Source organism: Natronorubrum daqingense (assembly GCF_001971705.1).
Classification (GTDB): domain Archaea; phylum Halobacteriota; class Halobacteria; order Halobacteriales; family Natrialbaceae; genus Natronorubrum; species Natronorubrum daqingense.
The window spans coordinates 115,344-168,415 of the sequence record NZ_CP019329.1 but is presented as its reverse complement, the minus strand read 5'-3'; the positions used below and the strand labels follow the sequence as shown (position 1 = coordinate 168,415).

71 protein-coding genes and 1 pseudogene (1 of these 72 only partly in view) are annotated in these 53,072 nt (G+C 58.0%); 37 read left to right on the top strand and 35 right to left on the bottom strand.

The genetic code is table 11. The annotated features are described in order from the left end of the window. From BB347_RS18310 to BB347_RS18265, 10 genes are all read left to right on the top strand, one after another. Positions 1 to 216: the 3' portion of a hypothetical protein gene (locus BB347_RS18310; RefSeq protein WP_076584119.1), read on the top strand. 159 nt of this gene lie to the left of the window's left edge; 216 of the gene's 375 nt are visible here — the last part of the coding sequence; the start codon falls outside the window, past its left edge; it ends in the stop codon at positions 214 to 216. After that, positions 209 to 595 carry a helix-turn-helix domain-containing protein gene (locus tag BB347_RS18305; RefSeq protein WP_076584117.1) on the top strand — a complete coding sequence of 129 codons (387 nt, stop codon included), beginning with the start codon at positions 209 to 211 and terminating at the stop codon, positions 593 to 595. The genes BB347_RS18310 and BB347_RS18305 overlap by 8 nt, the downstream gene beginning before the upstream one ends. After that, complete coding sequence (locus tag BB347_RS18300) at positions 585 to 1,472, top strand: hypothetical protein (RefSeq protein ID WP_076584115.1); 888 nt, start codon at positions 585 to 587, stop codon at positions 1,470 to 1,472. Before BB347_RS18305 ends, BB347_RS18300 begins: the two co-directional genes overlap by 11 nt. A gap of 7 nt (positions 1,473 to 1,479) precedes the next feature. Continuing rightward, positions 1,480 to 1,665 (top strand): hypothetical protein, encoded by a 186-nt coding sequence (locus BB347_RS18295; RefSeq protein ID WP_139327071.1) that lies wholly within the window; start codon positions 1,480 to 1,482, stop codon positions 1,663 to 1,665. Next, entirely contained in the window at positions 1,662 to 2,168 is a 507-nt protein-coding gene (locus BB347_RS18290) for a hypothetical protein (RefSeq protein WP_076584112.1), read from the top strand. The genes BB347_RS18295 and BB347_RS18290 overlap by 4 nt, the downstream gene beginning before the upstream one ends. Further along, complete coding sequence (locus BB347_RS18285) at positions 2,158 to 2,547, top strand: hypothetical protein (RefSeq protein WP_076584110.1); 390 nt, start codon at positions 2,158 to 2,160, stop codon at positions 2,545 to 2,547. The genes BB347_RS18290 and BB347_RS18285 overlap by 11 nt, the downstream gene beginning before the upstream one ends. Continuing rightward, on the top strand, positions 2,540 to 2,887 hold the full coding sequence (locus BB347_RS18280; protein WP_076584108.1) for an HTH domain-containing protein: 348 nt from the start codon (positions 2,540 to 2,542) through the stop codon (positions 2,885 to 2,887). Before BB347_RS18285 ends, BB347_RS18280 begins: the two co-directional genes overlap by 8 nt. Continuing rightward, positions 2,877 to 3,323: a hypothetical protein gene (locus tag BB347_RS18275; protein WP_076584106.1), complete on the top strand. Its 447-nt coding sequence runs from the start codon at positions 2,877 to 2,879 to the stop codon at positions 3,321 to 3,323. The genes BB347_RS18280 and BB347_RS18275 overlap by 11 nt, the downstream gene beginning before the upstream one ends. After that, positions 3,320 to 3,742, top strand: a complete 423-nt coding sequence (locus BB347_RS18270) for a DUF5658 family protein (protein ID WP_076584104.1) — start codon at positions 3,320 to 3,322, stop codon at positions 3,740 to 3,742. Before BB347_RS18275 ends, BB347_RS18270 begins: the two co-directional genes overlap by 4 nt. Positions 3,743 to 4,021: 279 nt before the next feature. Continuing rightward, on the top strand, positions 4,022 to 5,392 hold the full coding sequence (locus BB347_RS18265) for a cytosine permease (protein ID WP_083687823.1): 1,371 nt from the start codon (positions 4,022 to 4,024) through the stop codon (positions 5,390 to 5,392). 711 nt (positions 5,393 to 6,103) lie between these two features. Here the strand turns inward: BB347_RS18265 and atzF are convergent. After that, a complete protein-coding gene (gene atzF / locus BB347_RS18260) occupies positions 6,104 to 7,483 on the bottom strand; it encodes an allophanate hydrolase (protein WP_076584100.1) in 1,380 nt (459 codons plus the stop codon). Next, positions 7,484 to 8,347 carry a cysteine hydrolase family protein gene (locus BB347_RS18255; RefSeq protein WP_236996022.1) on the bottom strand — a complete coding sequence of 288 codons (864 nt, stop codon included), beginning with the start codon at positions 8,345 to 8,347 and terminating at the stop codon, positions 7,484 to 7,486. It lies immediately after the preceding gene. A 677-nt stretch (positions 8,348 to 9,024) separates the two neighbouring features. Here BB347_RS18255 and BB347_RS18245 point away from each other — a divergent pair. Both BB347_RS18245 and BB347_RS18240 read left to right on the top strand, forming a co-directional pair. Then, entirely contained in the window at positions 9,025 to 9,678 is a 654-nt protein-coding gene (locus BB347_RS18245) for a hypothetical protein (protein WP_076584096.1), read from the top strand. Between the two features lie 131 nt (positions 9,679 to 9,809). Further along, a complete protein-coding gene (locus BB347_RS18240) occupies positions 9,810 to 10,160 on the top strand; it encodes a hypothetical protein (RefSeq protein WP_139327069.1) in 351 nt (116 codons plus the stop codon). A 122-nt stretch (positions 10,161 to 10,282) separates the two neighbouring features. Here the strand turns inward: BB347_RS18240 and BB347_RS19850 are convergent, their stop codons facing one another. Beyond that, a complete protein-coding gene (locus tag BB347_RS19850; RefSeq protein WP_076584179.1) occupies positions 10,283 to 10,513 on the bottom strand; it encodes a winged helix-turn-helix transcriptional regulator in 231 nt (76 codons plus the stop codon). Positions 10,514 to 10,597: 84 nt separating this feature from the next. On the opposite strand from BB347_RS19850, the gene BB347_RS18230 reads away from it, so the two are divergent. From BB347_RS18230 to BB347_RS18150, 17 genes are all read left to right on the top strand, one after another. After that, a complete protein-coding gene (locus BB347_RS18230; protein WP_076584093.1) occupies positions 10,598 to 12,019 on the top strand; it encodes a transposase in 1,422 nt (473 codons plus the stop codon). Between the two features lie 33 nt (positions 12,020 to 12,052). Next, complete coding sequence (locus BB347_RS18225) at positions 12,053 to 12,277, top strand: hypothetical protein (RefSeq protein ID WP_076584092.1); 225 nt, start codon at positions 12,053 to 12,055, stop codon at positions 12,275 to 12,277. Between the two features lie 563 nt (positions 12,278 to 12,840). Next, positions 12,841 to 13,689, top strand: a complete 849-nt coding sequence (locus tag BB347_RS18220) for a ParA family protein (RefSeq protein ID WP_076584090.1) — start codon at positions 12,841 to 12,843, stop codon at positions 13,687 to 13,689. Beyond that, the gene (locus BB347_RS18215) at positions 13,686 to 14,108 is read left to right on the top strand and encodes a hypothetical protein (protein WP_076584089.1); all 423 of its coding nucleotides are present in this window, start codon (positions 13,686 to 13,688) and stop codon (positions 14,106 to 14,108) included. Before BB347_RS18220 ends, BB347_RS18215 begins: the two co-directional genes overlap by 4 nt. Positions 14,109 to 14,481: 373 nt before the next feature. Further along, positions 14,482 to 14,901 (top strand): type IV pilin, encoded by a 420-nt coding sequence (locus BB347_RS18210; protein WP_076584087.1) that lies wholly within the window; start codon positions 14,482 to 14,484, stop codon positions 14,899 to 14,901. Then, positions 14,901 to 15,281 (top strand): hypothetical protein, encoded by a 381-nt coding sequence (locus BB347_RS18205; protein ID WP_076584085.1) that lies wholly within the window; start codon positions 14,901 to 14,903, stop codon positions 15,279 to 15,281. The genes BB347_RS18210 and BB347_RS18205 overlap by 1 nt, the downstream gene beginning before the upstream one ends. A 102-nt stretch (positions 15,282 to 15,383) precedes the next feature. Further along, a complete protein-coding gene (locus BB347_RS18200) occupies positions 15,384 to 15,812 on the top strand; it encodes a hypothetical protein (protein WP_076584083.1) in 429 nt (142 codons plus the stop codon). Next, the gene (locus tag BB347_RS18195; protein WP_076584082.1) at positions 15,809 to 16,159 is read left to right on the top strand and encodes a hypothetical protein; all 351 of its coding nucleotides are present in this window, start codon (positions 15,809 to 15,811) and stop codon (positions 16,157 to 16,159) included. The genes BB347_RS18200 and BB347_RS18195 overlap by 4 nt, the downstream gene beginning before the upstream one ends. Positions 16,160 to 16,161: 2 nt before the next feature. Further along, positions 16,162 to 16,884, top strand: coding sequence for a hypothetical protein (locus BB347_RS18190; RefSeq protein ID WP_076584080.1), 723 nt, complete (start codon positions 16,162 to 16,164; stop codon positions 16,882 to 16,884). After that, a complete protein-coding gene (locus BB347_RS18185) occupies positions 16,881 to 17,543 on the top strand; it encodes a hypothetical protein (protein WP_139327068.1) in 663 nt (220 codons plus the stop codon). Before BB347_RS18190 ends, BB347_RS18185 begins: the two co-directional genes overlap by 4 nt. Beyond that, positions 17,540 to 18,223: a hypothetical protein gene (locus BB347_RS18180; protein WP_076584077.1), complete on the top strand. Its 684-nt coding sequence runs from the start codon at positions 17,540 to 17,542 to the stop codon at positions 18,221 to 18,223. The genes BB347_RS18185 and BB347_RS18180 overlap by 4 nt, the downstream gene beginning before the upstream one ends. After that, positions 18,220 to 19,464, top strand: a complete 1,245-nt coding sequence (locus tag BB347_RS18175; protein WP_083687821.1) for a DNA cytosine methyltransferase — start codon at positions 18,220 to 18,222, stop codon at positions 19,462 to 19,464. The genes BB347_RS18180 and BB347_RS18175 overlap by 4 nt, the downstream gene beginning before the upstream one ends. Further along, a complete protein-coding gene (locus BB347_RS18170) occupies positions 19,461 to 20,417 on the top strand; it encodes a hypothetical protein (RefSeq protein WP_076584075.1) in 957 nt (318 codons plus the stop codon). Before BB347_RS18175 ends, BB347_RS18170 begins: the two co-directional genes overlap by 4 nt. 441 nt (positions 20,418 to 20,858) lie before the next feature. Then, positions 20,859 to 21,575 carry a hypothetical protein gene (locus tag BB347_RS18165; RefSeq protein WP_076584175.1) on the top strand — a complete coding sequence of 239 codons (717 nt, stop codon included), beginning with the start codon at positions 20,859 to 20,861 and terminating at the stop codon, positions 21,573 to 21,575. Between the two features lie 5 nt (positions 21,576 to 21,580). Beyond that, positions 21,581 to 22,129 carry a hypothetical protein gene (locus tag BB347_RS18160; protein ID WP_077202649.1) on the top strand — a complete coding sequence of 183 codons (549 nt, stop codon included), beginning with the start codon at positions 21,581 to 21,583 and terminating at the stop codon, positions 22,127 to 22,129. Continuing rightward, positions 22,119 to 22,877, top strand: a complete 759-nt coding sequence (locus tag BB347_RS18155; protein WP_076584072.1) for a DUF6884 domain-containing protein — start codon at positions 22,119 to 22,121, stop codon at positions 22,875 to 22,877. The genes BB347_RS18160 and BB347_RS18155 overlap by 11 nt, the downstream gene beginning before the upstream one ends. Continuing rightward, entirely contained in the window at positions 22,877 to 23,380 is a 504-nt protein-coding gene (locus BB347_RS18150) for a hypothetical protein (RefSeq protein WP_076584070.1), read from the top strand. The genes BB347_RS18155 and BB347_RS18150 overlap by 1 nt, the downstream gene beginning before the upstream one ends. A gap of 61 nt (positions 23,381 to 23,441) precedes the next feature. On the opposite strand, the gene BB347_RS18145 is transcribed toward BB347_RS18150, so the two are convergent. From BB347_RS18145 to BB347_RS18110, 7 genes are all read right to left on the bottom strand, one after another. Continuing rightward, positions 23,442 to 24,047, bottom strand: coding sequence for a hypothetical protein (locus tag BB347_RS18145; RefSeq protein WP_076584069.1), 606 nt, complete (start codon positions 24,045 to 24,047; stop codon positions 23,442 to 23,444). Beyond that, positions 24,044 to 24,586 (bottom strand): hypothetical protein, encoded by a 543-nt coding sequence (locus BB347_RS18140; RefSeq protein ID WP_076584067.1) that lies wholly within the window; start codon positions 24,584 to 24,586, stop codon positions 24,044 to 24,046. The genes BB347_RS18145 and BB347_RS18140 overlap by 4 nt, the downstream gene beginning before the upstream one ends. 267 nt (positions 24,587 to 24,853) lie before the next feature. Next, entirely contained in the window at positions 24,854 to 25,261 is a 408-nt protein-coding gene (locus tag BB347_RS18130; RefSeq protein WP_076584064.1) for a hypothetical protein, read from the bottom strand. Then, the gene (locus tag BB347_RS18125) at positions 25,258 to 25,761 is read right to left on the bottom strand and encodes a transcription initiation factor IIB family protein (RefSeq protein WP_076584062.1); all 504 of its coding nucleotides are present in this window, start codon (positions 25,759 to 25,761) and stop codon (positions 25,258 to 25,260) included. The genes BB347_RS18130 and BB347_RS18125 overlap by 4 nt, the downstream gene beginning before the upstream one ends. Beyond that, a complete protein-coding gene (locus tag BB347_RS19735; protein WP_236996021.1) occupies positions 25,758 to 26,183 on the bottom strand; it encodes a hypothetical protein in 426 nt (141 codons plus the stop codon). The genes BB347_RS18125 and BB347_RS19735 overlap by 4 nt, the downstream gene beginning before the upstream one ends. After that, entirely contained in the window at positions 26,180 to 26,491 is a 312-nt protein-coding gene (locus tag BB347_RS18115) for a hypothetical protein (RefSeq protein WP_076584061.1), read from the bottom strand. The genes BB347_RS19735 and BB347_RS18115 overlap by 4 nt, the downstream gene beginning before the upstream one ends. Beyond that, positions 26,488 to 26,886, bottom strand: coding sequence for a hypothetical protein (locus tag BB347_RS18110; RefSeq protein ID WP_139327067.1), 399 nt, complete (start codon positions 26,884 to 26,886; stop codon positions 26,488 to 26,490). The genes BB347_RS18115 and BB347_RS18110 overlap by 4 nt, the downstream gene beginning before the upstream one ends. Positions 26,887 to 27,406: 520 nt before the next feature. On the opposite strand from BB347_RS18110, the gene BB347_RS18105 reads away from it, so the two are divergent. Continuing rightward, a complete protein-coding gene (locus tag BB347_RS18105) occupies positions 27,407 to 28,624 on the top strand; it encodes an orc1/cdc6 family replication initiation protein (RefSeq protein ID WP_076584171.1) in 1,218 nt (405 codons plus the stop codon). 182 nt (positions 28,625 to 28,806) lie between these two features. Here the strand turns inward: BB347_RS18105 and BB347_RS18100 are convergent, their stop codons facing one another. Then, positions 28,807 to 29,232, bottom strand: coding sequence for an HNH endonuclease (locus tag BB347_RS18100; RefSeq protein ID WP_076584058.1), 426 nt, complete (start codon positions 29,230 to 29,232; stop codon positions 28,807 to 28,809). Positions 29,233 to 29,295: 63 nt separating this feature from the next. Then, a pseudogene (gene tnpA / locus BB347_RS18095) lies at positions 29,296 to 29,745 on the bottom strand (IS200/IS605 family transposase). A gap of 74 nt (positions 29,746 to 29,819) precedes the next feature. On the opposite strand from tnpA, the gene BB347_RS19115 reads away from it, so the two are divergent. The 4 genes from BB347_RS19115 to BB347_RS18080 all read left to right on the top strand — a co-directional run bounded on the left by BB347_RS19115 (position 29,820) and on the right by BB347_RS18080 (position 33,614). Next, positions 29,820 to 29,984: a hypothetical protein gene (locus tag BB347_RS19115; RefSeq protein WP_157525025.1), complete on the top strand. Its 165-nt coding sequence runs from the start codon at positions 29,820 to 29,822 to the stop codon at positions 29,982 to 29,984. Then, on the top strand, positions 29,981 to 31,255 hold the full coding sequence (locus tag BB347_RS18090; RefSeq protein WP_076584056.1) for an RNA-guided endonuclease InsQ/TnpB family protein: 1,275 nt from the start codon (positions 29,981 to 29,983) through the stop codon (positions 31,253 to 31,255). The genes BB347_RS19115 and BB347_RS18090 overlap by 4 nt, the downstream gene beginning before the upstream one ends. A gap of 171 nt (positions 31,256 to 31,426) precedes the next feature. Next, the gene (locus tag BB347_RS18085) at positions 31,427 to 32,149 is read left to right on the top strand and encodes a hypothetical protein (protein ID WP_076584055.1); all 723 of its coding nucleotides are present in this window, start codon (positions 31,427 to 31,429) and stop codon (positions 32,147 to 32,149) included. 235 nt (positions 32,150 to 32,384) lie between these two features. Beyond that, positions 32,385 to 33,614, top strand: coding sequence for an RNA-guided endonuclease InsQ/TnpB family protein (locus tag BB347_RS18080; protein WP_083687820.1), 1,230 nt, complete (start codon positions 32,385 to 32,387; stop codon positions 33,612 to 33,614). On the opposite strand, the gene BB347_RS18075 is transcribed toward BB347_RS18080, so the two are convergent. Together BB347_RS18075 and BB347_RS18070 are read right to left on the bottom strand one after the other, a co-directional pair. After that, the gene (locus BB347_RS18075; RefSeq protein WP_139327066.1) at positions 33,609 to 36,929 is read right to left on the bottom strand and encodes a hypothetical protein; all 3,321 of its coding nucleotides are present in this window, start codon (positions 36,927 to 36,929) and stop codon (positions 33,609 to 33,611) included. The two genes, BB347_RS18080 and BB347_RS18075, sit on opposite strands and share 6 nt — an antisense overlap. Positions 36,930 to 37,123: 194 nt before the next feature. After that, the gene (locus BB347_RS18070; RefSeq protein WP_083687819.1) at positions 37,124 to 38,893 is read right to left on the bottom strand and encodes a helicase HerA domain-containing protein; all 1,770 of its coding nucleotides are present in this window, start codon (positions 38,891 to 38,893) and stop codon (positions 37,124 to 37,126) included. A gap of 123 nt (positions 38,894 to 39,016) precedes the next feature. Here BB347_RS18070 and BB347_RS18065 point away from each other — a divergent pair, with 123 nt between their 5' ends. After that, on the top strand, positions 39,017 to 39,457 hold the full coding sequence (locus BB347_RS18065; protein WP_076584050.1) for a hypothetical protein: 441 nt from the start codon (positions 39,017 to 39,019) through the stop codon (positions 39,455 to 39,457). 23 nt (positions 39,458 to 39,480) lie between these two features. On the opposite strand, the gene BB347_RS18060 is transcribed toward BB347_RS18065, so the two are convergent. The 19 genes from BB347_RS18060 to BB347_RS17980 all read right to left on the bottom strand — a co-directional run bounded on the left by BB347_RS18060 (position 39,481) and on the right by BB347_RS17980 (position 47,716). Then, entirely contained in the window at positions 39,481 to 40,215 is a 735-nt protein-coding gene (locus BB347_RS18060) for a hypothetical protein (RefSeq protein WP_076584048.1), read from the bottom strand. Then, positions 40,212 to 40,550 (bottom strand): hypothetical protein, encoded by a 339-nt coding sequence (locus BB347_RS18055; RefSeq protein ID WP_076584167.1) that lies wholly within the window; start codon positions 40,548 to 40,550, stop codon positions 40,212 to 40,214. Before BB347_RS18055 ends, BB347_RS18060 begins: the two co-directional genes overlap by 4 nt. Next, positions 40,531 to 41,124, bottom strand: coding sequence for a hypothetical protein (locus BB347_RS19730; RefSeq protein ID WP_236996020.1), 594 nt, complete (start codon positions 41,122 to 41,124; stop codon positions 40,531 to 40,533). The genes BB347_RS18055 and BB347_RS19730 overlap by 20 nt, the downstream gene beginning before the upstream one ends. After that, complete coding sequence (locus tag BB347_RS18045; RefSeq protein WP_076584047.1) at positions 41,121 to 41,684, bottom strand: hypothetical protein; 564 nt, start codon at positions 41,682 to 41,684, stop codon at positions 41,121 to 41,123. Before BB347_RS18045 ends, BB347_RS19730 begins: the two co-directional genes overlap by 4 nt. Beyond that, positions 41,681 to 42,121, bottom strand: coding sequence for a hypothetical protein (locus BB347_RS18040; RefSeq protein WP_076584045.1), 441 nt, complete (start codon positions 42,119 to 42,121; stop codon positions 41,681 to 41,683). The genes BB347_RS18045 and BB347_RS18040 overlap by 4 nt, the downstream gene beginning before the upstream one ends. Continuing rightward, complete coding sequence (locus BB347_RS18035; RefSeq protein WP_077202648.1) at positions 42,114 to 42,329, bottom strand: hypothetical protein; 216 nt, start codon at positions 42,327 to 42,329, stop codon at positions 42,114 to 42,116. Before BB347_RS18035 ends, BB347_RS18040 begins: the two co-directional genes overlap by 8 nt. Further along, positions 42,329 to 42,484: a hypothetical protein gene (locus BB347_RS19110; protein WP_157525022.1), complete on the bottom strand. Its 156-nt coding sequence runs from the start codon at positions 42,482 to 42,484 to the stop codon at positions 42,329 to 42,331. Before BB347_RS19110 ends, BB347_RS18035 begins: the two co-directional genes overlap by 1 nt. A 118-nt stretch (positions 42,485 to 42,602) precedes the next feature. Beyond that, positions 42,603 to 42,809, bottom strand: a complete 207-nt coding sequence (locus tag BB347_RS19105) for a hypothetical protein (RefSeq protein WP_139327065.1) — start codon at positions 42,807 to 42,809, stop codon at positions 42,603 to 42,605. Between the two features lie 173 nt (positions 42,810 to 42,982). After that, positions 42,983 to 43,570 (bottom strand): hypothetical protein, encoded by a 588-nt coding sequence (locus tag BB347_RS18030; protein ID WP_076584044.1) that lies wholly within the window; start codon positions 43,568 to 43,570, stop codon positions 42,983 to 42,985. Then, positions 43,563 to 43,781: a hypothetical protein gene (locus tag BB347_RS18025; RefSeq protein ID WP_076584043.1), complete on the bottom strand. Its 219-nt coding sequence runs from the start codon at positions 43,779 to 43,781 to the stop codon at positions 43,563 to 43,565. Before BB347_RS18025 ends, BB347_RS18030 begins: the two co-directional genes overlap by 8 nt. After that, positions 43,781 to 44,029 carry a hypothetical protein gene (locus BB347_RS18020; RefSeq protein ID WP_076584041.1) on the bottom strand — a complete coding sequence of 83 codons (249 nt, stop codon included), beginning with the start codon at positions 44,027 to 44,029 and terminating at the stop codon, positions 43,781 to 43,783. The genes BB347_RS18025 and BB347_RS18020 overlap by 1 nt, the downstream gene beginning before the upstream one ends. Further along, entirely contained in the window at positions 44,022 to 44,405 is a 384-nt protein-coding gene (locus BB347_RS18015) for a hypothetical protein (RefSeq protein WP_076584040.1), read from the bottom strand. The genes BB347_RS18020 and BB347_RS18015 overlap by 8 nt, the downstream gene beginning before the upstream one ends. Next, entirely contained in the window at positions 44,402 to 44,974 is a 573-nt protein-coding gene (locus BB347_RS18010) for a hypothetical protein (RefSeq protein ID WP_076584038.1), read from the bottom strand. Before BB347_RS18010 ends, BB347_RS18015 begins: the two co-directional genes overlap by 4 nt. Beyond that, positions 44,964 to 45,425, bottom strand: a complete 462-nt coding sequence (locus BB347_RS18005; RefSeq protein WP_076584037.1) for a hypothetical protein — start codon at positions 45,423 to 45,425, stop codon at positions 44,964 to 44,966. Before BB347_RS18005 ends, BB347_RS18010 begins: the two co-directional genes overlap by 11 nt. After that, the gene (locus BB347_RS18000) at positions 45,422 to 45,682 is read right to left on the bottom strand and encodes a hypothetical protein (RefSeq protein WP_076584035.1); all 261 of its coding nucleotides are present in this window, start codon (positions 45,680 to 45,682) and stop codon (positions 45,422 to 45,424) included. The genes BB347_RS18005 and BB347_RS18000 overlap by 4 nt, the downstream gene beginning before the upstream one ends. Beyond that, positions 45,679 to 46,008, bottom strand: a complete 330-nt coding sequence (locus BB347_RS17995) for a hypothetical protein (protein ID WP_076584034.1) — start codon at positions 46,006 to 46,008, stop codon at positions 45,679 to 45,681. The genes BB347_RS18000 and BB347_RS17995 overlap by 4 nt, the downstream gene beginning before the upstream one ends. Positions 46,009 to 46,010: 2 nt before the next feature. Continuing rightward, on the bottom strand, positions 46,011 to 46,952 hold the full coding sequence (locus tag BB347_RS17990) for a DNA polymerase sliding clamp (RefSeq protein ID WP_076584032.1): 942 nt from the start codon (positions 46,950 to 46,952) through the stop codon (positions 46,011 to 46,013). Beyond that, entirely contained in the window at positions 46,949 to 47,200 is a 252-nt protein-coding gene (locus BB347_RS17985) for a hypothetical protein (RefSeq protein ID WP_076584030.1), read from the bottom strand. Before BB347_RS17985 ends, BB347_RS17990 begins: the two co-directional genes overlap by 4 nt. A 117-nt stretch (positions 47,201 to 47,317) precedes the next feature. Beyond that, complete coding sequence (locus tag BB347_RS17980) at positions 47,318 to 47,716, bottom strand: hypothetical protein (RefSeq protein WP_076584029.1); 399 nt, start codon at positions 47,714 to 47,716, stop codon at positions 47,318 to 47,320. Between the two features lie 393 nt (positions 47,717 to 48,109). On the opposite strand from BB347_RS17980, the gene BB347_RS19845 reads away from it, so the two are divergent. Then, a complete protein-coding gene (locus BB347_RS19845; RefSeq protein WP_257787646.1) occupies positions 48,110 to 48,328 on the top strand; it encodes a helix-turn-helix domain-containing protein in 219 nt (72 codons plus the stop codon). 60 nt (positions 48,329 to 48,388) lie between these two features. Then, a complete protein-coding gene (locus tag BB347_RS17970) occupies positions 48,389 to 48,904 on the top strand; it encodes a hypothetical protein (protein WP_076584026.1) in 516 nt (171 codons plus the stop codon). Here BB347_RS17970 and BB347_RS17965 read toward each other — a convergent pair. Further along, entirely contained in the window at positions 48,901 to 52,338 is a 3,438-nt protein-coding gene (locus BB347_RS17965) for a hypothetical protein (protein ID WP_076584024.1), read from the bottom strand. The two genes, BB347_RS17970 and BB347_RS17965, sit on opposite strands and share 4 nt — an antisense overlap. Before the next feature lie 296 nt (positions 52,339 to 52,634). Further along, positions 52,635 to 52,949 carry a hypothetical protein gene (locus BB347_RS17960; RefSeq protein ID WP_076584023.1) on the bottom strand — a complete coding sequence of 105 codons (315 nt, stop codon included), beginning with the start codon at positions 52,947 to 52,949 and terminating at the stop codon, positions 52,635 to 52,637. Positions 52,950 to 53,072 lie beyond the last annotated feature (123 nt).

The following is a 53,072-nucleotide window of genomic DNA, read 5'->3' as shown; positions in this document are numbered from 1 at the left end:
GACCTGCGACGATTTGCAGGCGATATCGACCCGACGGAACGCGACCTCATCCATAACGACGTCGAGGTGCTTCGGGACATCTTTGAGGACGACGTTGACGCACACGAGGTCGCGGAGTGGATCGACGCACCGAGTGCACCCAGTGACGACACCTATTGGGATGACACGAGGCACTTCGACGGCAGCGCCGATACGGAGGCCGGTCACGATGCCTGAAGGCCAGTTCAAGCCCGGTACACCGCGAGTTACCGAGGAGAGTCGAAAGTCGAATTCAGAGACCAATCGCAACCATAACCACAATCCCGATCACGACTGTGACCGGGCTCGCGAACGCGTTCTCGACGATCTCCCACCGAGTGCCAAACTCGTCTACAAAGTCCTCGAGTACGAAGGCGAGCAGTCACTCCAACAACTAGCGGCCGAAAGCCGGCTTCCAAAACGAACGATTCGGTATGCAATCGCCGAACACCTCAAGGAAACCGGCGTCGTCGACGACCGCTCGAGTCTCGAGGATGCACGACGCTCGCTGTTCTTCCTCACGGACCCCGAATCAGACACGGCACCGAAAACGGAGGGATCAGAGCATGTCGCGTAACGAGCGGTACACTACGACGGTCGACGGCTCGGAACAGTTCGAATCGGTTGACCAGGATCAAATCGAAGTGCACTGGCAACACCCACGGACGGAACTCGAATTGCCGTTGCTCCTCGTCTGGCCCAGCCCGGTCGTCGACGAGTGGGCGGCCGTTGTCGAAAACGGCGTCGCGACGGTCGTCTGCCACGAGTGGCTGGTTGAAATCGAGATCGGCGGCGACACGAACGTCGACGGCGACAGAGAGACAGAAATCCAGAAACGCGCCGAAGAATGGGGCGAAGACGAGGCAATCCCCGGCTACGTTGCCGAGGCGCTCCTCGAGTACGATAGCGAGTACGGACCCGTGCACACGGTCGCGAACCCATACACGCTCGAGTCTGATGACAGCGAACCCGAATCCTCGAGAGACGAAGGCGACGAACAGACGGCGCTCACCGACGGTGGACAGACAGTCGACGACAGTAACTCGAGTTACGAGACTGCCGAGGCGTTCGTCGACGGGACCGATCTGATCCCCCATCCGATGACGGGCGCGGTGCCGATCTACGAGGGGCACCCACCCGATACGCACCTTCCGGCGTGGCGCTGTCACGACTGTGGTAAATCGAGTCCGACCATTCTCGAGTTCTGGCGGGCTGATCGGAACCGCGACCGACTGGCTCGAGAGCGCAGCGAGTACGAGTACGGAACCGACGAGTGGGACGCTTTCACCGAGGGGCTCCACCACTACCGAGATCAGCTCGATCGGCTATACTCGGCGCTTCCGGCGAACATCTCGTCGTGGGTCTCGAGCGAAGTTCTCAGTCGCAGTGGCCGGTTTTTCGAACCTTATGCCGGTGAGAACGCACCGGACATGGACGGTGATCGAGGTGTCTGAACGCTCGGTGCCGACCCCAGAGGAAGACGAAATTGCGGGAACACTCGAAGAAGTCGCCTCGAGCGGAACGGCACAATGCCGCCTCTGTGATCACACGGTCGAAGGCGACAGCTTCGGAGACATATTCGAACAACTGGCCGAACATGGCGAACGGGCACACAATTGGGACGACCAGACGGGGTGGTCCGAATGACCGATCGAGGCCGCGACCAGAACTCGAGCGACCACCCGAGCGGTCTGGACGATCCCCAGGAGACCGCGGCCCGCGTCCAGCGCCGAGTCGCGGCGGTCAACACAACGGCCAGCCGTGCAGTCGACGAATCGATCAACCTCACGGATACGCAGTACCCGTCCTCGAGTCTGTCAAACACGCAGTCGGAACTCTGTAAGCTCATGGGACAGACGCGAGAGGCCCTCTCCCAAACCGAACGGGCGATTACGGCGACCGATTCGGAGTACGGCGAACCGACGCCACGACAGATCACGGACGAACACGCCGACCGATTACGGGAGACGTACGACGGGCCACTCCAGAATCTCGCGTTGATGTTACTGGGGTTCAACCGGCGGAAGTGGCTCTACGAACAACCGGAGACCCGCGGTGCCGAAGAGGTCGAACGCCACGGACTCACTTCGAACCAACGAGAGTGGCTGAACGATCTACAGGACGCATGGAGGGCGTACGATGGCGAGTAGTGACTCACACGGGGCGACACGTCACGTCGAGCAGTCCACGCTTCCGGAGTGGCGGGCCTACGAAATTGCCGGCGAGACGATCGTCGCTCACAACGTTCCCGAAGGATTGGTGGTCTGCTATCGAGTCGTCGGGGCGACCCGAAACGCGCGTGCACTCGCGTCCTCGAGCGTCGACGCTGTTCTCTACGATGGAACTCTCGTCGAACCGTTCTACGACGATTCGACGGGTGCCATCCGACTGCAGCATACGTACGCTGGCATCCGAGGGAGACTCACCCCCGCGGAGTGGCTCGAGGAGTCGGTTGTGAAACTCCAACGGTGTGAGCGAGTCTCGCTCTCGGATCACTTCGGTTCGATGGGCGGTGGTCACGATGTCTAAGCTGGCCACGCCGGCTGTCGAGGAGCGAGAGTCTGCCACCGATTGTCGTGGTAGTCAGTCAGCACTCGAGGAGATGTACCCCGCATCGAAACTCGTCTATCTCGTCCTCGATCGAGAGGGCCCACTCACGACGAAGGAACTGGCGACAGAGACACACCTGACGCGGAGGACGGTCAATCAGCACACGAAATACCTGCGACAAGCGGACTATGTGAATAGTCGGCCCAAACTCCTGAACCCGAACGAAAACGTGCACGCCCTCGCCGATCGACGTGACGGGACGTCTACCGAACTTGGCACCGAACTCAACACAGTTGGCGGTGATCACGATGGTCAGTGATCGATATCGGCCGGACGATACGCTTCGTTCGCTCGTCATCGGCCTCGAGAAAGGCGAGGAGATCGTCGTCACGGCACGCGACAAACGCCGCGTGCTTACGGTCTCAGAGACAGCCCGACACGTCTGTTCACAGTACCAGACGCCGGGTTACTATCTTCCACTCGCTGGGTACGGAACGAACTACACTGTCTGCGTGCCGGACTCAGGGCCGAACGTCGTTCGATTACGATACCCATCGAACCCGGGCCTTGGTGAGCCCGACGAAGCTATCGAGCGCGAGGATGAGTCTCGAGAAAACGAGTGCGGAAACGAATCAGAGACAGAGGCCAGGACGGACGTGTTCTCGCGGTCGGACACGCGAAACGCGGCCGTGATTATCTCAGATACGACTGCTGCGGATCTCTACAACGCCGGCCCGGACGGTGATTTTCGATGAGTGTCCGGGACGGGTCCCGTACCCGGCTCACGTGGCCGGCGATCGGCACCGATCGAGAGACACCACTCCTCGAGACGGCCGTCGCCCGCGCGGTTATCGCGACGCTCGCGTGGGCGTTCCTGGTCCTCGCAGCGTTCGCCGACGTGTTCACAACCGTCTACGGTCTCGGGATAGGCGCACACGAGACGAACCCTGTCGGTCGGATGCTATTCTTCGATCACGGGATCGCTGCAGCCGCGGCGTTCAAACTCGCCGTGATCGGCCTCGTCGCAGGTGCCTCGGTCGCTATCTATGGACTCGAGCGTCGGTATCTGAGTGGGCCACCCGTCTGGTGGTTGTATTATCCAGCGCTCGTCGCGACGATCTGGATGGGGGCAGCCGCCTGGAACGCACTGTTGCTCGCTGGGGTGGTTCGATGACGGTCGTCGTCGACGATCTCGCCAAGCGAAACCCGAGTGCCTATCTGACTTGTTCGTCCTCCATAGCTAGCAACGACAATTGAGAGTTATCTGGAAAGTTTCCACGTATCTTATCCCAATTATCTATTTCCATCACTAAATGTATAAATTCGTACTTTACTTATCGAATTGTTCTTCAAATGTTGAATCCTAATAGGCATACTTACTGTGCTAACTCCCTGGGAACTTTCTTAGGATTTGGTGCCCAAGCGTTAAGTGAATTTGCGATACCAACCAAGTATGTCAAGTTATAACGGGTTTGTGGGAGAGATGATGCACAAAATCCGCGAATTTTTCAAGCACGATCCAGATCAAGACGAGTGGGCGGAACGACGTGTGCCAGATTCTGAACGACTAGGTGTCTGGGAACCAGCGACCGTCTGGATTGGATTCGCTATCGCTTTTTCGATCGCATTCATCGGGAGTCAAATTTACTTCGGCCTCGGAATGCCTGAGGCGTTGTACGCAATCGTACTCGGGAACGTCTTTCTTGCGATTTATTCATCGTTAATCGCTGTCGCTTCGGTAGACGGTGGCTTGAATTTTCCACTTCAAATGAAAGAAGCGTTCGGGAAGAAGGGAGCACTACTCCCAATCGCTGTAGTCGGACTCCTTGTCAACGGATGGTACGCTTTTCAAGCATGGTTAGCGGCTGACGTTGTTCGCGCTGCGTGGGATCCAAGCTGGTATATCCTTGTCATCGGAGTCGTGATCCTCTTCGGACTTCCATCGCTTATTGGCGTCGGCGCGATGTCGGATGTTGTTGAGAAGTTAGTCATTCCGATCATGCTGATGTTCGCCGCATACATATTATTCGTTCAGGTGATCCCTGCGGGAACGAGTATTCTTAGTCAACCGGCTCCTGGTGAATCGATTCCGTTCTTCGTCGGTGTTGGTCTCACTTGGGGAACCTTCGCGGTGAGTGGAACAGCAACGGGGGATATCGTGCGATTCGCTGAAGATTCGAAGCAAGCTGTCCTTGCGACGATAATCGCTTTCCTCATCTGTAACACGAGTATGATGGTTCTCGGTGCGCTCAGTGCCGCGGCGCTCAATAGTCTAGATCCGTACTTCGGAATGATCGGACTACTTGGATCCATTCCCGTCGTCGCAGTTGCCGTTGTGAGCCTCTGGTCAACCTGTGACGCGTGTCATTACAACGCAACGATGAGTTACACGAACCTCTCATCGATTATCTCATGGCGCATTGCCGGCGTACTCGGAATTCTCGGAGCACTGGTTACGGCAACAACAGAGGTCATCTCCAATCTTGAGAACTGGCTCAACCTGATTAGTATCCTCGTACCGCCGATCGGCGGTATCATCATCGCTGATTACTTCCTGCTTCGTCGTGGCTTCGGCTACGCTGAAACCCGCGTCTCAAACTACAACTGGGCGGCAATCGCTTCGTTCGCCGCTGCCGTCGGCGTTAACTACTACGCCTACGTCAATCACCCACAGGTTCTGCCAGGGTTGGCCGGATTACTCTTCTGTCTCGTTGTCTATCCGATTATCGTGAAAGTCGGCGTGAACGTCCTTGGAAGGGCTCAGATGGGTTCGACGTTCGAACCACACAACAGCGTCACCAAGACCGGGCCGGCAGACGACTGACGGTTACGCCCCTTTACAACGGTCCGGCTGGGTGAATCACCACACGGTTTGATTTACCTAGCTCACAGCACGCTAGATGTTGTAGACAGCACACATTAGCACGATTTCACGGAATTCTCGATATCCAGGATTACACACGCACGACGTCGCCGGCGTACGCTTGATCAGTAGAGCGAGCACCCCCTGTCTGCAGTCACGTTGCGAGTGGACAGAGAGAACAGCGGCGTTGGCCGCTGCACGGACTCTTCAGGGGGAGAGATGGGTCAAGTAGAGATGACCGAGGAACACGGCGTGACACCAATCGGCTGTGTCGAAATGGAACTCAACCCTGGAAGAAGAGGGTATTGAGGGTAAAATCACCAACGAGGAGGGGAGTCAAGGACTTATTTCAGAACTTGATGAGCACGGCAGAGAGCAACTCAACGAGTTGCTCGACAGGGTGCACAGACTCACGGTTGGGAAACTGATCTCTGGACATCCTACTTCGTTTAGCAGACGATCCAATTCCTCCTCACTCAGATGACAAACGAGTGCACCCCGCCGGTCTCCTCCCATTACCCGCCTGTCTCAGTCCATACCCATAACTTTCGACACTCATTAAGCGCGGAATCCCGATGCGGAAAAAGGTACGTGTAAACGTAGAGTGAGCAGTAGTTTCACGATGTTAGATATCTAAAGGAGAGAGTTTCGACAGGGAAATGACAGACTGTCTTAGTTCGATGAGGATGAGATCGGTTTCGTTGTCGATCGGGTTGGTCTGGTGGCCTCACTCTCGATTGCTGCACCAATTGATGCGATTCGAGCATCCTCGAACGCTTCGCCGATGATCGTTACACCGAACGATGGTCCGGCGTCGAACGAATGAGTTGGAACTGCAACGGCCGAAAGATCAAGGAGATTCACGAAATTCGTATAATAACCGAGGTTCGAATTCAGTTCGATCGGATTCGACTGAACGGCTTCGATCATGTACGTGGTCCCTGTCGTCGGAACAACCAGTGCATCGATTTTAGCTAAGACCTGTTCGGCCTCTCGTCGAAGCGTCTTGAGCTGATCGAACGCTTCGAAAGTGTCGACGGCAGAGTACTCTTTTCCACCACGGATAATGTCGGCAACGGTCGTGTTCACTTCATCGGGATGAGTCTCAATGAACTCACCGACAGCTGATAACCTGTCTGCGACCCACGGACCACCGTAGAGCAGTTCAGCAGTCTTCCGGAAGGGCGTGAAGTCGACGGTCGTTGGTTCTCCGAATTGTGCTGCAATCTCGTCGATCGTATCATCGAATAGTTGTGCGGCCTCGTTGTCGCCGAAAAACTCCAGTTCATCCGCGGCTGGAACACCGATCGTGATATCAGAGAGGCAAGTCTTCGATAGTTCAAGGTCATCAGCCAAGCGACGTGAATACGGATCATCAGGGTCAAATCTGGCGGCAACGTCTTCGACACGAAGCGCGTCGTCAGTCGTCTGGGCGAAGATAGACACGCAATCCAGGTCAGCGCAGGCCGGGACGACACCACGAGTGCTGAGCGCTCCGCGTGTCGGTTTTAACCCGACAAGTCCATTGAACGCTGCGGGAACACGTCCTGAACCGGCAGTGTCGGTGCCGAGTGCAAACGCGACGTGCTCTCGTGCCACCGCTACGGCAGAGCCACTGGAAGACCCACCGGAAATATACGCTTCGTTGTGTACGTTTCGGCACTCTCCATACGGGCTTCTGGTTCCGACAAGTCCTGTGGCGAACTGATCCATGTTTGTCTTCCCGATCAGAATCGCACCGGCATCGATGAGTCGATCAACAACGGCTGCATGATCCTCAGGTTCATACGCGTAAGCCGGACAGCCGGCAGTCGTCGGGAGACCATTGTAATCGATATTATCTTTGACAGCGAATGGGATCCCGTAAAGAGGGTTCTCTGTGAGGTCAGCGTCGTCGAGTTCAGTTGCCTCTGCTAAGACATTGGCTTGATCACGAGTTGCGATCCACGCGTTCGTGCCGTCCGTTTCAATTCGATCAAACACGTCTCGGACAACCCCTTCAGGTGTTCGTTCACCAGCCTGGTAGGCGTTGAGCAGTTCTTTCACCTCCATCTATGCGACACCTTCTTCAACAGCCTTGATAAATCGCTCAGAGTCCGACACCCAGCCGAAGACACCGCCCTGCATTTTTATTTGCTTAATTGCAGCCTCACGGTTTCCGTTGTCTGTCGCGCCTGTGGCGTCTTTCAACAGTAGACACCAGTAACCACGATCGTTTGCTTCCCGCATAATTGTATGTACACAAACGTCGGTCGTGATTCCAGAAATCACGAGATGGGTCGTACCAAGCCGTTCAAGCACCAGCCCAATGTTCGTGTTCGCGAACGCTCCCTTGGTCGGTTTATCGATAACAGGTTCACTGGGCTCAGGAGCGAGTTTATCGATAATATCCCAGTTTTCGTGTCCACGCGTCAGAAGCGGTCCGATCCCACCGGCTGGTGTTTCACCAATACCGTCTCCGTCTCCAGCCATCTTGCTTCGAAGCAGTTTATTGAAAGGAGCATCAGAGAGATCTTGCTTGTGACCCTCTCGCGTATGAATTACATCGATATCCGTTTGTCGAACTGTTTCGAGAACGTTCCAGATCGGTTGAACGGCTCGCTGCGTCTGTGAAAGATCGTAACCCATTGCATCGACATAACCGTCCTCACCGCAGAAATCCTGTTGCATGTCGATGGAGAGAAACGCAGTGCGACCAGAGTCAAACTCCACCATCGCAGTTTCGCCGAAGTCAGGACAGTCCTCGACCTCAACTCGGAACAAATTCCCCTTTGGAGAACCGTATAGCCATTCGGGGTACTCGATTACTCCTGTTTCTTTGTACTTTTTATATGCTTCCTCGACTTTTTTGAGATAGTTATTCCTTGCACTTTCTTTCCCTAATTCCTCACTCTTCCCAATAGAGTTTTGTTTCATTGTCCTATATTAGGGGTGTGGAGAGAATTTGTTTAAACTTGTGTCTAATCAATGGGGGAGTGTCAAAACAATTTATATTGATATGCGGTCGGATATTATCGGTATAATTCTGATATCTAAAACATGGGTGAAGAGAGTCATCCATATAGACACGATGGTGTGCATTTTCAAAGAAAACCGACCGGTCACCGGTCGGTTATCGATCTGGGGCTTTGACGGTCTCGAAGCCAAGGGCGACAACCGCCCGTAGCACGAGTTCAGTGTGCCAGTGGGTCGGAACGCGAGAGCGCACTATCGAGTCGTCGAGAATATCGAACGTCGCGACGAGATTTGCGTGCGATTTGCGCCGTTCAATCAACAATACCGATCGCTCCGAGTTGTGATACGCTCGGATTTCGGTTTCTTCGGGCTCACCCGTCAATGCGTTCGCGACTGTGCCCCTAGTTTTCGACACCAATTCACCGTCTACGGGTATTGCGTCCATTAGTCGTGGTCACCTCGAGTCGGGTTTCCCCGACTCACTCGAATACACGAGTGTGACCACCATAAATATTACTATTGTATTCGCATTTTCCTATGTGGCCCATATACGTAGCCCGTAATCTCTCGAGTTCGTGGTATGGTAGTATATGCTCACTCAATAGTAATAATTAAGTGGGTGCCGTTCGTTCGTACGCATGCGGGCGCGTGAAAGCGACAGCCTGCAGGTGACCACGACGATGGAATACCACTACGACTACCCGAATCACTTGGACGAACCGACGCCGATCGACTCGAGCGGTCGCGAACTGCCAGACCCACCGGCCTATGACTTCCCGTATGAACCCGGTGACGCCGGCTACGAAGCCGCTCGCACGTCGGGGTATTACGGCCCGATGTACGCCGGCAAGTACGCCTGGAGCAACGTTCGGTGTACTGCTGAGGCCTTCGGCGAATACGACCGTGAGGCTCGAGCAGGCCACCGCCGGAAAACGATCAACGGCAAGCCCCGCCGGTCGCTCAAGTTCCACACGACGTGGATGGACCGGCCCGAAGCCGTGGCGTGCGTTCGCGAAATCGGCAGCTACAATCGATTCACCGACGACCGTGTCGTCGATGTCCTCGAGTCGTGTCCCGAGAACACACGCTACGTCGTTGGCCGTGAGAGTTCGCCCGTCCTCTATCTGTGGACGGACAAGCCCGTCGACGTGATGAACACGCTGACGATTGCGTTGCCAGACGAACTCGACGCTCACCCCGGTGCCGACAGGTACCCGACGCTGTTCGTGGGTGAACCGCTGCAGGGACTCAAGAACGACGGCGATACTCTCATTCGAGCCTGGTGGGACTGAAAAACGAATAGAACGACCGACGTCCATTTTTTCGGAGTGGCAACGCCGTCCCGATCGGCGTCTCGAGTCTCAAATATCGAATATGCAAATACAATAGTAATAGTTAAGTACCAGCCAGCGAATGGTGTAGTATGCGCCGGGAAACCGGCGCGGTGACCACGACTATGCACGAAACTGAATCCCAGACGGAACTGACCCACGCCGCCGACGCGACGATCGTCGAGACGGCAATGGCACTGAAATGCGAACTCCTCCGGCGGACGTGTGGGCCGGCACAGATCGAAGCCGACACGTACCGCACAGAGACGATCGATTACGACCTCAAGGCCGCAATCCATGGCTGGCAAGCGTGGTCCGACGAGACGGCCACACAGTTCGTCGAGGACTGTCTCGAGGCTGCCTGTAGCGACCTCGAGAACAACTGGTTCCAGGCGCTCGAGGCCATCGGCCACTCGGCTACCGTCAGCGAGGCCCACCGATGACCGATCGGGACGATCTCGAGATTGACATGTAGCGAGCGGAAGCCCATCCCCTTCAGGGGTGGGTGCAAGCGATAGGCACAGAGAACCAGTCCACAGGCGACACTCTAGCTGTGATTCCCACGTTACGATTCTTCTGTCGGCCACCAGACGACAGCGCGACTACCAACTTTCCACCGCTCGACTCGCCCCTCTTCTTCCAACTCCTGTAACCGCCGGAGTACAGACTGTTTCGATACGTCCAGCATTTCAGCCAACAGTTTCCCAGTCGCTACTGGCTTTTCAACATCGTCAAACGCTGTCAACACGTCCTCACATGTCACATCTCTTGGTCGTCCGATTCCGTCTTTTGCCATATAGTACTGTATCCACCCCTCGAACAAAAACACCAGTATCCCACAGGGTTTATTATTCTGGAACACGAGTAACTAAATACGACGATGGCGGCCACAAACGAGGAAGAGAGAACGCGAACGAACACCTTCGCCCTCGCTCCGAAAGCGGAGTGGAAGAAGGTGTGCCTCATCGAGTTGCTTGACTCGGCAGCCGCCCTCGTCAACATCGTCACCTACCACCGCAGACAGACTTACTTCGACGACGACCAGACGCGAAGCGATGTGTGGAATGCCATCACGAAAACCGAGATACGAAACCGCTTCCGGCCAGTTCTCGGTCGAGCTATCACCGACAAGATGCTCGACAAGTGTGATGAGCAGTGGGATGCATTTTTCGAGCAACTTGACGACTACTACGACGGTGAACGCGAGGACAAACCCGGTGTGCCCGGCTACTGGAAAGACGACGGGAAGCGAGTCCTGAAAGCGTGCATTCGCAACGATGCCTACACTGTCGAGTGGGGCGAACACAGCCGGATCGAACTCGCGCTCGGCAGCGAGTTGAAAGAGAAGTACGGCATTCCACTCAACCAACGCATTCGCGTTCCGATCAAGGGCAATCCACAATACGACGGTCACGGTGGCCGCTTGGAGTTGGTGTACGACCGATCCACCGAATCATTCACGGCAAAGCAGCCAGTCACATTTCTCCACGACACAACACGAGCTACGGATTCCAGCGACGAGGGGTGCGTGGCAGCCGTGGATGTCGGTGCAAACAATTTCGTCGCCGTCACCACGACACAAGGCCACCAACGCGTGTTTCACGCCCGTCCGTTGTTCGACCGATTCAACCACTACACAGAACGAATTGCCGAGTTGCAGTCTCAACTCCCCGAAAATGCGGATAGCAGCCAACTGATAGAGAAACTTTACGACAAGCGCACGAGCCACCGCAATCACGCTCAAGACGCACTCGTTCGCCACCTTGCACGTCTGTTTTCAGAGTGGGGCGTAGAAGCAGTGTATGTCGGGAAGTTAGATGATGTGCGTGAGAAGCACTGGTCAGCGACGGTCAATGAGAAGACGGATCTGTTCTGGGCGCACGGTCGCTTCCGTCGCAGGATGCAGACCGTCCTAGAGGAGGAGTGTGGCGTCAGTGTCGAGGAAAAGTCAGAGGCAGGCACATCCAGTCAATGCCCTCGCTGCGATGAAGGGACGCACGTCTCGCGCAACGGCGACGTGTTCCAGTGTGGTGGATGTGGCTTTGAAGGTCACAGCGATGTGGTAGGGAGCGAGAATTTCCTGCAAAGCGTGGTGGATGGCGATGTTGATCTCACTGGAGAAAGGCCGATGGCACGGCCTGTGGACTCGGGTCAGAACGGGCCTGAGAGGGGACACCGCAAGGTGCCTCGCCTTGAGTGGAACGACCACTGCTGGCGACAGCGTGGTCATGCGACCAAAGAGGAGCCCACAAACCGGAGTACCCGCAAGGGGAATCTTGCCTCAGAGTCAGGCACGGCCTGAATCACCCACCGAGGAATCCCACGGCCTTCAGCCGTGGGAGGATGTCAAACTCGCGAGACCCACCACGACGAAGGCGTTTCCTTCGAGGTGACGATGCAACACGGCTCCTCGAGCGACCGAACGCGCGTGAAAGCAAAACTCAAATCGGAGACGCTCGAGGACTTCGCCGACGAGAAAGGCGAGTTCCTTGACGAAGTCCGCGAGGGTGCTGAGCAAGCGGTCAACGACCACGAAGACGTCTTCGACGGCAGCGAGTAACCCTCGCCTCTCGCCGGCTTTTCTGTTCGACAGATCGACCGCGCCCGCTTGCGGTTTCCGTTCGTGTATGCTGGAGACCGCTAGGTATTTTACACACCAGACTCTACGAGAGAGTGCCGCGTCTGCCGGTTGGCCGTCGATTAAGGTTTTACACCGTCGTGGTCACCGTCGCGCTTCGCGCGATTACACGATGACGCGCCGACCGTCACGGCGGCATTTCCAAGCATCTGAACTTCTGAGCGTGAGCTGTCGTAGTCCAAATAGAAACCATATCCAGATTCGTATCTCGGATTGGAGATGTGGATACAGTATCTGTATCCAGAATCCATATACAGTATCCAACCGCCCATCCAATGATTCCCCGAGAGAATTGAGCGAGTGGCCGCAATATCACGTATCTAGATCTAGCATACAGATTTCGTATCTAGATACCGTTTCTAGATTCTACGAGGATGGATACTGAATCTGCAGTCTTTGTCTGACTAACCTATATGTATCTGGTATCTGTATCCAGTATCTGTATATGGTAATCGGCTCGAGCAGACGGGCTACGGAGGGGTACCATGAGTGATAAAATACTGTCTGGGGCGTTCTACGTCCCAAAGGGTGGCATTGCGAAGACCACCAGTACGGGCCATATCGGTGTCTCAGCGCATGCCGATCATGGTCTCGAGACAGTACTCATCGATCTTGCAGGCACACAGAACGACCTCGCAACCCAATTCGGCCTCAAGGACGATGTTGCAGATCCAGATATCCCGATTTCGATTGTGTTTAGCGATAAATGGGAACTACTGCGAGACAACGCCGACGACATCGTCGATCGGATGGTGTATGAAACAGACGAAGGTGTTGACCTAATCCCAGCCGATGGCGGGCTAAGTGCGGAGGACAACAATTTAGCAAACGTCCCACTCGAAGATCGGTACGATCGACTCGAGACGTTCCTCCAAGAAGAGATTGCACCGCGCTACGATCTTGCACTCTTCGACCTTCCAGGGAAAGAAGATAATATCACAATCAACGGGCTCCATGCTGCAGAGAACGTCATTGCACCACTGAAACCCGGCGCGTTCGAACTCACGCAACTCGAGAATCTACAGGATGAACTCGAGGTGATTGCAGGGGATACCGATCACGATGCCGAACCCACGCTCCAGCTTGTGTTCGCAACGATGGTTGATCGGACGACGAACCTCTCGAGCGAGTTTGTCGACCAACTTGAGGCGGACTATCCCGAGATTTCAGGGCCGCCAGTAGCTGAATCCGCGAATATCAGTGATGGCCAGTCCAATGGACGAACGCTGTTGGCCTTCGACGATGATGAACTCTATAGCACAGGCAAGCGGGCGAGATCGGCGTATCGTGAACTGACTGATGAACTGCTTACCCGACTCGAGGACAACAAATGAGCGAGAATAGCAACGTGAGCGTCGACGAACTCGTTGAACAACACAAAGAAGAAACGAGCGAAGGCCGCTCTGGTGCGGAAGCCGCCGTCGAACAGGATACCCAAGACACACCTGAACTTGAAGCGGCTGTGGCAGACGCCTATCAGCAAATCGATGATGGGGAGCTATCCTCGAATCTTACCCTCCGGGACGAGAATCTTGCCGCACTATTCACTGGCCTTGAAAACTCACAACAGCTCGAAGCAGTTGAAAATGATGCTGCGTCAATTCTTGGTCGCGACGGTCGTTCAGATACCAATCGTGCTGCAGTGCTTCGAAAGCTGGTCCGAATTGGACTCTCGGAAGTCGATCAGTCACTAATTGAGTCTGGGAAAGAAGGTCGTCGACAGTTTCTCGAGTCCCAAACTGACGAGTTCTAATCCGCATTTTGTATCTGGATATTGTATCCAAAATCAGTATCCGAATACAGTATCCAAAACCAATGTTGTATTGGCAAGCGTGTCTGTGCCAGGGCGATAGGGTCGTAGCCAATAGACCCGGCCTCGAGTACCAGGATACAGAACACCAAATCAGATTGAGTGCGTGGATACTGTATCCAGATACAAGATACAGATTCCAAATACGCAAACCGAATACGGAAATGTGATCTGACTTAGCGAGTCTTTGAGAGGATCATTGGGATGAATATGAGTTCATATCCTGCCCACATAGATATGCATTTTCAATAGTAATAGCTAAGTCAGTCCAGCCTGAATGAGAGAGTGTGGCTGGGGAAACCGGGCCACGGTGACCATGACGGATACACACAGACAGACTCGAGAGACGAACCGGGCCGTGTCGCCGATTATCGGTGTCGTATTGCTCATCGGCATTACGATCGTCCTGAGTGCGGTCGTCGCCGTGTTCGCTCTCGAGGCGATTCAGGACCAACACGAACAGGACGCCCAACCGTGGGACGAGCAACCACCCGAAGCCACGTTCGATATCGATCGAATCGGTGACGACGCGCTCGTGACCTACACCGGGGGCGAGGAGATCGACGCGACCGAGATTGCGGTAGCGGGTGATCTGAACTCGAGTGCACAGTTCGACGGCGACACCGTCACGAACGGCGAGACGGTGATGAAACCAGTCACGGCGGACAACGCTACTGTCCGCGTCGTCTGGTCGACTGCGTACAGCGAGGAGACGCTCGCGGAGGCTGAAATCTGATGACCGACGTGAGTACTAGCGCCGATTCCGATACTGACCCTCACAGTAACTGTGAGACGTTCGAAGCCGGCGACATAGTTCGGGACAGTGCGTCCGTCCAGGGCAAGCGTGTGATCGTCCTCGAGCAGACCGCCTTTGCTGCGAACGACTATTTCTTGCTCGAGACGCAGAAGACGGTCGCTCAAAGTGGTGGGAACAAGCGCGAGTGGGCGACAGACCCAGTCGTCGAGGCCGTGTATGAAAGCGACGTCCGGCGTGTCTTCGGTGACGATTGGTTCACTGGCGACGTGTTGATGGCGTACGATGAAGCCCGATTGGACGACCAAATGACCCGGTATCGGTTTCCGAGCGGGCGACTCGAGGTGATCGTCGACCAATAGGGAACTGACCAGCCGCCAGCACACCACGTTTCCGGTGGCCTGCGCCGTATTATATGCTTTGTCAATAGTAATACTTATGTTGGTGGCGAATAGAGTGATGGTATGAACCGGGAAACCGGCCACAATGGTGATCACGACGGTGCGGATGCACAGTACAGCCAGGCGCTGACGGTTGATATCTTCCAGAGCTACCGCGGCAACCGTCGCGAAGAACAGCGAGCGGCCGACACCGAACAGCTTCGACACGACGTTCGATACAACGACCAGTCAACGCTCTCGTTTGCTGAGTTCAATCGGCTGTACGACCATGCCGGTTCCGACGAGATCCCGGCCAAACGAAACCCTGATCTCCTGCGTGTCGTCTCGGCGCTGTGGCCCCGCTGGAACCGCGGGAGTGGCAAAGAGAGTCCGGCCTTTATCGACGCCGAGACGCGGAGCCTCGAGATCGGCGACGTGGCGGCCGTCGGCGAGACACTGTATTTGATGACGCCGGGCGGTTGGAGCGAGATCGAACTCGAGGTGGACCCATGAACACGAACGCGCCCGTGATCGCCCTCGAGAGCGTTGATCGCTACGACCGCGTCGATGTTCCAGCGCTCGACCTGGAGTTGACGATCGTTGATTTGCTCGGGGAGTACTTCGGTCAGCCCGGTCTCGTCGGCGTGGACTCGGGCGACCAGGACCAACGCTACCTGATCGCCACGCGAGGGGATTCGGACCGCGATGGCCTGCGTATCGAGCACTGGAACGGGACGACCTATCGCGTCAAGCTACACGCACAGGCGCTCGAGGCGGGTAGTGGACCGACTGATGCTATCGTCCCCAAAGCGACGAGTGAGCGTGTCCGTGGTGGCCAGACAGTGCCACTGAGGGTATAGCGATGGTCCGAAAACCACCGCTTCCCGATGGGTACGAGCTTCCCGAGGCCGTGAACGGGTGGCTGTTCGACTCCGAAGACACGTCGAACGGGCACGTCTGGCGGTCGAGCGATTACGAGTGTTCGGTCGGCGTATTCGATAACCTCGGCTCAGTCTCGGTCCGTGTGACCGACGACCGCGTCTCCGGGTTCGCGTCGAACGTGGACCCCGAGCGCGTTGAGTACGATCGTGCCGACCGAGACGACGCGCTGTCCGGGGCGCTCGACGCTGCGCGGGCATGGATGGAACAAACCGATCCGGCGGCGTGGTCTCACCCCGACGTGTGCGAGGCCGTCTTCGACGCGCCCGCGGGCTACTCCCTCGAGACGTACTATCTCGAGAATCGGGAGACCATCGTGTACTACCGGCGTGACGACGCCGAGATGGGAATCGAGATTGATGTGCGTGGCAAGGGTCCCGAAGCGTTGACCCGCGAGACCGCTCCGTATCTGTACGTCCACCAGTGGAACGGAAGCGGGAACGCGACCGTCGCACTCGCGCCCTGGACCGAAGCGCACGGCCCGAAGACAAAACATCCTGATATCAAGCCCATCCTCGAGACGCCCGACGAATGCGGACTCGAGGTCGCGTTGACGATGGCCCGGCAGTTCGTTCGCGAGCACTTCGCCGACAGTGGGGAGATCGACGCGGCAGGGCAATCTGATATTGGACGGTGGTCGGCGTGACCAACGACCAGCAGTTCAATCTCGAGACGTTCGCAGCCGAACACGGCACGACGGACGACATTCGAGATGGTATTGAACTGAATCCGCCCGAAGACGGTCATCTCCGCCGCGTGAACGACATTCACGACTATTGGCGCGGTCTCGAGGCGAGGGCTGACGGCTACTACAACTCGCAGTCGATGGTTCCGCCGGGGTCGTTCACGGTCGTCCTCAACCCCAGTGAACCCCACGTTGAGTTTGGGTGGCCGAACGAGAGCAGGCTCAAGGCCGGCGTCTGGCTCTCCGGAAAGGACGGGATTGCATCGGTAAAGCCACCTGTGCCGGTCGCGATCGACGATGACCACCTCCGATTCGCTGCAGAGGCATGTCTGTTAGCAGCCAAGCAGATCGTTCCAAAGGAGGATGTCGTCGCAATCAGGACCAGCCAGCACGAAACGCTGTCGGTCGGCGTAACCAGCGAAGCGTACGACTACCAGGAGGAACTGTTCAACGGCGGTGGATTCGGTGGCATGCCGCCAAGAGAGGGTGCCGATACGCGCCACGGGTTCTTCCACATCCGGAAGATGGGGACTCCGTTCAACGTGTATACCCACGCAGAGGCTCCGCGGCTTGGGCTCGAGGAGCTTCGTGTCGATATTCCAGAGCGGTGGTCGGCATGAGGCTCTACTACACCGGTGCGTCGCCGAACAACCTCCGCAAAGCCCGCGAACACGCGCCCTCGCACTCGCACGGGTACGGCTGGACGCCCCAGAAAATGACACCTCACGACGGGCACTACTTTCTCGACAACGGTGCATTCGGCGGCCATTTCGACGGTGATGTCTGGGTCAGCACGCTCGAGGAAGCGTTGACCGAGATGCCCACCGAGCCCGATTTCATCGTGTTGCCCGATGTTCCTGGTGACGCCGAGGCGACGATCGAAAAGCATCGGGAGTGGCTCTACGACCGACCATTGCCCCTGCGCTCTGGGGAGACGATGCGGTATTGGGTCCTCCAGCCCGGCGTCCCGATCGGCGAGCAGTTCGACGCACTCGAAGGCTGTCAAGGCGTGTTCGTCGGCGGGTCCAAACGATGGCTTCGCGCTCACGGTGACCAGATCGTCGCCGAAGCCCGCGAGCGTGATCTTCGAGCGCACGTCGGCAACCCTGGTGGCGTTGATGGACTCGTGTGGGCGTACGAGACTGGCTTCAATAGCTGTGACACGACGACGATCTTCCAGAACGGGTATTGGCACTATCTCGATCGACTCGAGGACGCCACCGAGGAGACGGATTCGCCAGATCCACAGCCCGGCGAGTCGGGGTGCAAGCAAGCGACTGTCTCGGAGTGGTCCGTATGAGCCCTCAGTGGACCGGTCCCGACGACGCCCCCAGCGCGGTCGATCTCTACGCCGGCTGTGGCGGGATGACGTTTGGGCTCTTCCTCGCGGGCTTTCACGTCCGCGCTGCGTGGGAGATTCGCGCCCCCGAACGCTACACGTATCACGTCCAGCACTGCCAAGGGAACGATCTCGCACAGTACGGCGATGCGACCAACGTTGATCCATCGAAGGTTCCCGACGACCTGTCGGTGCTCGCCGGTGGCCCCTCCTGTCAAGGCTGGAGTGCGGCCGGTGGAACGGTTGACCCCGACGACCCGCGGAACGAACACGCCTTTTCGATGGTTCGGTGGGCCGATGCCTGCGAGCCACAGCTCGTACTCGTCGAGAACGTCGTTGGGATGACCGAGCTTCACGGCCCACTGCATTCCGCACTCGTCGACGAACTCGAGGAGGCTGGACCAGGGTACGAAGTTCGAACGCTCGAGTTGAACGCTGCCGACTATGGCGTCCCCCAGCGTCGAAAGCGCGTGTTCATCGTCGGCGTTCGCGACGGGCTGCCGACACCCGGTACGTGGACACCGCCTGCGACCCATCGTGATGGGCAGCGCCAACTCCTCGAGTTCTCCAATGGACGGACGCTCACGGGATACACGACGGCGCGGGAGGCCTTCGACAACGGCGGTGACGGGCCGTTGCCCCGACCGCTCGAATCCCAGTCGCCCGCGGACGATCCTGTTCATGCGACGATCGACGACCTGGTCGCCTACCGTGACGATCCCACCGATCGTCACCGTGTCGACCCACATTCGGTCAGTGAGTTCATCGAACGTGATGGCGCGGAGGTGTGGATGCCGCCGAATCACGTCGAAATCGATCACGACCGCGAGACTCGAGCGGGAATGGCCGAGTGGCCCCTCGGGTTCTGTGGCTCGTCGACGACCGATCGGCGGCTACATCCCGACGAGCCCGCCCCCACGATGACCGTTTCCCAGGGCACGCCCCCTGTGCATTTTTCTGGCCGGTCACCGGCAGATCCCCACGGCTCGATCGACGCCGTCCGACGGCTGACCGTTCGCGAGGTCGCCCGGTTACAGACCTTCCCGGATTCGTATGCCTTCGCCGGCACCAAGACAGAGCAGTATCGACAGGCCGGCAACGCCGTCCCGCCGCTGGTGGCTGCGACGGTCGCCACACATCTCCGAGAGCAGGTGCTCGAGGCTTCCAGTGTGACCGATGAACAACGCGAGGTCCCTGCATGAACGCCGTTCGTCGGCCCGACTACCTCCGCGAGACGCCGATGATCGATCGGAACGCAGTTCCCCAAGAGTGGACGTCGAAGTGGCGACTGCAGGTCGTCGATCTGTTTTCGGGGCGCGGCGGCGTCGGCCTCGCACTCGATGAATGGCTCGAGGCCCGGATGTTCGCCGGCTTCGATATCGAGGACTACAGCCAGACGTATCCCGGCCGGTTCGCACAACAGGACCTCCTCTGTGATGACGGTCGGGCGTCGCTCGAGGAGCTAGCCGAGGCCGTCGAGATGCCGACCGGCCCAAGCCATGAATCGATGCTGGTCGACCGCGGTCGCGTTGATCGTCCCGACGCGCTGCCGGCACTACGCGGGTTGACCGCTGACGTGGTCTGGGTGTCGTTTCCCTGCACAGCGTACTCGTCACTCAGTGCGACCCACTACGGGTCCAAAGAGGCCGCACTCGAAGCAAATCCGCGGATTACCGACGAGTTCCGAGAGTTCCTCCTCGAGATCGCCCCGCACTACATCATCGAAAATGTAAGGGGTGCAACCCGCGTCGGTGATCTCGAGGCCAACTGTCGAGTGAACGGGCTCGCCTTCGGGAAGGATTACGACCTCGAGCGCCACTTCGAGACGACCTTCGACGTGCCAGATGCCTACGTGTCGGGGGACGCTTCGGTGACGGTCGATACGCGAAACGATCAATCCATCCGCGAGCTTGCTAACGCGAAAGGCGTTCCTGCCGAGTGGGGGAAACAGGCCGTCCGAAGTGCGATTCCGCTCGAGTACGTCTGGTGGGTGTTGGGCCACTGTCCGGCACTGGACATTCCGATCCCGGAACGTCAACAGTGGACCTTCGATGACGTGACCGGGACGGTCGGTCAGTACCAGATGTTCCCCGATGGCCGCTGTGGTGGCCACCTGTGTTCCGGGCCGTGCGATGGCGAGCACACCGTTTTCTAAGTTCTGATGAGTTTGGCCTCGCTTAGGTTTTTTATACGGCAGTGTGATGATCTAACTGGCTCAGGTTAACTGGGCCATGCGCTGAGAAGCACAACACCCTGCGTTGACAGGCCTTGCACCCGCCTGATCGACGTGCATCTCCACCCGTCACGCACCAACCCTACCCCACTTTCACCGATTTCGTGCCATCGATTTCGGTTGCTCACCCACCATTCGTCCGTACTCTTTGTCGGTTCGTTGTTTCACCATTGGCCAGCGCTCATTTCGTCGTTCAGTAAATGCGTTGGTAATAGTAATACTTTTAGGAGCGGTTGATGTACTGCAATTTGCGAAAGCACCAGGTGACCACGAACGATGCCAATAGCTATACAGCACGGAATGAGCACGAAAATTTCACAACAGACGAATGGCCGAATACGCGCGACGCTACCCAAGGCCACGGTGGATGAAACTGGGTTTCACGATCTCGACGAAGACGATCAGCGAACCGAATTTCGCATCCTGTGTGACGGGAACGTACCAGCACTCGAGATTCGGTTTGGTCCAGGCGTCTCCGATGGCCCAGCGACTACGTCGCCGCTTGTATTCGCCTCGACGGGACAGGTGCAACTCGAGTTCCCGACGTTCATGGGTCGAGCGTGGGATCTCGATGGGTGTGAACTCGCATGGGAGGATGGCACGATCGAGATCGACGACGATAGCACAGTAACGATCATCGCCCCGATCGACGGCTGGGAATCCACACTTGACGTGGATATGTGGACGCTGGTCGAGAACCAGACAGCGAAATCAACGATTCAGCGCTCCGGTGAGGATGTCCAGAATACGGTCGCGATGCTTCCAATGGCTGCTGTTCGCAAGCTCGGTATCGAGCGTGGCGACGACACGCGTGTCAAACCCACGTTCGACTGCCAAAGCGGACGGATTGTCGTTGTTCTCACGCCAACTGATACAACTCGATCGGAAGACTCGACCGGGCGTTCGGTGCTCTTTGCCGGGCCGTCGAACGACCAGCCTCGGATTTCAGCCGCCGAAATCGCCGTCAGCCTCGGTGTCACCGATATCCTCGAGCGTGGGGAGTCGGTACCGATGCGCTGGGTCACGCAAGACGGCGACCTGATCGGGTTCGTTACGAGCGACGCTCACGCTGGGGTGTGAGTACGATGGATCACTGGGTTACCATTGGACGGCCGATGCGAACTTCACAGCAGGCCAGCCCTGTCCTCCAGCTAGTTGACCGCCACAACGACTGGCCTGTAGCGCTCTACGGAGATCCGACGATTCAGGCGGTTGACGAACTCGAGGATGACACGGATATCGACACACTTCTCGAGACTGTTGATCCGCTCGCAATCGTGGACCTGAGGCCGTTGCACGTTTCCGATAAGGAGCCGATGGAACCGCTCTGGCATGACCGCCGGACATATGCACTCGAGGAGATCGTTACCGAGGAGAACCCCACACTGGTTCGGACAGTAAAAACGGTCGAACGCGTCTTTAGCGAGAACGCATTTGTGTTGTCCCGCGAGATGCAGCCCGATGAGGTTGCCCTTCGGAATCACGAACTGGAGGCGAACCGCGACGAGATGACCGACGAGTTATTCGACATTCCCCCAGATAGCGAGGCAATGCAACCATACTGGGAGCGGTACAGAAACCAGCCGCTTTCTGGATTCTCTCAAGAACTCGAGGAGGATGCCCATGGCAACTGAACAGGCCACTCTCGAGGGCGACGTAATCGAGGAGCCCCGACCGAAGGTGTTGACGGTCGTCTCCTGTGGCGAGACGAAACAGGCACTCGAGGACGGCGAGACGGTGCCCGCTCGAGAGCTGTATTCCTCGTCAGTCCACACGTGCAAGGACCGATATGGGCGACACTCACACGGCTACTACATCGCGTCGGCGAAGTTCGGGCTCGTTCGTCACGACGAGGACCTGCCATACTACGATCAGACGCTCTCGGAGATGCGCGACGCCGAGATCCAGGCGTGGGCAGAGGACGTAACCGACGAACTCTACGAGATCGTCCATCGCGACGGCTACGATGCTGTCGTGATCATCGGCGGTGAGGACTACGTGACGCCCCTCGAGCCCCATTTTGACGGGATCAACGCGGCCTTCCTCACGCCGTGGCAGACCTGCGAGGACGTTGGTGGCGTCGGGGAGGGCATGTCCTGGTGCAACGACGAGGACAACTGGCCTGAAAACGTCCATCACCCGGCCCAAATCGAGACGGTGGTCTCACCGGTCGCCCCCGACTGGGTGCCCGACGAGATCGCCGAAGTCCGAGACGACGAGATCGACTACGAGGCGATCCTCGAGCAGATGGGCGTTCCCCGAAGCGTATACACGCTGCCGACGACGCCCGACGGAGAAAACCGAGAGTGGCTAGATAAACTCGCCGTGCTGCAGGACGCTGTTCGCGACGAGTACGACGTGGATTGGAGCGAGGTGGTTTGATGGGGAAGTGGCTCACCTACACCGTAGCCCCTCGAGAGGGCCTTTCGCTAGATGAATTCACCGAACAGCGCGTCCGTGAGGCCTACGAAGTCGCTGGACCCAACCTGAAAGACGAACTCGAACCGCTCGGCTATCGCGAGCACGGCGTCGTCTCGGAGCGCGTCAGTACCTCGAGTGGCGTTTCTGAAACGGATATCCGTAATCTCTTTCGACAGATCCACCGCGACATTCGGGTTCTCTACCTGACCCGCGTCTCGGATACAACAGACAGCGCCTTGATCAGCGTCTACGAACCGACCACGTCGGGAAAGCTTGGACTCGTCGACGAGCGTTCTGGGGAGTTGACCTTCGAAGGTCGCGAGCGGTACGATGGCCGATATGACGAGCGGGCAGCCGAAGTACGGCCACTCGAAGATCCACGAGAGGGGACCGACAGCGACGAAGACCACGTCACGGACCTCAAACTCGAGTACGGCGCTCGGCCGTTGTTTCACTATGACTGACTGCGGCGAAAAACATCTGCAGTCCGGAGTACGGAGCGGACATTAGTACAATGTACTAACGTCAGAGCCGCCGATCGTCCAGCGTCTCGAGTTCCACCGGATCACACGTCGAGCACTGATCTCGAAACCCATCCTGAGTCGTCACGTCACCACACGTCGGGCAGTACCCCATCGCGTCGGGATTGTGGGCCACTGCAGCACGCCAACTCTCGGGATGCTCCGAGTGGCCCTTACAGATCGGACGGGTGACTCGCAGACCGAACTTATCGGCGGCGATAGACCGCTCATCGTCCCCTACGGGCACGTCACAGAAGATACAGCGCTGGCCGTCGAGATGGTCCCGAACGTCGTCCGCGCCACGGTCGGCCCGTGGGCGGTGAATCTCGACGTGTGGCAGTGGCCGTGTCGGTCCGTCAATGGGTTCGGGAAAGTCCCCATCGACCGCGTACACCGTTGTTCGTCCGTCAGAAAACACAGCTTCCACGTGGGACGACTCGTCTGCCTCGAACTCCTCGATCAGGCCATCGTGATCGGCGTCGAGGGTCTGTATTCCATCGGGTTCACTCGAGAGTCCGAGCAGTTTCTCGACCGGCAAAGCGACCAGTAACACCAGCGAAAGTGCGAGAGCAACGGCTTTGAGTGCGACACCGCGTAGCCAGTCGATCACGGCGACCCACCCATAACCTGATCTAGCGTGACTGATTCGCTTTCCTTGGATTCGTCGGCTGTCGCTGTCCCTTCGGGACCGTCCGACGGACCATCGGAGCCGATCGTCACGGCCTCGCTCGAGTCGCCCTGGTCTTGGTTCTCATCGTCGTTTCCGGCACTGGTGCTCGAGTGATACTCGTCGATCGGTACGTCGCCGTCCTCAGTCGGGACGGTCACACCGCGATACTCGAGATCGTCGATCGCGACGGATGCGTCGACGCGGTCGAACATCTCCGACGCCCACGCAGCGGCCTCCTCTCGAGCGGCGTCTTCGCCCACATCATGGACGTGAGCCGTCCCGACGCGGAGTTCGAACGTCACTGTCGTGTCGGTCGTCTCCGCGACTTCGAACCACTTCGCAGCGCTTCCAAGCTCGTCGGCGTCGGCGACGATCGCTTCGGTCTTGTCGATCACGTGACTCTCGTCGATCGACTTGGCGAGGTCCGAGTCTACCTCGAGTGTGATTGTATACTCGTACCAGGTATCTCGAGCGTGCATCAATCGATCACCGTCCGGTTCGGGAGACCGATCACCGCCCCACCACACCGCGGGCAGCTATCCTCGATCGGCTGCCTAGTGATCAGGTCTTCGAGCGGTGTGTTCCGAGCGCGAGTTTTGAAGTGGTAGTGCGACCGATTCTGAGCACACTGCTCTTCATACGTGACTTGAAAATCGACGCGTTCGGCCTCGAGTCCCCCTGCTGTCCGTGCCGGGCCGTGGGCGGGATTTCGAAACGCGTCGTCGCGACTGTCCTCACCCATCGAATCACGCTCGATTGGTCCCGGCCTCGAACGGTTGCCACGTCTCGAGGACGCGCCGTGCGAACTCAATCGCCGTTATCTCGCGGTCGTGGTAGGCTCGAATCCAATCCAATGAGACGTACGCGTAGCCGACGCGCTCGCCACCAGTGGTGAGTTGGATCTGGCCGGTGTCCGTGCAGAGTTCCGGCACCGATCGCAGGACGATCGCCGCCGTCAGTATCGTAACGCCCCGCGGTGCCGCTGTATCGCCCAACTCGATTCGAAGATAGGGATCAGCCGCGACCTCCTCGAGCGTGTCGATCGAGACGCCGTTGGACTCGAGACGATTTCGGAGCGTTGCGTAGACGGGTGCGTGAGTCCGACCTGGAGTACCCCGTGTTCGAACCCCCGACGGACCTGTGTCGGTGCTCATCGGCGTTCCCCTCGAGTAGCTGTGGACCCACGCTGGGAGTGGTCCGAATCTGAAGCCGAATCTGATTCTGATTCTGATTCAAGCCCAAACTCACGCGATGTCTCAGAACTCGACCCAGACCCAGATCCAGATCCAGACGCAGAGATGGTCTCGGCGTGCTCAGAGCGAATCTCCAAGATGTTTCGGTAGTGTTCGCGAACGGTGACTTGACTGACGCCGAAAAATGCGGCCGCCTCTTCCTGCGAGAGCTTTCGGGCCTCCCCAGACCCGTATGGCGGGTGATTCGAGACCAGCGACGCCAAATAAATTGACGCCGCTGCGAGCCCCGATGGAGAGCGCCCCGACGTGTACTGGTGAGTATCCAGTATCTGTCCACACTCTCGAGCGTACGCCTTCGCTTCCTCGGTGATCGTTCCGGGTGGAAGGTCCTCGAGTGCGGTCTCGATAGCGTCACTCGGGAACGTGAGCCCACTGGTGGACCCGTCTCGGTCGGTGCTCATTTGTGTACCTCCGATCGGTCGATTGTGGTTTCGAGATCGTCTGACCCGATGTGTGCGGGGTCATCGACGCGAATCGTTACCTTCCCCTCGACTACATTTGCAGCGTCGATCACGCCCGATGTATGGACGCTCGTATCCAGATACGCGAGTGCGATATCACCAGTTCGCTCACTGATGTTCGCTGCCGCGTCGTTCGAGATCCCGCCACGGCTGTGCAGCCCGATCGGGATATCGGCTTCCCAGTCCGGGCCTTCGCGACGGAACGTGTGGGGTCCGCGGTACTCGAAGGCCTGTCCGGTGTCGGCGTCGACGATGACGAGTGCCGAGATGGTATCCGGCGAACCGAGTCCGGGCGTCCCGCGCTTGCGTTGCGGGGACGTAGGCTCAGACTCAGGATTGGAATTGGAATTGGAATCGCTCATGCTTTCCCCTCGCTCGTTCGGTCAGCCATGCCGAGTTGGACGGCAGTGGCGTAATACTGGCCCTCGAGATAGTTTTCGACACGTTTGGGAACGTCTGCCCGAGGAACATGGGTGAGCGTTCCGTCATCGATCTGGCGCTCGAGTTTCGATTGCTCGTACAGGATGGGGAAGATTGTTCCGTCAGCGTCGAAGTCCGCAGCTTTGAGTGCTGTCACTCCCCGCCGAGCGATGTAGATCACACCGTGGGCGTGAAACCGGCAGTAGAAGTCATCAGCCCGGTTGGTGTCATCCCGTTCGAACTCGCTCATCGGTCCACCTCATCGGCTTCGCGACGTGCACGTCGAGTCGCCCAGCCATCCGCTTCGCTGGCTTCCACAACTGCCTCGACAGTGGCAGTGTTGCCGAGATTCGAGGAATCGTACACACGCATGTACTCGCGCTCTCGAGCGAGGGCGATTTGCTCGGCGTTCTCTTCGGTTCGTGCGAAGACCGTCTCGTGATCCCAGTCGAATTCGTCATCTTCGACACCCAGTTCGAACATCTCGAACTCGGATTTGAACGTCTCACGAGCCTCGTTTCGACTCATTGCTTCGACGAGAACGGCGTACTCGAGTCCAGCGTCGGTGACCGTCACGAGCCATTCCGTGGGTTTTCCAGGCTCGAGTCCGGGGAGCGGTGCCTGTTCGCATTCCGTTTCAGGCATCGTGAACCCCCTCCAGGCGATGTCCGTAGTTCGGTAGCTGTTCGTCACTGCTGTCAAAGGGGTGTGTGCTGAATCGCATTCTACGACGACGGATTGTGACCGTCTATCACGATAGTCACAAGATTTGATCATAAAGATGAGCGAGGCCAAGTTTGGAAAGAGACGAGATACAGCCGATATGTGGGGGATAAGATAGTATACTCACCAGCGAAGCTTGTACTCCCACCCCCCACTATGTCCAGTGTCTTGGGGAAACTGTCCGGTAGGATATCTGAGCGGGAACTCTGAACACGGGGAAAGTTTAAGAGGGTAGACTCTAGACTAGTCCGAACGACAGCTAACGTTGGATTATTCCTCCCTTGTTCTAGTCAATAAGAATCACTCGTAGTCGTACTGGTTGCCAATTCGCGAGGACACTGGACACAGTGGGGTGGGTGTGAGGCGGTATATGGGCGACACTCGACACACTCGACACACAAGACGCGGTGGTTTTATGTTGGTGGAAAGATATGCTCCCCCAATGGCCTTGTTTAGTCCTGACACGGATATTTTCTGCGAAAGGGATGCTCTCCGGGAGGACTATCAACCGGAGGAGATCGTGGGTCGTGATCAAGAACTTCAGCAGTATGTTTCGGCTCTACAGCCAGTCATCAACGGCGACCAGCCAGCCAACATCTTTCTCTATGGGAAGGCTGGTGTGGGGAAAACTGCTTGTACACGGTATCTCCTCCATGAACTCAAAGACGATGCTGCTGAGTTCAATGTGGATCTTACGACCATCCGAACGAACTGCGAGGATTTGAGCACGAGCTATCAAGTCGCGATCCAACTCATTAACGATCTCCGTGATCCAGAAGACCATCTACAGCCAACGGGCTACCCGCGACGGCAGGTTAACCAGTGGCTCTGGGAAGAACTCGACGGGATCGGTGGGACAATTATCATCGTCTTCGACGAGGTTGATCACATCGAGGACGACTCGATTCTCTATCAAATCCCGCGGGCTCGAGCAAACGGTAATCTCGAGCATTCCAAAGTCGGCATTATCGGCATTTCGAACGATTTCAAGTTTCGCGAGACGCTCAGTTCAAAAGTCCAATCCAGCCTTTGTGAAAAAGAGTTGCAGTTCCCAGCCTACAACGCGAACGAACTTCGAGATATTCTCAGACAACGGGCGGATATCGCTTTCTATGATAGCGTAGTTCCACACGAAGTTATCGCGAAGTGTGCAGCGTTCGGTGCGAAAGACGCTGGTGACGCCCGCCAGAGTCTTGATTTACTCATGGAAGCTGGCGACGTTGCTGTTGAACGCGACGCCGATCAGGTAACCGTCAAGCACGTCGATGAAGCTCGAGAGTTACTCGAGCGCAGTCGGATCGTTGATGGCGTGGCTGGACTGACCCAACAGGGGCATCTCGTCCTTTATGCACTCGTAATGCTTCACGAAGAGGGTGAAACGCCGACTCGAGCACGAGCGATTCAGGACCGCTATGAAATCGTCTGTGATCGGGCCGCTGTTGAACCGCTCGTTCCACGACGGATGCGCGACCATCTCGGTGAGTTGTCCATGCTCGGCATCGCAACACGTGAGGAACGGAATAAGGGTGAATCTGGGGGCCGGTACTACGAGTACTCGCTCGATACAAATCCCGATCTGTTACTCGAGGCGCTCGACGAGACAGTGGACATGGTGGGGGTCACCGACGCTATTCAGAAGCGACTCGATCACGATATCTGAACTAAGAAAGACACTGGACGCAGTGGGGTGTCTCGTCAACAGTGTCCGTCTCCCCAAGACACTGGACGCGGTGGGGTGTGTTTCTTCGATAGCTGTTCGAAAGACACTGGACAGAATGGGGTGTCCGCTAGATTGTTCGACTCGCGAAGACACTGGACAAAGTGGGGTGTGTACTCCGCTTCCTATGAGTCGATGTAGTTCTCGAGCGTCACGCTCGGCGCTGGATCACGGCCGCTGTTCTCGGTGGCCGTCTTCGCTTCGTGGCAGTCCTCACAGAGCGTTTGGAGGTTCGACTCCTCGAATGGGTGCCCGCCGTCAGTGATCCGCTGAATATGATCGACTTCCATCGATTGCTGTTCCACAGCCGCGTCTTGAGTCTCCCCACACTCTTGGCAGGTGTAGTCGTCACGCTCGAGGATCTGTTCGCGGACCACATCCCAGAGAAACATCCGCTGGACGGCGGTTGCGATATCTCGGCAGCGCCTCGAGCAGTAGTTCCATCGACCGTCGACGACCGGTTCGTTGCAGACGCGGCACAGATCCGATCGTTCCTGTGGGAACAGGTCGTCCATCTTTTTGTTCAGCTTTCGGTGCCGGCCTCGAGTCATCTACAGGCTGAGCAGGCCGAGTGCCTCGGGGCTTGACCCCGAGGGTGAAGGCCGTAAGCCCCGCTAAATGTGTTCCGTTCGCTCGATATACTGTTCAATAGTGTCGGTCGAAACATCGCCTGCCGTCCCAACGTAGTACGATTCTTCCCAGAACCCACCACCCCACAGATACTCCTCCAAGAACAGTTCGTGCTGTTCCCACATCTCCCGCGCCGTGATGCTCTTGACTGTTCGCACAATCTCGCTCGGTGAGTGCTTCGGATGAGCGGAGACGAACAGGTGTACGTGGTCGGGCGAGATGTGGAGCGATAGTATCTCGTAGCCGTACTTGTCGCACACGTCGCGGAAACTCGTTTCCAGCGAATCCTCGATAGGTTCGAGTATCGCGTGACGGTACTAAGCGGGATCAGAGATCCCGCGAGGTACGCAAAGCTTCGCTTTGCTTGACTTTGGACACCACACGAAGTGGTAGTTGACGTTGTACACCGTGTGGTTCGACCGCTTCTCACCCATACCAGCCAACACAACAACCAATCAAAAGTATTCTCTGAAGCCACTCACAGACAACCATCAGTAAACTTTTAAGTGTGGAAGAACAAGGGATAGACGTGACGAAGCAACTCAAGGTATCCGACGCCGTGTACGACGATCTTGACGAACTCAAGGACGAGGAGGGCCACACGAGTTTCGACAGCGTACTCCGCACGCTCCTCCTCCACTACCGTCACGTCCAACCTAACGACCAAGAATGACGGACGCACAGGCTCTCGTCAAGACGCTGGACTTCCAACTCGACATCCAGAGTGACAACGAGAGCCTGCTGTACGACGCCACGCTCGAAGCACGATCGGTGTACAACGAAACCATCCGCCTCGCCAAGCAAGGCGTGGACTGGGATGACATTCCTAACCGAGTAGCCGACGACGCTAACCTCGTGAAGAACACGACTCAGCGCGTCGTTGCGAAGGCACTCGGTGCGATGGAAAACTACCACGAGTACGACGACTTCGGCCTTCCGAGCCACACCAAGGACGGCGCGTACCCGCTTCGTGCGAACTACGAAGAAGGGTACAACCTGTCGCTCACCGACGATGGCGGCGTGGCGTTCCGTATCAGCGCGAAACCGTACAAGCACGTCAAGGGTGTCCTCAAAGGGAGTGACGCCCACCTCGACATTCTCCAGACCGCACTCGAAAGCGACGAGTGGAAGATTGGGACGGCAGAAGCCCTGTTCCACAACGACAACCCCGAATTGCACGTCAACGTCACCAACACCGAGCAGACCGTCCGAGACAAGCAGGACTCACGAACGGTCGTCGGTGTGGACGTGAACGAGGACAACGTAGCGTTGACCGCGCTCTCCGAGGGTGGCGTCGAGGACACGTTGGTTATCGACTTTCCCGAAATCAAGTTCGAGCGCCACCGCTACTTCACGATGCGGAAGCGCGTCCAGAACGCGGGGAAAGACAGCATCCACGACACGCTGGAAGGGCGTGAGGAACGGTTTGTCCGTGATCGGCTCCACAAGGTGAGCCGTCTCATCGTGGAGTGGAGTCGTCAGTTCGAGAGGTCGTGCATCGTCTTTGAAGACCTCAAAGAGATGCGCGACAGTATCGACTACGGCACGCGGATGAACCGACGCTTGCACCACCTTCCGTTCCGCGCCCTCCAGTTCTATACGTCGTACAAGGCATCGTTCGAGGAGATTCCGACCGTGTGGATTAACCCCGAGTACACGAGTCAACGGTGTCCGATGTGTGGACATACGGAGCGTGCGAACCGCAACAAGAAGCGGTTCAAGTGTCGGGACTGTGAGCATCAAGACCACAGCGACCGTGGTGCAAGCGTCAATATCGCCGTGAAAGGCATGAAGAAACTCGATTGGAATGTGCCTGCTCTCAACAGCCTTCCCGTTGTTCGGAAGGTGCGACGGCAGGCATCGGGGGCCGTGGACGCCCCGACCGTGACCCACCCGACCGTCCGAGGCTATCAGGCCGATGGTCGAATGGGAGTGTCCGACTAAACCACGGGAAGCCTCGGGGCTTGACCCCGAGGCGGTTCACTGCATAAAAAGGCTACGCCGCTCCAATCGGTGACATTAATTCTGGCTATTTGCTACTATACGTTGCAAATCGCAGCACACGGGCCGATTGGAGACTATTACATTTATAGACATTCACATTCATTGTAAGCTATGTCCGCACCTTCGAATGGACTGCTCGCGTTCGACATCGAGACCGTGAATGCCGATCGGCCACCCGGAGTCGATTTCGACTTTCAAAACCCAGATCATCTCGAGATGTTCTGTATCTGTGTCGCTCACAGACCCTCCCCTGGTGACGAGATCGAACACGAGATTCTTTTCCGAGAGGCGACTGGCCCGGCGGCTGAACTCGACGTGATCGAAGCTGCAGTCGAGTGGATGGATACAAAGCCGCCTGAACGAGTTCTGACGTTCAATGGCGATGGGTTCGACTTCATCCATCTCGAGGGTCGCGCTCACAATGCCGCCGATGCCCTCGGTGACCGGTTCGACGTTGTGGACCAGGTAGAATCGTTTATCGAGGGCGTCGAGAGTGACGATCTCCGGCCGGAGGCTGTTCAATTCTGCAACGATCAGTATGCGTCGTTCGAACAGACCTGTTCTGCAGTCGGCGTTGAGGCTCCTGAGACGAGGCTCGAGGCGTTTGATCTCCCTGTTGATCCGATTCCACAGCGACCCACGTATCGCTCGAGCGAGCCGATTCTAATGGGCTGTGACGTTCCGGTTCTCGGCGAGCGGTATCTCAACCTCTCGGAGTGTGGCCAGACAGACATCAAGGCATTCCGTGAGATGCACGACGCGTTAACGCACTACGCCGAGACTGACGTTCGACCACTGTTCGAGCTTGCGGATTCGCGGCCCTTCAGTTCATAGGGGTCTTCCTTCTTCTTACACGGCCTCCATCGTAACTGGCGGTTCAAGTGCTGGTTCCGTCACTGTCGCCGGCTCCGCAGCCACGAGTACGCCGGTCTCGAGCACCACCTTTCAACAACGAGGGAGTCCCGCCGTTTGCGGCGGGCGGGAATCGCGTCACTGAACGACACAAACCACCGTTCGACAGCCGGCCAACTCCCAAACGCTTATAATACTACCAAACCACATGTGGCATGTGGAATTGAAACGTACCGCCCGCGTCAAACTCGCCATCCCCGACGACCGGCGGGACGACCTCAAACGGACGATGCTTACGTTCCGAGAGGTCGCCCAACGGTTCGCAGACCGTGGATGGGAGCGAGACGAGGACGGCTACGTTATCACATCCAGAACGCGCCTTCAGTCGCTCGTCTACAAACAGGTTCGCGAGGATACTGGCCTGCACTCGGATCTGTGCATCGGCGCGGTGAACCTCGCGGCCGACAGTCTTCGGAGCGCGGTCGAGCGCATGAAGGCCGGCAAGAACGTCGGCAAACCGACGTTCACCGTCCCGACCGCGACGTACAACACCGGCGCAGTGTCGTACTTCACGGACGGCGACGGGACGGGCTACTGCACGCTCGCGGCCTACGGGGGTCGGGTCCGTGCGGAGTTCGTCTACCCGCCCGACGAGGACTGCCCGCAGCGGCAGTACCTCGGCGGCGACGAGTGGGAACCGAAAGGCGCGACGCTGCACTACGAACGAGACGACGGCGAGTACTACCTTCACGTCACGGTAGAACGCGACGAACCGGAAACGGAGTTGGGAGAGGCCGAGAACGGAACGGTTCTCGGCGTAGATTTAGGCGTGGAGAATATCGCCGTCACGAGCGCGGGGGCGTTCTACTCCGGCGGGCTGTTCAATCACCGCCGAGACGAGTACGAGCGCATCCGTGGGTCGTTGCAACAAACCGGTACGGAATCGGCACACCGAACCATCGAGAAGATGGGCGACCGCGAACGGCGGTGGAACACCGACGTACTGCACCGAATATCGAAGGCTATCGTTCAAGAGGCAATAACGCACGACTGTTCTCACATTGCCTTCGAGGACCTGACCGATATTCGGGACCGAATGCCCGGCGCGAAGAAGTTTCACGGATGGGCGTTCCGTCAACTGTACGAGTACGTCGAGTACAAAGCCGCCGAGTTCGGGATCGCGACAACGCAGGTCGACCCGGCGTACACGTCCCAGCGCTGTTCAAAGTGCGGGACGACACTCCGCGAGAACCGCACGTCACAAGCAGCCTTTTGCTGCCAGAAGTGTGGATACGAAGTTCACGCCGACTACAACGCCGCAAAGAACGTTGCAACGAAACTACTCCGGTCGGGGCAGAAGTCTCCGGCCGGAGGGGCGACCAATCAACTCGCCCTGAAGTCGGGAACGCTGAACGGGAACGGCGATTTCACGCCTGCCTCATCATAGGCCAGACCGGGAGTTCACCGACAAACCCCAGCCTTCAGGCCGGGGAAGTTGATCGATTGCCTCACCAGCCGTCGCGAAGAACGGTAGCGAAGGCATCGATATCGATGGCAACCAGCGGTCGAGTCGGTGCCACGCTCGATCAGACCAATCCGCGTTTTCGCGCACCTCGAGTGAGTCCAGTTCCCCGTTTTCGTCGGTGTAGGTCATCAACAAGTGCGTATCGTGACCCGTCTCGTCGTTGGTTTGGGTGAGCACCTCGCCGAAACGGGTGTCGCCATCGACGGTGATCGAATCGCTATCACGCCAATGTACGGCATCGTCTGGATCGTAGTTCTCGAGATGGGTGGTAACGGCGATATTGCTACTGACCGGCACCTCGTCTGGGCCTTCGAGCAGCGAGAGATCGATTTCGTGATCACTCCCCTCGAGTACCGGGTCAGGTTGGAGGTGTATCTCACCGAGATTATCGTCGGCTTCGAGTACGGCTTCCACGTCGATCGTCTCGCCGTCACTCTCGAGACGGGCATCGGTGAGCGTGTCGTCGGACACCGCGTACTCGCCGATCGCGCTCGTGCCTCCCCGGACCACAGCGTGATCAGGGTGAGCGCGGTCGCTCGATCGAACGCGTTCAGTGACGACGAACTCGTGTCCACTCGCACTCTCGAGCGTCAGTTGGACGTGATGGACGCCGTCGCCAGTGGCGTCGAACGTTGCCCGCTCGCTGTCGGTGACGTTCGCCGTGATCTCCTCGCCGTCTGGCCCGAGTGCGTCGGCATCGATCACCTCGAGTGTGGCATCATCCTGTGGGGTCACGTCGATCGACACGCGCTCGCCGGATTCTGGATTGAGCGACGAGAAGAGCAGTGACTCGAGTGCTGGTATGTCGCCATCAAATGCTGGATTCGGAGCTGTCGTCGAGTCCGACCCATACTCGTTTCCATCGGCGATGTGGATTTCGTAGTCTGCGACCGCTACGTCTGACTCGAGTGGATTATCGCCGAGTGTGACCGTTGGGTCGTCGAAGAAGCCATTCGTCTCGAGCGACCAGTGCTCGTCATCGACGGGTTTCGTCTCACCGTCGGCGGTGTGGGCGACAATCGTCGCATCGTCTTCGGTGATATCGTCTGGCACTGCCCAGGACACGTCGAACTCGTCATCCGAGATCGGTCCGTCGTCGACGTCCAGGTCATCTTCGACTGAGTCGCTGACGATATCGACCGTCTCCTCGATGTCGTGCAATCGGTCGTGGATCTCCCCGAGGTCTGCATCGTCCGAGAGATCATCGTCATCGTCGTCTTCGAAGAGGTCGCCAAACGCAGCTTCGAGTTCGTCACGCCGGTCATCGTCAATATCTTCGAGATGTTCGTCCCAACCCTCGAGTTCTGAGAGGTCTTCCTCGAGTAATGCAGACTCGAGTTCGTCGTGCAACTCGTCGTAAGCGGTGAGTTCTTCGAACGGTAGTGACGGTGTCTGGTGGACCGTCAGTTCGATATCGTCTGTCGGCGGTGCGTGGGTATCAGTATCTGGCTCTGGGAGGTAGAACGAGCCATCGTGATCGAGGCCCTGAAGGTCGCCAATCGTTGGGTCGTCTAGCTCTTCCAGGCCGGCCAGTGAGTCGCCCGGTGTTCCGAGTGGTTGCACCGTCGCCGTCGTCACGCCGTCATCAACCTCGAGTTCGAATTCGCCGTTCGAATCGGTTTGCGTGGTTTCGCGAACCAGCGTATCGTTGGCCGCAAGCTCGTCGATCTGCGTCGCGCGGTCGGTTAGCTCGTTGGCCTCGTCGCGAAGATCGTCTTCGAATCCACTCGCGATTTGGTCTGGTGAGCCAACCGTGAACGGGTAGCCGCCGGCTTCGTTGCTCTCTGGGTAGGCGCGATAGACGCCCGGCGGCAATGCGGTTCGAATGCCGTGGTGCTCGGTCGTCGACAGTGGATTGGCACCGGTCGTCTCCGCAATCGGTTCGGTCTCGAGCGTGCGCGTATCCGTCACTTCGCCGGTCGGTGAGAGTTGCTCGATCACGACTTCGCCATCGGTCGTCGCCCCGTAGAAACTCTGATCAACCTGATTCTCGATCAGGCCGCCATCGTCATCGGGATTCCAGATCGAGATGACTGTCTCTTCGTTCTCTGGAACGCTTACGCGTGGGTCCTCAATGCTGGATTCGATGATCGTATTCGTGCCGACGCCCCAATCGCTATTCTCGTGGACCAGTGCATACGGTGTGTCCGTCTCTTGGTGAGCCTCGAAATCGAACTCTTCGTCGAAGGCATCCGGCAGTGGGTCGTTGAGTTCACCCAGCAGGTCGTCAGCTTCGGCCTCGAGATCGGCTGGATCGAGGTCGGGAAGTCCGGCCTCGGAAATCCCATTCGCCGTCACGGTGGCGTTCGCGACGGCCTCGCCACGCTGGTTCTCGACCGTTCCGGAGAGTGTCTGCCCATCGCTCTCTTCGACGGTCGCCGGGAACTGATAGAGCGTCGTCTCGAGGTCCGACGGGTGGACGTACCAGTCGCCATCGAGGAGCATCAGTCCCTTCGTTGATTGTTCGTACTCGTCGCCGTAATCTGGTGGGGCATCGTACGTGGCTTGCTCGTCGCCCTCCAGATCGTATTCATAGACCGTTGGGTCGGTGTCGCTATCCGTAAGGAACAGTCGATCATCGATTGCATGAAGCCCTTTTGCGGTCTCGAGGTCCGTCTGAATCCGGTCAATAACCTCGTAGTCGGCGTCGAAGGCCACGATTTCGTCTTCGTTTGTGACGTAGAGTCGATCGCCATCCGCGTCGATATTCCACGGTTCGGTTGGGCTATCGCCAATGTCCGACTCTTCGAGATCGATCGTCTCTGGGTCGTCGAACGTCTCGTCATCGGTGTCGTAGAGATTGAGTTCGTTCGAATCCCAACTCGAGATGACCCATTGGCCATCAAATTGGGTGATTCCACCCGGATCAGACTCGATATCGTGGCTGTCGAGCAGATCGAAATTCTCGTCGTAGACGTAGACCTGGTCGTGTTGGTCGCCGACGAGATAGTAATAGTCGCCCACCTGCTCGGCATCGTAGTGGAAGTATTCGCCGTCCTCGTCGGGGTCAGGCTCGAGGTCGACGGGTTCACCGTCGCCGTCGAAGTCCTCTGTGTCGCTCGTGAGCGTCGGTGAGACGGATGATTCAGAGAGTGTCGTGTCGGTATCGGTATCGGTTGATGAAGCCGGACCTTGGGTTGCGAGCCCGGTCGGTACAACAGCGAGTGCGAACAGTGAGACGACGAGCATGAGCGCGAGCGCGACTGCTCGCGACTGTGCCCGTCGCTGGGGTGGCATGAACATACTGGCGGTGTAGGGGTGTTGTTTTCGACGTACGGGACACCGCCGACGGGTGTCGACGAGTGGCTCCGCTTAGGCCTGCTGCCTTTTTAGAATGTCACGAGCCACGGTAATCAAGATATCGGACAGGTCAGTGGCTGTTATTTTTGGAATGGTGGCTGAGACAGCTACTTCGAATTTTATCCCCGCCGTTAGGATTTCACGCGGTCTTTCAGTTCCGCCATTTCCTCGCGTTTCCGGCGCTGTTGAATGATCTGTTTCATCCCCTCGATGTTCAGACTGTAGTGTGGCGTCTTCCCGCGCTTACGTGCGTCTACGACGTGTTGGTCTTTCAATTTCGAGAGGATCGACCGGACGCTACTCTTGCTCACGTCGACGAAAGTCGTGATCTCCTTCGTGGTGGCCTCGTCCTGGTCGACCAGTACGGAGAGTACATCCCACGTGTGCCCGTCTTTCGTCCGTGTCTTCGAGGCCGCATGATCGATCTCCTCGCGAACAGCGTCGTGGCGGAGGAAGTCCATTTTCTCCGTGAATTCTTCGTCCAGTGAGTAGCCCTGTTGCTCGAGTTTCGCGATCGTCGCTTCGAGTTCATCGATTCGCTCGTCTTTCCGCTCGAGTTTCTGCCGATACTTGTCTGTCCCATCATCGATCCCCATCGAGAGTGCGTCGGCCATCCGTGCAACGCCCTCACGGAGTTCATCGAGATTTTGGACGGCCTGTTCGTACTGTTCGAGTTCGGCGATTCGGTCTGTCTGTTCGGTGACCGTCGACTCGAGCCCGTCGACGCGTTCCTGTAACTGGTCGCGTTCCGAGCGCAGGCGGCGAATCTCCTCGTTTTTCTGCTCGCGTATTTCGTCGACCTGCTGTTGGATGGTTTCACCACTCTCAGCATCTTCGTCGGTCGTGGACGTGAGCGCCTGCGTGAACTGCTGGGCCATGTCGGTCATATCGCGGGCGCTTTCGAGTTCCTGTTCCAAATCCTCGATTCGTTCGTCTTTGGCGTCGAGTGACTGCTCGAGTTGGGCCACCCGGTCTTCGCGACGCTGTTCGCGAGTGCTGATTTCCTCGAGTTCGTCCACGAGGTCTTCCGAGACAGATTTCAGGCTGGGTCGTTCGAACTCCTCGAGTCCCGGCGTCGCACCCGCATCGAACGTGCGCTTGCGCTCGAACTGAACACGGTCGATCGAGCCGTTCCAGTCAGCTTGGACGAATGCTTGGCCGTCCTCGAGATCCGCGACGGCATCACGGTACTCACTGTCCGCGACTCGGCCGACGACTTTGGTGTCGTTCTCCCACGTGAGGCGATGCCAGACGAGCCAGTTCGCCTGCGTGATGAAATCCTTTTTCACGTCCGCTGGGCGCTGGGAGATCCCGACGATTCCGAGTCCATGTTTTCGTCCACGTTTGCCGATCTTGATGAGCATCTTTCCCGTGTCGTCGAGCCCACTGGTTTCGGGGACGTACTCGTGGATTTCCTCGACGACCAGCAAGAACGGCTTCTTGAGTTTCTTTTCCTTCGCGAAGAGGTTGTGTGCAGTCTCCCTAATGAGGGAATTCGCGTCGTCGGTATCGAGGTAGCCCGACACGTCGAGGATGATCGGAACGTTCTGCTCGAGGGCGAGCGTCGCCAACTTTTGGGCGTGTTCCGGGCCGACCTGGAGGTCGCACTCCTCGTCAGCGCCGACATGAAGCATTTCGAAGCGCTCCTTGAGACCGTAGTATTCGCCATCAGTGTCAACGATTAGGCAGGGAAAGCCGTTCTCGAGGAGTTGTTCTACCACTACACTCGCTGTGTTGGATTTCCCAGAGCCGGATTTGCCGGTGATGAACCCACGGCCGGTGAGTACGTCGACGACGGGGAGATCGTAGCCGTCGATGCCGACGGGAATACGTTCGTCTTCCGTCTCTGGGGGTGTGTCTGTATTTGTGCGGTCGGTCGAGGGGTGTGTGCTGTCGGCCATGAACCAGTACACGAATTCGGGCTTCAAAGGGTTTGGTCAGCCCAATCTCGTGTGGAACAGGTGTGTTGACGGTTGGTCGTGGGGTGTCCGAAGATTCATTGGTTAGTACTAAGTACTAACGTCATGGCGAACCAGATCAAGTCCTCGGGTGCGGGACTCGCGTTGCAGATTACCGACCCAGCACGGGCCGCCGGCCTCGTCGAGGAGACTGACGAGGGAGAGGCGACGCGACTGGCCAACGTGCGTGTGTACTCCTTCGAGAATCTGTTGGTAGTCGTCGATCGAGACCGAGTGACTGTTGCCGATCGGTCGGAACTCGTTGTCGCCGCTGCGCGAGATACAAAGAGCGTCCACCGGGCGATGGATGCCACCCTCCAGATTTCGGGGAACGGGTATCAGGTCCAACTGCCGCCCGCTGAAGACGCGGGGTTTGTCGAGGGTGATCGAGCCCCCTGTCACCCAGCCAGTGGTGTTGTCGTGATCTCGAGAGACGATGGAACGTCTGCTGGGGCCGATGCTGGGCGGTTGGCTGGTGATCTAATATCGATTCGGCGAGAACAGTAATACAACCGTGGTCGACCCGATAGTCAGTTTTCGCTTTGGGCTTCGAGATACAGCGCACCGGCTGCCGTGAGTTTTGGTTGTTTCCGGTAACCGTCATCGACCATCCGGATCAGTCCGCGCTCCTCGAGTAGTCCAACGTTGTACTGGATCTTGCTTCGGAAGGCCCCATCAAGGGCGTCATCGTTATCGTCATCATCACTAAGCGAGCGGGCGACGGCGGTCACCGAATCCGGAGTTTCGTGGTCGATCGTTTCGAGGATTTGTTCGCCCAGGTCTCTCGGGGGCGCTTGCACCGCCGTCGGAATCGTCCACGGTTGTCCGTCGTCATCGGCCGCGTAGACGTGAATCTGGTCCGGGGCGGCCGTACTCGAGAGAGCCAGCGACGCCGCTGCGGTGATCGGTGCGAAGCCGGTCGGGTTCGTGACGCCCGCGACGTTCACCCACACGTTGTGGCCGCGCTCGAGGTCGTCCCGAAGGGCCACGAACGTCTCGGAGTACAGCGTTCGGAAGTTCTCGAATGGGTCGGTAACGGTCGTCTCGAGGCCTACAAGTTCGGTGATCCGTTCGTACTCCGCGACCATCGTTGCTGTCTCGTCGGTATTGCCGGTCTCGAGCGGGTACAGGCGCACGCGATCTGCAGGCACGCGCTCTTTCGTGATCGGAAGCAGTGGTTCGATATCCCGCCCAGAGACGACGATGTGATGGACGTTCGATTCATTCTCTGTGTCCGTCGTGGTTGGTGTCGTATCGGTACTCATCGCTCGAGATCACGCTCTGCCATACGGATTCGTTCTCTGTAGTCGGTGTCACGTTCGGAATATCGGCTTCCATACGCTATCTCGACGTTTTCCCGCCCTTCGAACTCAATCAGTGACTCGACATCTTCGCCTTCCCGCGCTTCGACGAGGAGGCGGTCCGCGTCGCGAGCGACCAGCCTGAGTAGTGACGCTCGTCGGACGGAGAGTATCGAGTCGTCCATATCCTCGGGCGTGACCCAGAGAAAGACCGTCGACTCGAGGTCGTCGGCCGGGTTCTCGAGAACGTCCTCGAGTGTGCGCTCGTGGGTGTCTTCGTCACTGTGGATGTTCGACATGCGTTTCCTCCGGGTCCGTCTCTTGGTCTCGCTCTTGTCGTTCGAACAGGTGCAACGACGTGTTCGTGACGTGGTCGGCGTACTGCAGTTGGTTCGCGTCGTGTTCGAGGGGTAGGCCGTCCTCGTCGAAGCCGACGTAGATCGAATACTGACCGTCTGGCCCCGCTTCGAGCGTCCCGACCCGCCGGTAGTCCTCGCCGTACCAGGGCATACTCGAGACCGACACCTCGTCGAGATGGTTCATGAGCATATACCGATAGGCCGCCTCGGTCGCGAACGACCGCGTTTCGTATAGGAGTGTCCAGCCGACGTGTTCCCACTCGTCGCCGCTCTTGTCGGTGATCCGAGCCCGCCAGAGCGCGTCGTTGACCATCGGTTCGCGGGTCTGCTGGCGGGCGAACACCTCGAACTCGTTGCCATCGTCATCATCGGACTCGAGGTGCCGAGAGAGAATCGCAGCGTGGCCGACGGCTTCGTGACGCGTATCGAAGGTTGTCTCACCGAACGAATCCGGCCGGTGGGAGACGTACTCGTACTCTGGGTCGTCGCTCTCGCGTTCCATGGCGTCGGTCATGCGAAATCCCCGATCGTCGGTGTAGTCGTCTCTGGAGCGGTTTCGTCGCGTGGTTCACCACAGCGCTCACATTCGGGCACGCCATCTCGGAATCGGAATCGATTGCAGCCACAGGATTCGCACTGATCGCCGCCTGTATTCGACGTTCGGTCGTGCGTGAAATCGTCACGAACTCGGAGCGTCCCTGGAGTATGGCGACCGCGGTAACCGGCTGTCACCCGGAGTCGGCACCCGTGCTTTGCGATTTCGTGGACCACCGCAGGTGGAACGGAGATCGTCGGTGCCGGTCGTGTCGGGAGCGCCAGTGGCTCGAGGAGCACTTCGTAGCACGGTCGGGGCTCGCCACCGTCGAATGCAATCTGTGCAGCTTCGTTGATCGACGCTGGTCGGAACTGGTAGTCATCCAGGCGGACGCATTCGCCCGTGTGCGTTCGTTCGATACCGCCGCTGGTGGTCGCCGTGGTTCCGTCACCGAAGTTGCGACTCGGCTCGACGTCGTGGGCGACACACGGCAGTGCGTTCACTGAGTCGCGAACGTCGGCCGCCTTATCTGAGTTCATCGGTCGCCCTCACTGTTGTTGCTGTGCTCCGGGTGAAACGGTCCGAGTGGCTTGAATTTCTCGAGGAAGTCCGAGCGCCGGACGTAGTTACCAGCGCCCTCGTGATCGGTGAACTGTCGTGCGGTATCGACGTGTTCGTAGCAGCCTACGCAGCCTTCGAGCAGTCGGAACTCGTCGTCGGTGAGTTTCTCAAGGTTCAGGAAGCGGACGACCTTTTCGTCGGCCCGGTCGTCGTCTTCGTCGAACACGTCGCCCCAGGTCTTGTCCGGAAGGTCGGTGATGATGACCCACGACCAGTCGTCGACCTCGTACTCGCAGATCGTTCCCATCGTCGCCCCGTTCTCGAGTTTCGGGTACTTACTCGCACGGGCTTCCTCAGGTGGAAGGTGTTCGCGGGTGGTCTGGGTCGGGCTGTCTCGAGTTTCGGAGTTAGTCACTGTGATCGGCCTCCTCGGGCTGCTCTGTTCCCGTGTCTACAGCACGCGGATAGTACTCCGCAGTTCGGCACTCCGTGAACGGTTCAGGACAGCGCATCAACTGAATCTCGCCGTTTCGGGTCTCCTCGAACACTTGCACAGAAAACCCGACGTTCCCACAACCGGGACATGGCGAGAACATATCGTACTCAGTACCGTCTGAGGACATCACGAATCGCCCCCTTTCTGCTGTTTTCCCGCCTGCACGTAACATCCGTCGAGAACGTCTTGTGCCCCTTCGGGCCACTCGCAGGCGGGGCACAGTTCGTTGCCGTCTCCCACCGCTGCTGTCGTTAGATCCGTCGAGACGTTCGTTGACGGCATATTACCACACGCGACGTTCTCGTCATATCGATGGAGGAGATTGTTGTCGATGCGTTCCCCTCCCGACCAACAGACTGTTACTAATCTTGGGTCTTGCTCAGTACCGCTCGAGGATGGATCACTCATCGTCAGATCCCTCCATTCCCGACTGTAGTGCACGTTCGACTTCGCCACCACAAGCAGGACAGTTGTCTGGTGCCTGGATGCGGTCGTACTCTTCCTCACCAGGTGTTCCTGACCTACCGCTGTAAACCTTTTCGAGTTCGAAGTCGTTACATTCGACACAGCTAAACTTCTCTCGGCGGGCAGTACCGCCCTCAGACATTCCGACCACCTCGAAGAAAGTATATATAAGAAAGTGTACTTGTTAAAGATATGATTTCGATATCTTGGCAAGCAATCGTCCTTGGGGGTTCAGTCGGCCTCGCGCTTCCGTTCGCAGTGTACCTGCTCCTGAAGATCCGCTTCTGAAACCCACCGCGCCGTTCAGTACCGCCCTCAGACATCGCGACCAGCCTCCTTGAGTGACTGCTCGAGTTCAAGTTGGTCCTCCCACTCGGCTTTCGAGTGGACGGTGGCGAGATAGTCCCGATCGTCGCTTCCAATTTTCAACTCAATCTGTAGGTCAGCCGCCTTTTCGGCCATGTGTTCAGACGGATACTCGAAGGTCTCTCGGGGACCGTCATTGTGATCCCGAACGAGAACGTGTGGCTCCGTGTCGCCGCTGTCGAGTACATCCCGTGCGTGACCGAGATTGTTCCGGGCGATCGCCTGCGTTTTGCTGATATGGAATGCCAGCGGTTCCGGGTCGCCGTCCTGGTTGATCGTCTCGTAGGCGACACCCCAGTAACGGTCGTGGGTACGGTCGCGGGGTTGGAGCCACGTCGTGATGACGAATCGGTGGTCGTCGCGAACGACTTCGGCCTCACCGCGATCGTCGACGCCGTCGGCGTCCGGGTCGTCGTCCCACTCGAGGACTTCGAACGTCCAGGCGTTCGGCGTTTCGTTGAGCCGGTTGAAATCGAACCAGTGTGGGGCGCGTGGGTGGCTGCCATCTCTCGTCTGTGTCTCGCTGTTTTCAGACATCCGTGTCCCCTCGCGTACAGATATCGACGACCCACTCTCGCAGGTCTGCCGCCAGTTGCTCGTCGTCGGTCCGTTCGGCGTACCGGATCAGCGCTTCGCGAGCCGCCGGATCAGCCGCTGGCTCGAGAACGAAACAGCCGTCCACTGGGTCCCCGTTTTTCGTTACCTCGTACTTGTCGTACAACCCGCTGTCAGTATCTGTGTCCGACATCACGGTAGCACCTCGTGAGACGCCATTTTTGGGCGGTGGAACACGGCGACGATCGGTCCGCCAGACCGTCCGGGTGCCGTGTCGATTTTCTTCCCGACGATGTGGCGATACTCGAGGTCGTACTCGTCGGCGAACTTCTGTTTGGCCTTCGCAACCGCGCTCGAACCGTGCGGTCCCGATTCGGTGACGAACGCGTAGACCTCGGACTCGAGATCCAACGACTCGATTCGGTGTGCGGGTTCACTCATCGTCGTAGACACCTCGCTCGAGTCGGAACGAGCCCAACTCGGCCGACAGTAGCGCCTCCAGGTAGCGTTCGTTGGCCACGGAGACGGTCTTGAGCGCGTCCTCGAGTGCGTCGTCGACGTTCTCGTCGATCTCCATCTCGTAGCCAGGCTTTTCGGGTACGTCCTCGCGTGTGAGGCGATCCTCAGACCGTGGCCGCTCGACGAGAGACGTGATCTGTTCTTGGTCGATCCACTCGCTCCGGTCGCCGTAGGCGACCTTGAGCCGCGAGCCGTCTGTGTCCGTGATCCGACCACGAAGGTGGCTGTCGGTGCTTCCTGATTTGAATTCAACGCGTGCGTCTTCGGTGAGTCGCTGATCGATCGTCTCTGAACTCATGGCTGTGTGTCCTCGCTGTCGTGGGTGTCTTCGTGTGGGTCCTCGAATCCGGCACAGACCCGGCAGAGATTCGTGTCTGTGGCCGGACGCCAACAGACCGACTTTCGCGATCCGCAGTCGTCGCAGGCCCACTCGTCGACGGTCGATCGAAGGGCATCGAGTTCCTGCCGGAGTGTCTTCGCTTCCTGATAGGAGAGGTCCTGCGTGACTTCGCCCGGTTCGACGTGTTCGTAGGGCCACTCTTCCTCGAGTAGGCTGGGTTCCGAGTCGGTGGATTCGCTGGCCGCTGACTCAGATCCGGATTTGGTTTCGGTCCCGAGAGTGTGGTCTACCTCTTCGAGTGAGTACCCCAGCGCGTTCGCGAGTGCTCGCACTCTATCGCGCTGATCGGCCGTCGAGTATTCCTCCAGTTCGTCTGCAGCCAGTCCGGCCTGGAGCACTCTGCGAAGGGTGTAGGTCGTCCCTTCGCCGAAGGCCATCGTTGTGATCGACCGATTGTCGTCGCTCTGGCCGACGAACAGAATCTCGTCGTTGTAAATCTGTGATCGGTCGTCGGTCTTACTCGCCATTGACCTTTCCTCGCTCTTTTTCAGTGGCAAGCGTTCGAATCTCGACGGTCTCGACATGATGTACATCGAGCCAGAATGCGTGGTCAGCGTCCGTTTGTGTCCACTCGAGATTTGGGTTGTTATCGTCACGGTCGTCGCGTTCCCATCGTACCGTTCTACGTGGGGCGTCAATCGACTGCGTGACGAGTTGGTCATCTCCAATGGATTCGACCGGCCCCATGAGAGTCGCCGGTCCGTCGCCAGAGATCACGATCCCGTCGCCCGGTTCGACCGACTCGAGTAGGTCGATGTACTCGTGTATCGTCTCTGGATCTGGTTTCCACCCAGCCCCATGACCGCCCGTACAGCGCGTTTCGGTCGGGTGTCCGGCGTAAGAGTAGACTTCTTCGCAGGACTTACACAGCCAGTCGATATGCGGAAAGTCGTAGTCGTCGCTCGTTGCGAGAATCACTCTGACCACCCCCTCGATTCCGCAGCGTCGATTACTTCATAGGAGTGCTCAATCGCGCCAGCAGAGTACAGGTGAGTCCCACCCTCTTCTTTCTCGACGTGGTAGAACCGGTCACCATCAGAGTCATCGATTAGCCGTCTCTTGATTCTGTACTCGGACTTTCCGAGTTCCACACCGCCCGGAGCGAATTGCTCGTGTTCCTCACGGATTACGTCATCTTCTTCAAAGGCCCATTCGCGCGCAGTGTCGACACTCATGCTTCCACCCAGTCGCGCGGGCTGTCGAACTCGCCCTCCATGAGTCGCTTGCGTTCGGCGTATTCCTCGTCTCGAGGGACCAGCTTGTGAATGTCCGAGTCGTCGGCGGCGAAGGACTCGAGAACGTCACGGGAGCCGGCGTAATCGTAGCCGTGACTGCCACCTCGGAGTAAACACAATTCGTTGAGTTCGGTGTCGTGTTCGAACGTGTGGATCTCGTAATCCGCGTCAACGAACAGCAACACCTCGTCGGGGTTTGCCTCGAGATACGCTTCCCACTCGTCGGCGGATCGCTCTGTTTCGTCTGAGTGCTGTGTATCTCCCATCGTCAGTCCTCCGAACTGATACGCGGCGCGAGCATTTGCAGGACCTCAGCGTGTGGCGCTCCATCATCCCCGTCGTCGACATTCTCGATATGCTCGAATTCGATGAATACCGGCATCTCCGAGCCGAGTTTGAGGTCAACCGCCGCGGTCTCGGGAATCACCGCTTCGAAATCGGCCAGGTAATCCAGCGAGAACAGTGAGTCGCCATCGCCCATCTCGAGGTCGATCAGGTCCTCACGTGGCAGTTCGAGGGTTACGTCATCCGTATCGCCCTCGGCGCTGAAGATTAGCGCATCCTCGCCAGCTTCCGTTTGATCGACCTGCAGGCGGATGTGATCGGAGACCATCTCGGCGGCCGTCACCGCCCGCTTCAAATCCGAGCCCTCGAGCGTGACTTTTGCAGGCAACTCGAGATCGGGAATCTCTGGCTCCGCTCGAATGCTGTCCGGGTCGATCAGCGCCAATGTGTACTCGAGCGTATCGATCGATATCTCAAGTTTTCGCGTTTCCTGATCGAGTTCCATCCGAACGCTGTCGCCCGCGTCGCCGATGCTCAGGATGTCCATCAGCCGATTCAGATCGACGCCGATCAGCCCGCCCGTACTCGAGTAATGCGCGAACGCGGATTCGTCCAGGCCTTCGTCGACCATCGCGACGTTCGCTGGGTCGACGCCACGACCCTCCAGGCCCGTCGGCTCGAGATGAACGGTCATCTCGTCGAGGATTGGCACGAACTGGCCGAAATACGCCTCGAGCGTGCCGACGGTCGCCTCACAGGCAAAGCCGCCTGCGTCGCTCGCCAGATCGACTGACTGGGCTTCTGATTCGGGTTGGTCGGTCGATTCTTCGGTGTCGGCCTCTGGATCGGGCGGTGCGTTCGAATCTCCATCGGTGTCCGAATCCTCGGCGACGTGCGTCTCACCGGCCGTTGCTTCGGGGCTCATCGCCAATCGACCCCCTCGATGTGGACGTTCTCAGCCGTGAGATCGATGTCTTCCCACCCATCGGGGAGTTCGAGCACTTCGATGGCCTCTCGATCGTCGTCGACGTTCAGTTGGCTATCGTTGTGTTCGAACGCTGGCTCCGTTGGATTGCGATTCTGTGCTGATTCTGTCTCGGTTTTCGGGTCAGGCGTCGTCGTGCAGTCCGAGAGTGCGCGATCGACTGCAGCCTGAGTTGCGTTTGTTGTCATAGGGGTGTTGTGCCGATTGTTGGCACGGAAGCACGCTCGCGGAATCGAACCGTGATTTCGACCATCGCGTGAGATCGTTGGGTTCTGCGTTCTGCGTTCTGAGTTCTGAGTGGCGCGTTAGGCCGTCGTCTTCGACCGGTCGGAGAGTTCGTCGCCGTATCGCTCGAGTAGTTCCTCGAGAGTCGTTTCGACCGTCGAGTCGCCGTTCTCACGTGCGATTTGACCGAGACGGATCATCGGGTCGGCTCCAGTGTGAGAGTACTTGCTCAGGAGGGTGCCAGCCGGCGCTTTCAGTTCGTGTTTGTCCAGCCAATTCAGGATCGTCTGCCCGCAGAGTTCGTCGTCGAACACCTCTCGAGCGATGCGCTCGGCCGACCAGCCACGCTCGTTGTGGAAATGATCGAGGACGCCCGGCTTCTGGTGGTCTTCGTTGCCCGCGGACAGCTCGTCGACGTCGTATTTTGGAACCGATGGTTCGTCGACTCGGAAGCTATCGAAATCGACTTGCACCGACATATCAGACCACCCCCGTCAGGCGGTGTGCGTCGTGGGTCGTGTCGGTGGGGCTCGAGTCGGCTTGGATTGTGGCAGTGCTGTGGTTAGTACTTAGTACTAACTCAGTGGGCACTACCCCCTCGAGTGACTCTGTAGAATCGTGATTATCGCCCGGTGCACCTGAGCGGTTCTGGCTAGGTTTAAGTTCAACCGTTTGTAATTGTAGCATGGTTCGAGATCTCCATCCCAGGGGACACGAACCAACTGCGTCATGCCCTAACATGACGCTTCTTCGAGAGTCTGCTTCCTCGAGACAGTGGTCCGTGTTGATTAGTACATCTATCTGAGGGGACTTAGTTCTTACTACCGTTCAGGTGCACAGTAACTAAATACGATTACTCCATAGTCAGTTCTGTGCCTCGAGATTCCGATGCAGATGATTTTGGGAGGAAATACAGCTCTGCCGAGTTTCTACGCGTTGTACGCGAGTCTGGACCTATGACGACAGGCGAAGTTGCAAACGAGATCGAGTGCCACCGGAACACTGCTCGTGACCAATTGAAACGTCTTGCAAAGCGGGGTCGAATCAAAAAAGAAGAAATCGGCCAAGAGTTCGTCTGGCGCTCGAATTGAGTTTACTTTCGCTTCGGTAGGAGGACATTTATAGTCCTGTCCGTTGTAGGACTTATCATAATGTCCACCCATTCCGAAGTCCCACAGAACGGCCAGAATGAAACCGAATCCAAGCAGTTGAGCAGCGAGTGCAGAATCGAACGTCGACAACGTGATATTTCTGAGACGATCACCGAGTTAGAGGAGGTGGCTATGAACGAGCAGGTCGAAGCGCTTGCTGATCTCCTCCGGTTGATGGACACCGAACTCAAGCGTCTCGAGGCTCGAAACCGCCTGTTGACGAACCGACTTCAGAAGGTCGAAGTCGTGAACGGACTCTCCGGTGACGAAATCGATCTTGGTGACGTATCAGCCCTGGATCACCGAGACCAGAAGGTTGTCAAGGCGATCGTCGCCGATGGGCGTGAGCTACTGTCGCTGGGCGATCTTCGCGAGTTGTACCGCAACCACACTGACGTTCGGTCATCCGAGACGTTGAAAGGTCGAACCAAGGCGCTCACCTCGAGTAACCTATTCGAACGCGAGCGATCGGGGCCACACACATCGGCGTGGCGATTCACCGGCCCTTCGGATTAATCGGCTGTCGCGATTTGCATCGAATCGTCGAGTGTCGTCTGGTCTGGTTTCTCCCCAATCGTCACGACATCGTGTTTAAACCGCCCGATAGCGTCGGGGTTGGGTTTCAGTAACGATGCCAAAACGGCTATCCAATCGTCGATCCAGGCACCGACCGACGCGATGAGCTTGCCTCGATCCAGTGGCCGTTGGAAGGCGTCAATCAACGTTGGATCACCGAGATTGTAACCCAATGAATCTAAGGCGTCGAAGAGGACGCCATCGACCGTCGTCGACCCGACGGTCACACGTTCGGTGCCGGGTTTCGTGTCGTCGGTCTCGGGAACGTACCACGGTGCGACTGTTGCTGACCACTTTCGGCCGTCGACGCGTGTGAGCAGCGAGAGCGCCTCGAGTCGGTCACAGTGTTTTCGGTACGTTTCACCCGAACATCCTACTCGCTCGAGGATATCCGACCGGCCGATCGGACCGTCTGCCACGAGGACGGCTTTCAGGATCTTTCCAGGCGTCGGTGCGTTCAGTGTCGGCAGTAGTCGATCAGCCGATAATGCACCGAGCGCTGTTTCGATATCGGCAATCGTCACCTCACCCGGTCGATTCGACCGAGCGAGTGCTGTTAGTGCGTCGACAACGTCGAACGCTGAGTTGGTGTAGGCTTCGAACAGTCGCACCGTCCGACGCATTGCATCGGATTCTCGAGCCGGACACAGATTCTTTTTCTCGAGGACGGTCTCCACAGCGTGGCGTGTCGCCGCGTAATCCGATGTCTCGGTGACCGGGATCTCGAGTTCCACTGGGTCGTAATCCGTCCGATCATCGAGACGCTCGTCATCGCGAGCGACGATCGACGAACGGATCTGCTCGCTAAGGTCTGTGATTCCCGGCCCGGAGACGACCCACGACGCACGGAGATGTGCTTTCGGATCGGATGGATCAACTTCGCGAGCCATTGCTGTCGTCCGTTTATGGCTGTCCGGTTCCCAGAAGTTACGCTCGAGGGAGTGCATACCGTACGAGGACTGTCGTGTCACGACCTCCGAGATGAAGCGGCAGAACTGGGATTCGTTCAGGTCGTTTGGCTCAGGGACGCGGATCTCGATCGAGATATCCACACCGATAGCATCGTACAGTGCCGTTGCGGACATGAGCAACCCGTGAGCCCGTTCGATAAGCGTGGTTCGTTCGTCCTGGTCGAGTTCGTCTAGTTTACCGAGTTTCTTGAGTAGGGTTGCGCGAACTGCTGCATAGCGATCTTTGAACAGATCGTAGGCGTGTTCGTCCTCGGAGAGCCAGCCGATCTGTGCCGCTCGGACCAGATAATCGTGGGTTTCGTCGACGGTCTCGCCGAAACAGTTCTCGAGTTCGTCGCCGAGTGCCGATGGCGTGAGTACGGTGCTCCATAGGTCATCGTCAAGTAACGCTGTTGCAAGCCGCACCAGCGTCGGTATCGTTCCACCGTACTGTGTGGTCAGGGTCAGGTGGTCTTCCATGCAACTCACGTACGCCACCCGCCCGTCTTCCCACCGTTCGACTGGGTAGTCGTTCATGTTCACGCCATCGCGGGCATCAGCGGCCGTAATACGGGCGTGCAACGGCCAACTGCTGCCGGCCACTTTGGGCAGCCACTGCACGTAGCCGTCCGCCGCGGCGTCGCCCGTGTCCGCGAGCGCACCCTCCGCTGTCCGGCCGGCCCCTCCCCCACCCATCCCGTCTGCCGTGCCATACACTGTACTTGCTGACTGACTTGGGGTCTCAGTAACGACGCCTGAATCGGAGGGGGAATCAGACTGTTCTGGCTGATCGAAAGTGGCGAAAACGGTCTCCTGATCGGGGTGAACAACACGGTGCTCGTCTGTGATGAGACCAGCAGCAACGTCGCCACGGGCGGAAAGCTCGATTGTGTTCTCAACACCGCGGCCATCGACGCTGACGAAGCCGTGGTCGTCTTCGAGCGAGTCGATGTAGGGCCGAATCGACCCGCGTGCCAAATCGATATCGGCGTCGTTGGACAGGTCTTTGACCATTGCACCGGGGTTTCGATCGAGATGCTTGAGTATCGAAAGCTTGCCCGCGCGCTTGTCCATCAACTCGAGTTCGGCGTAAATCGAGCCCTCGTCAGAGACGTTCGCAGCCGAGTCGATTTCAGTCGGTTGTCGACCCGGCATGTTGGTCTGAGTAACGCGATCGACGAACTCGGGATGGCTCGAGTCGAGGGTCCGGGCGACCCGTGGCGAGGTGACGATCGTAACGTTCCCGGCCATCGCCAGTTGCTCGAGTGCGGTAAGTGTCTTCCGTCGCGTCGACGCGTGATCCGAGTCGGTCCACTGCTCGCCGTCGAATCGAACGACGAACTCGGGAGTAACATCGCTGGCCCGGAGAATCGGCACGATAGTCGATGTCAGATCCTCGTGCGTGACGCCGAGTGCGTTTCGACCGGTACCGATCTGGGTGAGCGCCGAACGCGCCCACTCCCGGTTGTGTTCGTGGTACTCTCGAGTCGACTCGGAGATGTTGCGCTCGGCGAGGTCAACGTCGTGGTACTCGCGTGCGTACGTGGCGAGAACGCTCGCGAAGCCGTTTCGAACGTCGGAGACGCCGTACTCACTGGCCAACAGGTCGGCAACTCTCGCGGGTTCGATCTCGCCGTCGAAATCGTCAACCAGTTCGGTGACCGCACGCACGACCTGGGGGAGTAAGTCCTCGAGCGCGGCTGGCAACCAATCCGAAACCGTCGGTGGGACGGTTGCGGTGATCGTGTCGAGGCGCTGTTGGGCCGGCGGCGTCGGCTGGAGGACCAGCGACTGGATATCGAACTCTGGCGTGTCGGGTTCAACAGCAGTCGGCTCGGGGTCGTTCAGCGTCCGCTCGTCACTATCGGCCTCGCTGTAGTAGGTCTCGAGGTGGTCATCGAGGGAGACGGCGTTGCCGAGGACCTCCCCGGCGAGCGATTCGAACTTCCGAGTTTCGTCTTGGAACTGCTCGATCCGGTACTCGTTCAGTTTTTCGAACCGCTTCTTGTGACCGACTATCGTGTCTTCAAGCGAGGCTGTGACGGTATCCGTTCGGTCGGCATCGGTCGCATAATGTGACTCGAGTTGTTCGCCGACACTCGCGATATCGAGTTCCAACGCGTCGGAGGAAACAGCCGGCATCCGATCTTCGACAAGATCGCCCTGGTCCTCGTACTGTCCGCGCTCCAGGGTGAGGTCGTTGTACGATTTCGCCTCTCCAGCACGTTTCGCGAGATAGCGGGCTCTCCATTCGCCCGCGGCCTCGCGCGTGGGGAGGCGTTTGAGTGTCTTGACCTTCTTCGACGTGTGTTCAGATCCACAGTTCGGACAGGCAACCGAGTCCTGTGTGCGCCAGCCCTCGGGCTGAATCCAGGGCTGGTTGCAGTCGCCCGCACACTGGAGCACGTCGAAATCGCCGCTCATCCGACGACCACCTGATTTCGAGTAACGGTCGCGAACGCTCGAGTCTCCGGATGGCGGTGGATTGGTGAGAGTGGACGGCGCTGTCTCTGTGTGGCCGCTTTAGGCCCCGAACATAACTGACGGCCCGCTTGCCGTCCAAAAACTACGTCCCTAACGTGTGACGGATTGTGCATCTCCATCCCAGGGGATCATACAGGCCGAAACTGGCCAGACGGCGACTGCCCTAACAGTCACCGTGAGTAGTGCGTCTCGAGCCTGCTGCCCTAACAGCGACTCGAGAGATTCTGTTCCGTGGGTCATCGTCGAACACTCACCTCTCGGATGTTCAACTCGAGGCAGAACGCTCGAATCCAGCCTGGAACCGTTTCGGGTAGTCCGACCGGGCCGGTACTGTCGTACACTGCAGACAGGATGGCACTCGAGCTTTCACCCTCGACGATCCACCGGGTGCCACGTCGGATGAACTCGAGTTCGTAACTCGAGCGGTCACCGCGGACAATTATCTCGGCGGTCGCCCCCGACGGAATGTCGTCGACGAACACACCGAGATCAACAGTGGTCGAGGATTCGATCGTGTCTGTGCGCGTCGTGTCGGATTGCGTGATTGCCATGACATCACGGTTGTTTCCAACCGCCTTGAGGGTTCCCGGGGTGTTTCCACCCGTTCCACCCGACGCCTGCTTGCGATTTCTGCTTCCACTCCATACGTCGGACTCGAGGGAGCGCGTCTCGCT

What these genes read in the sequence shown, in the direction of transcription:
- BB347_RS18305 (WP_076584117.1), top strand. Translation starts at nt 209, where the DNA reads ATGCCTGAAGGCCAGTTCAAGCCCGGTACACCGCGAGTTACCGAGGAG.
- BB347_RS18300 (WP_076584115.1), top strand. Translation starts at nt 585, where the DNA reads ATGTCGCGTAACGAGCGGTACACTACGACGGTCGACGGCTCGGAACAG.
- BB347_RS18290 (WP_076584112.1), top strand. Translation starts at nt 1,662, where the DNA reads ATGACCGATCGAGGCCGCGACCAGAACTCGAGCGACCACCCGAGCGGT.
- BB347_RS18285 (WP_076584110.1), top strand. Translation starts at nt 2,158, where the DNA reads ATGGCGAGTAGTGACTCACACGGGGCGACACGTCACGTCGAGCAGTCC.
- BB347_RS18280 (WP_076584108.1), top strand. Translation starts at nt 2,540, where the DNA reads ATGTCTAAGCTGGCCACGCCGGCTGTCGAGGAGCGAGAGTCTGCCACC.
- BB347_RS18275 (WP_076584106.1), top strand. Translation starts at nt 2,877, where the DNA reads ATGGTCAGTGATCGATATCGGCCGGACGATACGCTTCGTTCGCTCGTC.
- BB347_RS18270 (WP_076584104.1), top strand. Translation starts at nt 3,320, where the DNA reads ATGAGTGTCCGGGACGGGTCCCGTACCCGGCTCACGTGGCCGGCGATC.
- BB347_RS18265 (WP_083687823.1), top strand. Translation starts at nt 4,022, where the DNA reads ATGTCAAGTTATAACGGGTTTGTGGGAGAGATGATGCACAAAATCCGC.
- atzF (WP_076584100.1), bottom strand. Translation starts at nt 7,483, where the DNA reads ATGGAGGTGAAAGAACTGCTCAACGCCTACCAGGCTGGTGAACGAACA.
- BB347_RS18255 (WP_236996022.1), bottom strand. Translation starts at nt 8,347, where the DNA reads ATGAAACAAAACTCTATTGGGAAGAGTGAGGAATTAGGGAAAGAAAGT.
- BB347_RS18245 (WP_076584096.1), top strand. Translation starts at nt 9,025, where the DNA reads ATGCGGGCGCGTGAAAGCGACAGCCTGCAGGTGACCACGACGATGGAA.
- BB347_RS18240 (WP_139327069.1), top strand. Translation starts at nt 9,810, where the DNA reads ATGCGCCGGGAAACCGGCGCGGTGACCACGACTATGCACGAAACTGAA.
- BB347_RS19850 (WP_076584179.1), bottom strand. Translation starts at nt 10,513, where the DNA reads ATGGCAAAAGACGGAATCGGACGACCAAGAGATGTGACATGTGAGGAC.
- BB347_RS18230 (WP_076584093.1), top strand. Translation starts at nt 10,598, where the DNA reads ATGGCGGCCACAAACGAGGAAGAGAGAACGCGAACGAACACCTTCGCC.
- BB347_RS18220 (WP_076584090.1), top strand. Translation starts at nt 12,841, where the DNA reads ATGAGTGATAAAATACTGTCTGGGGCGTTCTACGTCCCAAAGGGTGGC.
- BB347_RS18215 (WP_076584089.1), top strand. Translation starts at nt 13,686, where the DNA reads ATGAGCGAGAATAGCAACGTGAGCGTCGACGAACTCGTTGAACAACAC.
- BB347_RS18210 (WP_076584087.1), top strand. Translation starts at nt 14,482, where the DNA reads ATGACGGATACACACAGACAGACTCGAGAGACGAACCGGGCCGTGTCG.
- BB347_RS18205 (WP_076584085.1), top strand. Translation starts at nt 14,901, where the DNA reads ATGACCGACGTGAGTACTAGCGCCGATTCCGATACTGACCCTCACAGT.
- BB347_RS18200 (WP_076584083.1), top strand. Translation starts at nt 15,384, where the DNA reads ATGAACCGGGAAACCGGCCACAATGGTGATCACGACGGTGCGGATGCA.
- BB347_RS18195 (WP_076584082.1), top strand. Translation starts at nt 15,809, where the DNA reads ATGAACACGAACGCGCCCGTGATCGCCCTCGAGAGCGTTGATCGCTAC.
- BB347_RS18190 (WP_076584080.1), top strand. Translation starts at nt 16,162, where the DNA reads ATGGTCCGAAAACCACCGCTTCCCGATGGGTACGAGCTTCCCGAGGCC.
- BB347_RS18180 (WP_076584077.1), top strand. Translation starts at nt 17,540, where the DNA reads ATGAGGCTCTACTACACCGGTGCGTCGCCGAACAACCTCCGCAAAGCC.
- BB347_RS18175 (WP_083687821.1), top strand. Translation starts at nt 18,220, where the DNA reads ATGAGCCCTCAGTGGACCGGTCCCGACGACGCCCCCAGCGCGGTCGAT.
- BB347_RS18170 (WP_076584075.1), top strand. Translation starts at nt 19,461, where the DNA reads ATGAACGCCGTTCGTCGGCCCGACTACCTCCGCGAGACGCCGATGATC.
- BB347_RS18160 (WP_077202649.1), top strand. Translation starts at nt 21,581, where the DNA reads ATGGATCACTGGGTTACCATTGGACGGCCGATGCGAACTTCACAGCAG.
- BB347_RS18155 (WP_076584072.1), top strand. Translation starts at nt 22,119, where the DNA reads ATGGCAACTGAACAGGCCACTCTCGAGGGCGACGTAATCGAGGAGCCC.
- BB347_RS18150 (WP_076584070.1), top strand. Translation starts at nt 22,877, where the DNA reads ATGGGGAAGTGGCTCACCTACACCGTAGCCCCTCGAGAGGGCCTTTCG.
- BB347_RS18140 (WP_076584067.1), bottom strand. Translation starts at nt 24,586, where the DNA reads ATGCACGCTCGAGATACCTGGTACGAGTATACAATCACACTCGAGGTA.
- BB347_RS18130 (WP_076584064.1), bottom strand. Translation starts at nt 25,261, where the DNA reads ATGAGCACCGACACAGGTCCGTCGGGGGTTCGAACACGGGGTACTCCA.
- BB347_RS18125 (WP_076584062.1), bottom strand. Translation starts at nt 25,761, where the DNA reads ATGAGCACCGACCGAGACGGGTCCACCAGTGGGCTCACGTTCCCGAGT.
- BB347_RS19735 (WP_236996021.1), bottom strand. Translation starts at nt 26,183, where the DNA reads ATGAGCGATTCCAATTCCAATTCCAATCCTGAGTCTGAGCCTACGTCC.
- BB347_RS18115 (WP_076584061.1), bottom strand. Translation starts at nt 26,491, where the DNA reads ATGAGCGAGTTCGAACGGGATGACACCAACCGGGCTGATGACTTCTAC.
- BB347_RS18110 (WP_139327067.1), bottom strand. Translation starts at nt 26,886, where the DNA reads ATGCCTGAAACGGAATGCGAACAGGCACCGCTCCCCGGACTCGAGCCT.
- BB347_RS18105 (WP_076584171.1), top strand. Translation starts at nt 27,407, where the DNA reads ATGGCCTTGTTTAGTCCTGACACGGATATTTTCTGCGAAAGGGATGCT.
- BB347_RS18100 (WP_076584058.1), bottom strand. Translation starts at nt 29,232, where the DNA reads ATGACTCGAGGCCGGCACCGAAAGCTGAACAAAAAGATGGACGACCTG.
- BB347_RS18090 (WP_076584056.1), top strand. Translation starts at nt 29,981, where the DNA reads ATGACGGACGCACAGGCTCTCGTCAAGACGCTGGACTTCCAACTCGAC.
- BB347_RS18085 (WP_076584055.1), top strand. Translation starts at nt 31,427, where the DNA reads ATGTCCGCACCTTCGAATGGACTGCTCGCGTTCGACATCGAGACCGTG.
- BB347_RS18075 (WP_139327066.1), bottom strand. Translation starts at nt 36,929, where the DNA reads ATGCCACCCCAGCGACGGGCACAGTCGCGAGCAGTCGCGCTCGCGCTC.
- BB347_RS18070 (WP_083687819.1), bottom strand. Translation starts at nt 38,893, where the DNA reads ATGGCCGACAGCACACACCCCTCGACCGACCGCACAAATACAGACACA.
- BB347_RS18065 (WP_076584050.1), top strand. Translation starts at nt 39,017, where the DNA reads ATGGCGAACCAGATCAAGTCCTCGGGTGCGGGACTCGCGTTGCAGATT.
- BB347_RS18060 (WP_076584048.1), bottom strand. Translation starts at nt 40,215, where the DNA reads ATGAGTACCGATACGACACCAACCACGACGGACACAGAGAATGAATCG.
- BB347_RS18055 (WP_076584167.1), bottom strand. Translation starts at nt 40,550, where the DNA reads ATGTCGAACATCCACAGTGACGAAGACACCCACGAGCGCACACTCGAG.
- BB347_RS19730 (WP_236996020.1), bottom strand. Translation starts at nt 41,124, where the DNA reads ATGACCGACGCCATGGAACGCGAGAGCGACGACCCAGAGTACGAGTAC.
- BB347_RS18045 (WP_076584047.1), bottom strand. Translation starts at nt 41,684, where the DNA reads ATGAACTCAGATAAGGCGGCCGACGTTCGCGACTCAGTGAACGCACTG.
- BB347_RS18035 (WP_077202648.1), bottom strand. Translation starts at nt 42,329, where the DNA reads ATGTCCTCAGACGGTACTGAGTACGATATGTTCTCGCCATGTCCCGGT.
- BB347_RS19110 (WP_157525022.1), bottom strand. Translation starts at nt 42,484, where the DNA reads ATGCCGTCAACGAACGTCTCGACGGATCTAACGACAGCAGCGGTGGGA.
- BB347_RS19105 (WP_139327065.1), bottom strand. Translation starts at nt 42,809, where the DNA reads ATGTCTGAGGGCGGTACTGCCCGCCGAGAGAAGTTTAGCTGTGTCGAA.
- BB347_RS18030 (WP_076584044.1), bottom strand. Translation starts at nt 43,570, where the DNA reads ATGTCTGAAAACAGCGAGACACAGACGAGAGATGGCAGCCACCCACGC.
- BB347_RS18025 (WP_076584043.1), bottom strand. Translation starts at nt 43,781, where the DNA reads ATGTCGGACACAGATACTGACAGCGGGTTGTACGACAAGTACGAGGTA.
- BB347_RS18020 (WP_076584041.1), bottom strand. Translation starts at nt 44,029, where the DNA reads ATGAGTGAACCCGCACACCGAATCGAGTCGTTGGATCTCGAGTCCGAG.
- BB347_RS18015 (WP_076584040.1), bottom strand. Translation starts at nt 44,405, where the DNA reads ATGAGTTCAGAGACGATCGATCAGCGACTCACCGAAGACGCACGCGTT.
- BB347_RS18010 (WP_076584038.1), bottom strand. Translation starts at nt 44,974, where the DNA reads ATGGCGAGTAAGACCGACGACCGATCACAGATTTACAACGACGAGATT.
- BB347_RS18000 (WP_076584035.1), bottom strand. Translation starts at nt 45,682, where the DNA reads ATGAGTGTCGACACTGCGCGCGAATGGGCCTTTGAAGAAGATGACGTA.
- BB347_RS17995 (WP_076584034.1), bottom strand. Translation starts at nt 46,008, where the DNA reads ATGGGAGATACACAGCACTCAGACGAAACAGAGCGATCCGCCGACGAG.
- BB347_RS17990 (WP_076584032.1), bottom strand. Translation starts at nt 46,952, where the DNA reads ATGAGCCCCGAAGCAACGGCCGGTGAGACGCACGTCGCCGAGGATTCG.
- BB347_RS17985 (WP_076584030.1), bottom strand. Translation starts at nt 47,200, where the DNA reads ATGACAACAAACGCAACTCAGGCTGCAGTCGATCGCGCACTCTCGGAC.
- BB347_RS17980 (WP_076584029.1), bottom strand. Translation starts at nt 47,716, where the DNA reads ATGTCGGTGCAAGTCGATTTCGATAGCTTCCGAGTCGACGAACCATCG.
- BB347_RS17970 (WP_076584026.1), top strand. Translation starts at nt 48,389, where the DNA reads ATGTCCACCCATTCCGAAGTCCCACAGAACGGCCAGAATGAAACCGAA.
- BB347_RS17965 (WP_076584024.1), bottom strand. Translation starts at nt 52,338, where the DNA reads ATGAGCGGCGATTTCGACGTGCTCCAGTGTGCGGGCGACTGCAACCAG.
- BB347_RS17960 (WP_076584023.1), bottom strand. Translation starts at nt 52,949, where the DNA reads ATGGCAATCACGCAATCCGACACGACGCGCACAGACACGATCGAATCC.